The following is a 55,813-nucleotide window of genomic DNA, read 5'->3' as shown; positions in this document are numbered from 1 at the left end:
CACCGCCTCGTTGACCGGTCCGATGATTTCAAGGCCGAACTTCTGCTTCAGCACAAGGTTTGCTTCCACATGATCGGTGTGGTGATGGGTGGTGAAGATGTGGGTGATCGTCCAGCCACGACGAGCGGCAGCATCTATGATCGGCTGTTCTTCCGGCGCATCGATCGAAGCGGTCAGTCCGCTTTCAGGATCGTGCACAAGAACGCCGAAATTGTCGCTCCGGCAGGGAAAAACTTCGAGTTCCAACGGCTTCATTCTGCCTCACCTCTTGCTCAATTCCACTTGGCAGACAATGTAGAGACTGGTGCCTTGAAGTCCAACCACCTTCAGCGAGCAATTTATCTTGTCCGTCGATATCGTCGATCTGCGTGAGTTCTATCATTCTGCTCTTGGCCGGTTTGCCGAGCAGTCGATCGTCGTGGCGTTGTCGTCGCTCTGGGCGCGCCTGCCGGAGGAGCGTCTGGTCGGGCTCGGCTATGCGGTGCCCTATCTCGATCACTTCCGGGCCGATACCGAGCGCACCTTTGCCTTCATGCCGGCCGGGCAGGGGGCCGTGAACTGGCCGCCGGGCGAGCTTTCGAGCACGGCTTTGGTGTTCGACGAGGAATTGCCGCTGCCGGACAGTTCGGTCGATCGCGTGCTGCTTGTGCATTCGCTGGAATTTGCCGAAAACCCGCGCGAGACTCTGAAGGAGATCTGGCGGGTGCTGGCGCCCGGCGGGCGGCTGGTGATCGTCGTTCCAAACCGTCGCGGCGTCTGGGCACGGATGGAGCATACGCCTTTCGGCTCCGGCCGCCCCTATTCGCGGGGACAGTTGACCACGCTGATGCGTGAGACGAACTTCACGCCAGGCGCCAGCGCCGAGGCACTGTTTTTCCCGCCGTCGAAGGCGCGAACGATCATGAAGATGCGGCAGGTGTTCGATCGTATCGGTCGTCGCTTCTGGCCGGTGTTTTCCGGCGTCATCGTGCTGGAAGCGCAAAAGCGGCTGTATCAGGGGCTGCCGGTTGCAGCCCGCGCGTCGAGGCGCGTGTTCGTGCCGGTCATGGCACCGCGCGGCGTGCCGACGACGCGGACGCAACCCGACACGCCCAAAGGCTCTTAAAACCGGCTCGACATTGGGCCTTTTGAGCTTTAATGCCTGAGCATACCCTGCCCACAGACATTACCGAGAAGGTCCAATCGATGAGCATCGTTGCGAGTGAGCCCGTTCCGCGTCCAGGCATTCTGGATATCGCCGCCTATGTGCCCGGCAAGGATCATGCTCCCGGCGTTGCGCGGGTATTCAAGCTCTCGTCCAACGAAACGCCGCTTGGTGCGAGCCCGGCTGCGATCGAAGCCTTTCGCGAGGCGGCCGGTCACCTCGAGCTCTATCCGGATGGCCAGGCCCTGGCGCTGCGCGAAGCAATCGGCTCGGTGCACGGCCTGAACGCTGCCAACATCATCTGCGGCAATGGATCGGATGAGTTGCTCGGCCTGCTTTGCCATGTCTATCTCGGTGCCGGCGACGAGGCGATCATCACCCAGCACGGGTTCCTCGTCTACAAGATCCAGATCACCGGTGCCGGCGCCAAGGCGATCGAAGTGCCGGAAAAGGATTGCACCGTCGATGTCGATGCGATCCTCGCCGCTGTCACGGACAAGACGAAGATGGTGTTCATCGCCAATCCGGGCAATCCGACCGGCACCTATGTCCCGGTTTCCGACATCCGCCGCCTGCATGCCGGTCTGCCGAAAAGCGTCATCCTGGTTCTCGATGCGGCCTATGCGGAATATGTGAAGAAGAACGATTACGAGGCCGGTCTTGAGCTGGTCTCGAACAGCAAGAACGTCGTGATGTGCCGGACCTTCTCGAAGGCCTACGGTCTTGCGGCGCTGCGGATCGGCTGGATGTATGGCCCGGCCGCGATCCTCGATGCGCTCAACCGCGTTCGCGGACCGTTCAACCTGAATGCGCCGGCGATTGCCGCAGGTGCTGCGGCCATCCGCGATCGGGCTTTCGTCGAGAAGGCTGTCGAGCACAACACGCTCTGGCTCGACAAGCTGACCCACGCATTCGAAACGCTCGGCCTCAAGGTGACGCCGTCGGTCACCAATTTCGTGCTGATCCATTTCCCCGATGTGGACGGCAAGCGTGCGCCGGATGCCGATGCCTTCCTCACCAGCCGCGGCTATATCCTGCGGGTCGTCAAGGGCTATGGCCTGCCGAACGCGCTGCGCATGACGATCGGCTCGGAAGAAGCCAATCGCGGCGTCATCGAAACGCTCGGCGAATTTCTGGCACGCTGACAGCAACGGGACCGACATCATGACCCATCCGCAGTTCGATCGGATCGCTCTGATCGGCATCGGCCTGATCGGCTCATCTATTGCGCGCGACGTGAAGGAGCTCGGGCTCGCCAATCACGTCGTCATCTCGACACGCAGTAGCGAGACGCTGAAGCGGGCGGAAGAGCTGGAGCTTGGCACGGAATACACAGCCTCTGCAGCCGATGCGGTGAAGGATGCCGACCTCGTCATCGTCTCCGTTCCTGTCGGTGCGTCTGAAGCGGTCGCCAAGCAGATCGCGGGCAGCCTCAAGCCGGGCGCGATCGTCACCGATGTCGGCTCGACCAAGGCGTCTGTCATCGCGCAGATGGCGCCGCATATGCCTGATGGCGTGCATTTCATTCCCGGTCACCCGCTGGCCGGCACCGAGAAGTCCGGTCCGGATGCGGGCTTTCCGGGTCTGTTTCGCGATCGCTGGTGCATCTTCACGCCGCTGCCGGACACAGATCAGGCGGCGCTCGACCAGTTGAAGGCCTTCTGGGTGGCGCTCGGCTCGCGCATCGACGAGATGGATCCCGAACACCACGACAAGGTGCTCGCCATCGTTTCGCATCTGCCGCATATCATCGCCTACAACATCGTCGGCACGGCGGATGATCTGGAAACGGTCACCGAATCGGAAGTCATCAAGTATTCCGCCTCCGGTTTCCGCGATTTCACGCGTCTTGCGGCCTCCGATCCCACCATGTGGCGGGACGTCTGCCTGCACAACAAGGATGCGATCCTGGAAATGCTGGCCCGGTTTTCGGAAGATCTGGCCTACCTGCAGCGCGCGATCCGCTGGGGCGAGGGCGACAAGCTGTTCGAACTCTTCAGCCGCACCCGCACCATTCGCCGCTCCATCATTCAGGCCGGGCAGGATGTTGACGCGCCGGACTTTGGCCGGCACGCACTCGATGTGAAGAAATAAGCAGGTCTGTCTGCACTAGATCCGCGGAATTTCGCCGATCTGGATCAGCCCGCCCGCCAGAACTTTGCCGCGCCGGATGGTGATGTCGAGTGAGGCGTTTTCACCACCTCCAAGCGCTGCCAGCATGTTTGCCGCGGTCTTGATGGTCGATGCGAGATCCGGAAACACTTCGCCGAGGCTCTGCTGCCACGCGTCGATCTTTTCCACGCGCAGTTTGAGCTTGCCTGACATGCGCCCTTCGTCATCGAAGGAGAAGGGGCCGGAGATAGTGGCAACCCGTCCCTCGCCAAGATCGGCCTTCAGGGAACGAAGCTCGCCCTTGGTATTGTAGAGTGCCGTGCCGTTCGGATCGCTGCCGTCGATCATGCCGGCGCGACCGGCAAGCGTCACGTCCACGAGAGCGTTGAGCTTGGGCAGAAGCTCTGCCACGCCCTCGGCTGTCGTCGAGGTGCCGTCGAGCGAGATCGCGGCATCGAGATCGTCGCCGTTCTGGCGCAGATGGATTTCCGTCCGGTCGGTGGTGATGTCGAAGGGCTGGGTGTTCGTCACGGAAACGACGCTTGCGCGCGAGCCCTCGATGACCATCGACGCCCGCTCGACGCCTTTCAGCTTGGCAGCGATACTGGATTGCAGCGATTTCCAGGTGGTGGATACGGAGAAGCCATGGCTGGTGCGGACTTCAGAGGGTGCGTCGAGTTCCCAGACGATGTGACCAGGCGCATAGACCTGGGCTGCCGAGCGCAAAGCGCCGAACGTGCCCGAAATGCCGTTTTCACGGTCATCCACCGTCACCTTGGAGCAAAACAGGCCTATACGGAAAGGATAGCCGCGATATTCGGCATCGGTGCATTCGGCGACGATGCCGCGCTTCTGCTGGCTACCCAGCAGTGCCAGCGTGTTCTGTTTCAGAACCGATGCGGCATAGAACCAGCCTGCCGTATAAAGGGCTATCGCCAGAATGACGGCACTCGCCAGGATCCATAGTTTTCTGCTGACGCCGCTTCGGCTTGACGCTGCCATGTTGTTCTCCCAAAGGTCTTTTCGCAAATCTCGATGACGGCATGGCGTGCGATATGGACGAATTTTGGGTGTTTGGCTACGGATCGCTGATGTGGAACCCGGGCTTTCCGTTCGAAGAGAAGGCGCAGGCCCGCGTTTACGGCTTTCGCCGGTCGCTGTGCATCTGGTCGACAGTGCACCGTGGAACGCCGGATCGTCCGGGTCTGGTCATGGGGCTCGATCGTGGCGGATCGTGCAGGGGCGCGGCCTTCCGGGTAGCTGGCGGCGAATGGGACGATGCGATCGAGTATCTGCGTCGTCGCGAACTTGTCACCAATGTCTATCTCGAAAAGATCGTGCCGATCACGCTGATGGACGGGCGGCAGGTGAAGGCCGTCACCTATGTCGTCGATCGTTCGCACCGGCAATATGCCGGTGCGATGGATGTCGAGAAAGCAGCTGGCATCGTGCGTCACGCGGCCGGCCAGTCCGGCCCCAACGATGCCTATGTGTTCAACACCGTCGAGCATCTCGCCCAGATCGGTATTCGCGACCTGTGGCTGGAAGGGGTTGCCGCAGCGCTTGCGGCCTGAAGTTCCCCGCTCAAACCGGCGTTTGTTGCGCTTTCAGTTCCGCCAGACGTTTCGACGCCGTCGGAGGCAGCGGCACATGCGGGTTCGCCGCAACGGTCTCGACCAGCAGCTGATCGCTTGCCGTTTCCAGCGTTTCGATCAGGTGCTTGTAGAAGGCATCCGGCTGCATTCCCGGCTGGATGGCTGGCAGGATCCGGACCTTGAAATGGCCCGGATATTTCACCAGCTTGCGGCGTCCCCAGAACAGCCCCCAATGGGCGACGACCGGGACGACCGGAACCTTCGCATCGCGATAGATGCGGGCAATGCCGTAGCGATAGTCCGGCTCGGCGCCAGGCGAGCGACGGGTTCCCTCAGGGTAGATGATCAGCTGGCGGCCGCTTTCCATCTCTTCCTTGGTGCGCTTCATCACCTCGACCATGACCTTGCCGCGGGCACCGCGGTTAACCGGGATCATCCGCTGCCTGGCCAGATACCATCCGAACAGCGGGATCCACAGAAGCTCGCGCTTCAGGATATAGACCGGGTCGGGATAGTGGGGCATCAGCGCAAAGGTGTCCCACACAGACTGGTGCTTGGGCGTAAAGATGCAGCCGCCTTCCGGAATATTCTCGAGCCCCTCGATTTCGAAGGTCGCGCCGACAATCTTGCCCATCAACCAGTTGCTGGATGAAGCCCAGCCCTTGGGGACGCTGAAGGCGGCCTTTCGCGAAGCCAGGAAGTAGTAGGGAGCAAACACGATCATCCGCAGGATCATGTTGGCGTAGAAGGCGGTATTGAACACGACGGAGCGGATGAGAAGCATGGAGCGGGCTTTCTTGCAGACTGCCCGTTGCCTACACGAGAACTCGAGCGGACAAAAGCGCGAGATCGACGGCCTGCTCAGATCAGGGAGATTTTTTCGGCACCGACCCGGTCGGATCGCCGTCGGTTCGAAGCCCGCTGCCCTTCTGCATGCCCACCCAGTCGCGAATGGTTGCCAGCACCACCTTGACGTATTCCGACAGCATCGTGCGCAGAGTATCCGGCTCGGCGAACCAGGCGCGGCGAGCGAGATCTGCATTGATGACCGGATAGGGAATGAATTCCGTCGCGGGATCTGCGCGGCGCAGTTCGTGCAGACTGCGTAGCATGTGGTAGTTGTTGGTCACGACGAGCACGGATTTGTAGTCGTTGTCGTGGATCCAGCGCGAGATCTCGTTGGCATTGCCGATCGTATCGATCGCATCATAGCCGATATCGACGCAGCACTTGAAGAGATCGGGCGAGGCCTGCGTGACCTTGCGGATCTGCGTCGGCGTGGTGGATGGATGCGCGCCGGAAATCAGAAGCCGCCTGCCGGCCCCGTCGCGCAGCAGACCGAGCGCCTGTTCTATGCGCAGATATCCACCTGTCAGAACAACGATTGCATCGGCCTTGACGCCATCGGGCGCTCGCAACGATGTGACCGCGTCCGCGAACCAGAGGAAACCGCCGACGACGATCGCAACGCAGATGAACGCCACCATGACGATCCGTCTTGCTATTCGTCTAAACGTGCTCCGGCGCGAGAGCAAAGCCCTTCGTCTCCGGTCCGAAGTCCGGTCGTCCGTCACATCGGGAGGGGTCTGGCCGAGTGTCATGATTTCGTTGATAGACCTAGATTTCGTTGTCGCCTAGCCCCACAACGGGTTCACTTCAAAAAACACGTGCGGGTTATGATTTCGGCGCGCCATCCGCCCGTGCCGGATCGGAGCGGATCAGGTCGATCTCGTCGATGGTTTTCATCACCGTCAGGCGGGCGGTCAGCGTCGTCAGAAGGGCGATCACCAGGATCGTCGCGAAGATCCCGAGATAGCCGCCGAAGCCGATCGTGAAGGATCCGAACAGGGCGGTCGCCTGCTCGCTCTGGGGCGTCGCGCGCGAATTCGACTGCCACAGATTGGCGGCCGCAAACAGCAGTGCCGCCAGCGCGCCGCCGGCTGCCGATCCCTTGATGCTGATCTTCAGGAAATGCTTCTGGAATTCGCGGGCGACGAAACCGCTTTCGGCGCCGACGAAATGCAGGACTTCGATGATATGCCGGTTGCCGGACAGGGCGCCGCGGGTGGCAAACACGACGGTCAGGATCATCGCGGTAAAGACGAGGATCAGCACACCCATGCCGATCAACACGGTGGTGCGTGCCATCGAGACCAGCCGGTCCACCCAGGTGCGGTGGTCATCGAGAAAAGCTTGCGGCACTTCGGTCTTCAGGAGGTCGCGCATGGCTGCGAAATCGGGCGGGTTCTGCTCGTCGATCGTGATGATCACCAGCCGAGGCACGGGCAGGTCGGCAAGGTCGAGGCCGGTGCCGAGCCAAGGTTCCAGCAGCCGGGCAGTGGCGCTGTCATCCATGATCGTGCCGTCCCGGGTGCCGACAAAGGTCAGTGCGACATCGCGCGCCTTCTTCAGCGCCGCATCCATGTCGAGGCCATCGTCCGGCTTGATCTGGATGGTGATTTCGCGGGCGATCTCGCTCTGCCAGCCGGCCGCGGTGGCGCGCACCATGCTGACCCCGCCGAGCGTCAGGCATGCGAGGAAGGCCATGATGGCGATCACCACCATCAGCGCATTGCCCTGGATATTGGAGGGAGGCAGGATCGGGGCCGTCGGGCGCACGCGCATCGAGGCGCGGCGCGGACCCTGGTCGTTCGCTGTCTCGGCGCCTTTCTCCTGCCAAGCGTTTGCCGGTGCCGGGGCTTTCTCCGTCTTAGCCGGTTTGGTCTTCTTGGGAGGGCGCGGCTCATTCATAGATATCAAGCCGCCCTTCGGTGAGGATCATCCGCCGTGCATCGACCTGATCCATCAGCGCCAGATCGTGCGTCGCGATGACGACGGCGGTGCCGAGCCGGTTGAGCTCGAGGAACAGGCTGAGCAGCCGGCGGGCCATGGGCGGGTCGACATTGCCGGTGGGTTCGTCGGCGAGCAGGATTTCCGGACGGTCCATCAGCGCACGGGCAATCGCCGCACGCTGCTTTTCGCCGCCTGAAAGCACCGCGGGCAGCACATTGATGCGCTCGCCGAGGCCGACCCATTTGAGGAGCTCGATCACATCATTGCGATAGGAAGCCTCGTCCTTGCCGCGCACACGGAGCGGCAGGGCGACGTTCTCATAGGTGGTCAGATGGTCGAGCAGGCGAAAGTCCTGATAGACGATGCCGATTCGCCGGCGCAGCATCGGCAGCTCGCTGCGAGGGATCTGCGACAGCTCACGGCCGAACATGCGGATGATGCCGCGGGTGGGGTAGAGCGAGGTGAACAGCAGGCGCAGAAGCGTCGTCTTGCCGGCACCGGACGGGCCGGTCAGGAACTGAAATGACCGTTTCGGGATGTCGAACGTCATGTCCCGGAGAATCTCCGGGCCCATTCCATATCGCAACCCAACATTTTCGAAATGAATCAACGGAAGACCAAATCCCTGAACCCTTCAGATTCGCACCTGACCATCTCTTAACGATGAAGGTAAACGAAAGGTAAAGCGCCGGTCAAAAAGGGCTTATTTCGGGCGCTGTTTGCAAACGGTTAACCAATCGAATTTACGACTAGGGGGGATTCGTTTCAATGGCCGCCTCTTTCGATATCGGGGGACAAGCGGCGCCGAAGAGGTCCGATGAACACGTTCAGCAGCCGCGCCGGCAAGACGATTGTCCGCATGGACATCCTGCCGCCCGAAATCACAACAGGCCCCAAGGGCCGGGTGAAGGCGCGTGGACCCGTGGTCGATGCGCAGTTCGTGCCCGTGACTGATGGCGGGTGGCAGCGGTCCAGACCGCGTTCGCACAACGACAATTCAGACAACAGGACCAAGAACCGGGCGACCGGCAAGCCTGCAGAGAGGGTGAGGTCCGGTGCTCCGGCCTCGGTGCCGAATGGCTTCGTCGGCAAGGTCGAGCGCGTGCTGAATACGCTTTCCGCCGATCTGTTCTGCGCTCTTGTGGCTGCCGCTTTCGTGCTGGTGTTTGCGAGTGCCGGCGGCTTCTCGTTCCTGTTCAACGAAAGCGGAGATGCCCAAGCCGAGCCATCGCTCGATATCACTCACATCACCATGACGCCACGCGATGCGGATGGCATGCGGGTTCTACTGATCAACGGAATCGTCGAGAACCGGACCAGTGACGCAAAGACCATGCCCGCGATCCGGGCCGAATTCATGGCCGGCGGCACGCTGGTCGCCTCGACATTGATTGCCCCGCCGGCTTCCGCCATTGCTGCCGGCCACAGCCGCGGGTTTTCTGCGCGGGTGCCGCATCCCGGCGGAAAACTCCCGGATTTGCGCCTGACCTTTGCGGAACGGGATGCGTCCCGCCTCTGATTGTGCTATCGCGGCGCTTCCGATCTATCAGGAGTATCCGTATGCCCGTCGTCCGCGGCAAAAACATCGAGCCGCTTTTCACTGCCGAACAGATCGCCGTGCGCAATCACCAAATCGCAGCGCAGATCGCGACCGGTCCCACGAAGGATCTGCTCGTCATCGCCGTCCTCAAGGGCTCGTTCATTTTCGCAGCGGATCTTCTGCGCGCGCTGCATGAGACGGGCCTTGCACCGGAAGTGGAGTTCATCACACTTTCGAGCTACGGCACCGGCACGGTCTCGCAGGGCGTTCGCATCGTCAAGGATATCGACAGCGACGTGAAGGACCGCGATGTTCTTCTGATCGACGACATCCTGGAATCCGGCCGCACGCTGAAATTCGCCAAGGAACTGCTCTATGAGCGCGGCGCCCGCCATGTTTCGCTGGCCGTTCTTCTCGACAAGAAGGTGAAGCGCAAGGAAGAGCTTGAGGCGGATTACGTCGGCTTCGAATGCCCCGACTACTTCGTCGTCGGCTACGGCATGGACGTCGCCTACGCGTTCCGCGAACTGCCTTTCGTCGGCGTCGTGACTGGCGACGCGTGAGTTGATTTTGGTTCGGATGGGGGCAGAAATCTGCCGCCATCCGGTCGCAAGGTGTTAACCATGGCGCGGTTTGAGCCTCGCCTGTTTACTCCTCGACAACCAAACTCTGGTGAATTGCTCCCGGATTGATACACAAAATGGGAGCGATGATCGCTATGGCCAAGATCCTGATTACCGAGGATGAACACACGTTGCGCATGTTTGTTGCGCGCGCTCTCCGGATGGATGGCCATGAGACGCATGAGGCCGGCGATGGCGCCGAAGGCCTCGAAAAGCTCGAGCAGGGCGCGTTCGATCTTCTGCTTTCCGACATACGCATGCCTGTCATGGATGGCATTGCGCTGGCGCACGAAGCCGCCGCCCAGTATCCCGACATGAAGATCCTGCTGATGACCGGCTATGCCGAACAGCGCGAACGCGCCGATGACCTGTCGTCGAAGATCGTCGATGTGGTGCAGAAGCCTTTCGCATTGCCAGAAATCCGCAAGGCTGTCGCCATGGCGCTTGCCGTGCAGACTTCCTGCGCGGCCTGATCTCTCGCAGGTGGATTTAGCGGATCTCGAGCAGCCGCTCGAGATACTGCCGCTCGGCATCGCCTGATAGGGCGTTGCCCAGCTTCTCGCGGATCGCATCGAGGATCTCGCGGGCGCGCTGCACGTCGATTTCGTCGGGCACCTTCACCTGATCGCCAAAGTCCGGACCTGACGTCGCACGCGGGCGCCCTAGGGGATCGCGACCGTTCTGGCCGCCTTGGTTGGCCATGCCCTGTCCCTGGCCGTCCTGCTGGCCTTCGCCTTGGCCCTGGCCCTGCTGCATCGCCTGCATCATCTGCTGCATCATGCTCTGGGCGCCTTGGCGAAGCGCGTTAAGTGCGTTGCCCTGGCCTTCGACGGCCTGTTCGCCCTGGCCGTCACCGAGCGCCTTGCCGGCGCTGCCCATTTCACTCTGGGCTTCCCCGAAGCCTTGGCCTGGATCCATGCCCATGCCCTTCAGCGCCTGCTGTAGCTCACCCAGCTGTTTGCCGAGGCCTTCCTGCTGGGCACGCAGGTTCTTCAGCGCCTCACGCAGCTGCTCGGCTGTCATCTGGTCGGTATTCTGTTCGCCGCCCTGGCCGTTCTGGCCCTGACCTTGCTGGCCCTGCTGCCCGCGCTGTGCCTGCTGGCCTTGCTGACCCGGTTGGCCATTCTGGCCCTGCTGCTGCTCGCCCTGTTCGCCGCTCTGCGGATCGGGGTCGCCGCGCTGCATGCGATCACGCAATGCCTGGTCCAGCTTGAATGTCTGGTCCATCAGCCGCTGCTGTTCCTGCATGATCTGGCCGAGCTTGTCGATCTGCTGGCGCATCTGGCTGTTTTGCTGCTGCTGCTGGCCCTGCTGACCGCGCTGCGGGCGTCCGGCCTGCAGGTTGTTCATCATCCGCTGCATCTGCGACAGCATCTCCTTGGCCGCGTCACGATTGCCGGATCGAGCGAGGTTTTCGATCTGGTCCATCATGTTCTGCAGGTCGCGCTGGCGAATGACATTCTGCGCCTGCATGTTCTGCTGGCCCGGCGGTGCGTTTTGCATGCGCTGCGCGAGCTCGTTCATAAACTGCTGCATCGCCTCGCGCAGTTCCTTCATGAGGGCAGCGATTTCCTGATCCCCGGCACCTTTCTCGAGCGCGTCCGACAGATTGCGCTGGGCATCGCGCAAACGGCGTTCGGCGGCGGAAAGATCGCCGTCCTCGATGCCGAGCGCGATTTCCCAGAGGTAGTCGGCGGCGTCCTTCAGCTGTTCCTCGTTGCGGGCAATCTTCATGCGCTCGCGGGCCGAGCGGATTGCCAGGAAGTGGCCAAGGTTCGGAATGGTCTCGTCGGGACGGATCGCCAGCGCGTCGTTGAGCTCGATCGCGCGCGGCACCTGGCGCGTGTCGAGCGCGAAAACCTGGCGCTGTTCGGCAACGGCTGCCGCCAGCGGTTCCGAGAAGCCGCGGCCCGGCATTACCATTTCATGGGCGGGGCTGCGGCCGGTCTGGCCTGCGCCGTCCTTGGCAATCAACGTAATCCTGACCCGCTTTCCGGCCAGCGGATGCTCGACCAGGCTACGGCTGGTCAGTGCCTTCACCTCCTGGCCGCGGTTCTGGCGCGGCAGGTCGAGGCGGTATTCTGGCGCCGGGTAAAGCGGCGTGGCCGCCGGGTCGACAGGGCCGACAGGCTCGATCAGCGCATGGGCTTCCCGAATGCCGTAATCATCCTTGCCGCGGAAACCGATTTCCAGCGCGCCATTGACGGACCGCTTCGGCTGGCCGTCGAAGGCGATCTCCGGCGGCCGGTCGGGAATGACGTCGAAGGTCCATGTCTGGCCATTGACGGTGAGTTCGCCGCTTTCGTCCACGTTGAAGGCGTAGCTGCGCGGCGGCACAGTCTGTGCGGTCTGCGGCTGTTTGACGGGTGGCTGCGGCTTGGCCTGCTGGCCCTCGGGCAATGGCGTGCCTGGTGCCTTACCTTGTGCCTGCTTGCTTGCGTCTTCAGCCGCCTTGCGCGCTTCCTCGGTGATCAGCGTCAGCGGCTCTCCGCCGGATTTCGGCGTGAAGACGACCGCTTCCTCGCCCTCGCCACCGGTTACTCGCACGGTCAGGCCGGAATTCTGCGGCACAGATGCCGTGTTGCCGGCCGTATCGCCCGCGGCTGCGGGCGCCGTGTCGCGGCCGGTCAAGAATATCGGGGCGCGGCCGGTGTAGGATGGTGGTGTCAGCCAGGCGTCGATGCGAAGGTCTGGGTTGGTACTTGCAGCCAGTGGTGCCGGACGGAAGGCGTCTGCGGGCGAACCGCCGCCGTTCGAGAAGGAATAGCCGAGCGCCACGGCAAACATGAGCGCCGGTACGGCGCGGAGCGCGAACCGGTCATGGCTGGCAATATCGGGCCGCGGCATGCCCGTATCGAGCGCCGCGATCCGCTCGGCCATGCGGATCTGGTGTTCTTTCCAGAGCGCGCGGGCAAACGGTGTCTCGAATGCCGGCTGGTCTTCCTGCACGGCGACGGGCTGGTGGGGCAGGCCATTGCGCTCTTCCAGCAACCGGTCCGCATCGGCAGCATCGGGCCAGCGAAGCCCCGCCAAGGGAAGGAGAGAGGTCAGGAACGCAAAGGTGAAAAACCCGAGCAGGATCCAGCGCAGCAGATCAGGCGTGACGCGGAAAAGGCCGAACCAGGAGACGGAGAAGAATAGTGCTACGACCGCGAGCGGGGCCAGAAGCTTCGGCAGAAGGCGTTCGGAAAACAGCACGAAACGGGCAAACGACCGTTTCACCGCGACGCGTCTTGCGAGCGCCGGATGTGTTTCGAAAGCACCTTTGCGGATCAAGCTCATGCGGTCCGTCTCCGATCGTGGCGGCCCAAATCAAGCTATCAACATAACAATGTTTGTGGCGAAGACGAGGGCGGCGACATGCCGGCCCCGATATTTACAGGCGGTTTGCCGCAAAAGTGAACGTTCTAGCCAAGCCAGGCAGGCACGGAATCCAGTCCGATCAGGTCCTCGTAGGAGCCGCGCGGGCGGATCACATGGAACTCCGAGCCCTTCACCAGCACTTCCGGCACCAGCAGGCGGGAATTGTAGGTGCCGGCCTGCACGGCGCCATAGGCACCGGCAGAACCGACGGCGATCAGGTCGCCGGGCTTCGGTTCGGCCATCTCGCGGTCGAGCGCCAGATAGTCTCCGGTCTCGCAGACGGGACCGACAACATCGCCCTTGATTCGTGGCGCATCGGCCGGCGGCACCACGACGGGGCGGATCGAGTGGTAGGCTTCGTAGAGCGTCGGGCGGATCAGGTCGTTCATCGCGCCGTCGACGATCACGAAGGTCTTTTCGCCGCCATCCTTCACATAGATGACCTCGGTCACCAGAATGCCGGCATTGCCGACGATCAGGCGGCCGGGTTCGGTGACGATCTTGCAGTCGAGCGTGCGCAGCTGCCGCTTGATCGTTTCCGCATAGGCGTCCGGCAGCGGCGGCGGAGTGTTGTCGTCCTTGTAGGGAATGCCGAGACCACCGCCGACATCGACGTGGCTGATCGTGTGGCCATCGCCGCGCAGCAGATCCACCAGGGCGCGCAGCAGCCGGTAGGCATCCTCGAACGGCTGAAGCTCGGTGATCTGGCTGCCGATATGCATGTCGATGCCGGTGACTTCGATGCCGGGAAGCGTTGCCGCATGGGCATAGACGGCGCGGGCCCGGTCATAGGCGATTCCGAACTTGTTTTCCTTCTTGCCCGTCGAAATCTTGGCATGGGTGCCCGCATCCACATCCGGGTTGATGCGGAAGGACACATGCGCGCGTTTGCCGACTTTGAGAGCGCGCAGGTTCAGCACTTCCAGTTCCGGCTCGGATTCGACGTTGAAGCAGTAGATGCCGGCCTCGAGCGCCAGATCCATTTCCGCCACGGTCTTGCCGACGCCCGAAAACATGATGCGGGAGGCGGGAATGCCGGCCGCCAGCGCACGCCGCAGTTCGCCGCCCGAGACGACATCGACGCCGGCGCCGAGCTTTGCCAGGGTTTTGAGGACGGCCTGGTTGGAGTTCGCCTTCATGGCGTAGCACACCATCGTGTCCACATCGGAAAACGCCTGCGCGAACACCTTGTAATGGCGCTCCAGCGTGGCGGTCGAATAGACGTAGAATGGCGTGCCGACGGCTTTTGCGATTTCCGGGATGGCGACGTTTTCGGCGTGAAGCACGCCGTCGATGTAATGGAAATGATTCACGTCAAAACTCGGAAAACTGAAGGGGTCTGGAAACTACAGAAGCGGGTCGAGGACGAACGGGCGCTCGGCAACCGGTTCCTTGTTGGCGTCACCGGGTTTGCTGCTCTTGCGGATGTTCTGCTGTTCGACGGGCGTGCTGGGGCGGTCGAGGTCGCCCTTGCGGCCGCAGCCGGCGACAACGAGGCTGACGACGCCCAGGATCAGGCTGACATGGGCGATTTTCACCAGGGATTTCGACATTCTCTTCCTTCTCCGGCACGGTCACGCAGACTTCATAGCGAAGTTCCGCGCGCTTGTGCAGTATCCTTGCCGCTTCATTCGTCGTGCAGGCGTCAGTTTCTCTCGCGCCACCAGGCGATCTGCTTGCGCACCTCGGAGGGAGCCGTACCGCCGAAACTGACGCGGCTGGCAACCGATGCATCCACCGAGAGAACGTCGAAGACCTTGTCGGTGATGGCGGGATTGATCGCCTGCAGTTCTTCAAGCGTGAGTTCGGAGAGGTCGCAGCCCTTTTTCTCCGCCAGCGCCACGGCATGGCCGGTCGCATGATGCGCTTCGCGGAAGGGCAGGCCGACTTCGCGAACCAGCCAGTCGGCAAGATCTGTCGCGGTGGAGAAGCCGGCGCCGGCAGCGGCGCGCATCTTGTCGGCGCGGATGGTCATGTCGCGCATCATGCCGGTCATGGCGGCAATCGCCAGTTCCAGGTTCTCGGCGCAGTCAAATACCTGCTCCTTGTCTTCCTGCATGTCCTTGGAATAGGCGAGCGGCAAACCCTTCATGACGGTCAGCAGCGCGACCAGCGAACCGTTGATGCGGCCGGTCTTGGCGCGCACCAGTTCGGCGGCATCCGGGTTCTTCTTCTGCGGCATGATCGAGGAGCCTGTCGAAAACGCGTCAGACAAGCGCACAAAGCCGAATTGCGGCGTCGACCAGATGACGATTTCTTCCGCAAGACGCGACAGATGCACGGCGCAGATGGCAGCCAGCGACAGGAATTCCAGCGCGAAATCGCGGTCGGAGACGGTGTCGATGGAATTGCGGGTCGGCTCTCGGAAGCCGAGGGCCTTCGCCGTCATGTGGCGGTCGATCGGGTAGGGCGTGCCGGCAAGCGCCGCAGCACCGATCGGGCTTTCGTCGAGATGCTCGATCGCATGGCGAACGCGGGCGCGGTCACGGCCGAACATTTCGACATAGGCCATGCAGTGATGGCCAAAGGTGACGGGCTGTGCCGTCTGCAGATGGGTGAAGCCAGGCATCACAGTATCCGCATGCTCTTCGGCGCGGTCGAGAAACGCGGCGATCAGGGCCGTCAGCATCTTCTCGGTCTTGACGAGCTCTTCCTTGACCCAGAGGCGGAAATCGAGCGCGACCTGGTCGTTGCGGGAACGGGCGGTGTGGAGGCGACCGGCGGCTGGACCGATCAGGTCTGCCAGCCGGGCCTCGATGTTCATGTGAATGTCCTCAAGCTTGCGCGAGAACTGGAACTGTCCGTTTTCGATCTCTGACATGATCGTGTTCAGGCCGGAAACGATCTTGTCTTTATCTTCGTGCGAAATAATGCCTTGTTCCGCCAGCATCGTCGCATGGGCGATCGAACCGCGGATATCCTGGGCGAACAGCTTCTTGTCGAAACCGATCGAGGCATTTATCTCCTCCATGATCGCATCCGGCCCGGAAGCGAAGCGCCCGCCCCACATCTGGTTGGAAGATGTCGCGTCCTTCGTGTCGGCCATGAATTCAGTCCTGGAGTAGTTGATGACGTCCAAAAGACCGCTTGGCCTTCCGTCTGTCCGATTGATCCTGATTGCCGCCGTCCTCGGGATCGTCGCCGGCACTGTCGCCGTATACGTGACGAACATGGGGTCTGGCAATGGTTTGGATGGGGGTTCGGATGGGGGTTCGCAGGCCGCAATGTCCGCGTCAGCCGGGCAATGCGAGGGCTCGGCCGAACTGGCGAAGTCCGTTGGTGTCTTCTCCAAGGGCCAGGTTGCCGCCATGGTCGAGGCGCAGCCGCCGCGTCCGCTCTCCCTGTCCTTCAAGGGACCGGCTGGGCAGGACATGACGACGGCCGATCTCGCCGGCAAAACGGTGCTGCTTAACCTCTGGGCCACCTGGTGCGTGCCCTGCCGCGAAGAGATGCCGGCGCTGAACGGGTTGCAGGCGGCGATGGGTGGCACTGACTTCGAGGTCGTCGCCATCAACATCGATACCGGCAGCGACGAGAAGCCGAAAACTTTTCTTGAAAAGTACAAGATCGACAAGCTCGGCTTCTACCGCGACAGTTCGATGGGCACATTCAACGCCCTGAAAAAGGAAGGCCTCGCCTTCGGCCTCCCGGCAACGCTGATCCTCGACAAGAAGGGCTGCCTGATTGGCGCCATGAACGGCCCCGCCGCATGGGACAGCGACGATGCGAAGGCGCTGGTGACGGCCGCCAAGGGCGCTTGAGGGCTGCGGATGAAGGTGTTGCCCTTCACCTCAGTCGACCCCTTCTAGCGTCCAGTCAAGCGGGTGAGGAGCGAACCGCCACAAGGCTGATCCTTACCGCGTAGGCACTGGAACCTCGCCGCGATAGTCGTAGAAGCCGCGGCCGGATTTGCGGCCGAGCCAGCCGGCTTCGACGTATTTCACGAGAAGCGGGCAGGGGCGGTATTTGCTGTCGGCGAGGCCGTCATGCAGCACCTGCATGATCGACAGGCAGGTATCGAGGCCGATAAAATCGGCAAGCTGCAACGGTCCCATCGGGTGGTTGGCGCCAAGCCTCATCGCCGTATCGATCGCCTCGACCGAGCCGACGCCTTCGTACAGAGTATAGATCGCCTCGTTGATCATCGGCAGCAGGATGCGGTTGACGATGAAGGCGGGGAAATCCTCGGCAACGGTCGCGGTCTTTTCTAGGGCGACCACGTATTCCTTGGCGGCCCGGAAGGTCGGCTCGTCGGTGGCGATGCCGCGCACCAGTTCCACCAGCTTCATCAGCGGCACCGGGTTCATGAAATGGATACCCATGAAGCGCTCGGGCCGGTCGGTCGCGGCGGCAAGCCTGGTAATGGACAGCGACGAGGTGTTGGTGGCGAGAAGCGCCTCGGGTTTGAGAACCGGACAGACCTGCGCATAGATCTTGCGCTTGACGCTTTCGTCTTCGGTCGCGGCTTCGATGACCATGTCCATCGGTGCGAGGTCGTTGACATCGGCGGAGCCGGTGATGCGCGAAAGCGCTGAGTTGCGATCCTCGTCGGAAAGCTTGTTGCTGGAAACCTGGCGGGCGAGGTTGCCGTTGATGGTTGCAAGTGCGCCTTCGATCCGGTCCTTGGAGAGATCATAGATATGCACGTGATAGCCGGCGAGCGCCGAAACATGTGCAATTCCGCAGCCCATCTGGCCTGCGCCGATGACGCCGATATTCTTCATGATCTCACTCGCTCCCTGGGTGCGGTTTTCGCCCGCGTCTCGCATTCATCATAACCGTACGGCGTCTCACAGCAAAATGCCGGGTTGCGTGAGACAGCCCGGCATTTTTCTAGTCTGCTAGCGTGTTTTTTGCCAGCATTTTCGCGTCGCCGAACTGCGGTGCGAAAAAGCCGGTCGGCCTCACAGGGCCTTTTCGAGCTGCGGCAGGATCTCGAAGAGATCACCGACGAGACCGTAGTCGGCCACCTGGAAGATCGGGGCCTCCTCGTCCTTGTTGATCGCAACGATGACCTTGGAATCCTTCATGCCGGCCAGATGCTGGATGGCTCCGGAAATGCCGACAGCGATGTAGAGCTGCGGTGCAACCACCTTGCCGGTCTGGCCGACCTGCCAGTCGTTCGGAGCATAGCCTGCGTCGACCGCTGCGCGCGAAGCGCCAACGGCCGCACCCAGCTTGTCGGCGACGGGCAGGATGACTTCCTGGAACTTCTCGGACGAACCGAGTGCACGGCCACCGGAGATGATGATCTTGGCGGATGCGAGTTCGGGACGGTCCGAGGAGGCGAGTGCATCGGATACGAAGGACGAGACGTCAGGGTTTGCTGCGGCTGCCACGGTTTCCACGGAAGCAGAACCACCTTCGTCCGCTGCCGCGAAGGATGCCGTGCGCACGGTGATCACCTTCTTGGCATCGGTTGCCTGGACGGTCTGGATGGCGTTGCCGGCATAGATCGGGCGACGGAACGTATCAGGCGAAATCACCTCGATGATTTCGGAGACCTGCGCCACATCGAGCAGCGCTGCGACGCGCGGCATGACGTTCTTGGCGGACGCTGTCGCCGAGGACATGATGACGTCGTAGGAGCCGGCCAGCGACACGATAAGTGCTGCAAGCGGTTCGGCAAGGCTGTTGGCAAGGCTTGCGTCGTCTGCAAGCAGGACCTTCGAGACGCCGGAGAGTTTTGCAGCCGCGTCTGCCGCGGCCTGCGCGCCCGAACCGGCGACCAGAACGTGGACGTCGCCACCGATTTGCGAAGCTGCCGTCAGCGCCTTGGCGGTCTGGTCGTTGAGGCTGGCATTGTCGTGTTCTGCCAGAAGAAGAATGGCCATGAGTTTATCTCCCTAAAATCAGATCACACCGGCGGTCTTCAAGGCGCCGACCAGTTCCTCGACAGACTTTACCTTGATACCTGCCTTGCGGCCGCCCGGCTCCTCGGTCTTCAGAACCTTGAGGCGAGGGGCGATATCGACGCCGAAATCGGCTGCCGTCTTCTTGTCGAGCGGCTTCTTCTTCGCCTTCATGATGTTCGGCAAGGAGGCGTAGCGCGGCTCGTTCAGGCGCAGGTCGGTGGTGACGACGGCTGGAAGCTTGACCTCGACAGTCTGCAGGCCGCCATCGACTTCGCGGGTGACCACAGCCTTGTCGGCGGAAAGCTCGATCTTCGAGGCAAAGGTTGCCTGGCCGGTTCCGAGCAATGCCGCCAGCATCTGGCCGGTCTGGTTGGAATCGTCGTCGATCGCCTGCTTGCCGACGATGATCAGGCCCGGCTGTTCGGCGTCGACGACGCCCTTCAGCAGCTTCGCAACGGCAAGCGGTTCGACCGTTTCGTCGGTCTCGATCAGGATCGCCCGATCGGCGCCCATCGCAAGCGCCGTGCGCAGCGTTTCTTCAGCCTTTGCCGGACCGATCGATACGACGATCACTTCCTCGGCCTTGCCGGCCTCTTTCAGGCGCAGGGCTTCCTCGACGGAAATCTCGTCGAACGGGTTCATCGACATCTTGACGTTGGCAAGCTCGACACCGGATCCATCCGGCTTGACGCGGATCTTCACGTTGTAGTCGACGACGCGCTTTACAGGCACCAGGATCTTCATGGGGTCCTTCCTTGACTTTTCTCCAGCCGCAGATTGCGACATTTGCGGCTTATCCATTTGTCAGTGGGCGACATGGATACCCATTTTTGCCCTGATGACAACGTGGATTATCCCATCTGGGTTGCGGTTTTCTCATAGGCCTATTCGGCCGGTCGCGTCTCTTGCGATATGCTCTGCTTGTGCAGCACGGCCTTCGGCGTGACGATCTCGCGGTCGAACAGGGGAACGCCCCGGCGCCGCATCACGATGACGAGTGCGGCGCCCGCCAGAATTCCGCCGACATGCGCGCCCCAGGACACCGCACTATCGGCTTCGAGCCAAAGCATCACGAATTGCTGAACGATCCACAGCGTCAGCGGAATGAAGGCCGGCAGCGGCAGCGGAATTCGAAACAGCACCAGCACCCATACGCGAACGCGCGGATGCAAAAGGAAATAGGCGGCGACGACACCGGAGATGGCGCCCGATGCGCCGATCAGCGGCCCCTCGGACATCGGGCCGACGAGGCCGTGCACCAGCGCGCCGGCTGCGGCACAAAGCAGGTAGAATATCAGGAAGCGCACATGCCCCAGAGCGTCCTCGACATTGTCGCCGAACACCCAGAGAAATAGCATGTTCGATGCAAGGTGCCAGAAATCCAGATGCAGGAAGGCGTAGGTGACGAAGGTCGCGTCTTCCGGGACCAGCACGGCCGAGGGATCGAGCACCGCATAGTCGAAGATGATCGCCGGAATGAAGCCGAGACCGAGCGAGGCGATCTCCGTCGTTTCCGACGGAGCAAGCGTGGTGAACACCCACATGAGTATGTTGGCGGCGATCAGCGAGATCGTCACCCACTGCACACGGATGTATTTCAGCGCGACGGCATCATGCAGCGGAATGAACATGCGTCGCTTCCTCTCCTCCCGTCCGTCGCGCCTTGGTCGCGTTTTTGCCTACCGGTTCTTGCCGGGTACCCACAGAATGTCGGTCCTGCCATTCTCGTTTGCGACGCGGGCGGCGACAAACAGGAAATCCGACAGGCGGTTGATGTATTTGAGCGCTGCCGGGCCGATCGCCTCATGCCTCGAAAGCTCGACCATCAGCCGTTCGGCACGCCGCGATACGGTGCGGGCGAGATGCAGATAGGCGGAAGCCGGCGAACCACCGGGCAGGACGAAGGATTTCAGCGGTTCGAGATCGGCGTTCAGCGTGTCGATTTCGGTTTCGAGACGTGTCGCCTGCGCTTCGATGATCCGCAGAGGCTCGTATTCGGGCTTTTCGCCGGTATCTGGCGTTGCAAGATCGGCACCGAGATCGAACAGGTCGTTCTGGATGCGAAACAGCATCTGGTCGACCTCGCCCATGCCGGCCGTATGAAGCCTTGCCATGCCGATTGTCGAGTTGACCTCGTCGACCGTGCCATAGGCCTCGACCCTGATGTCGTGCTTGTCGCGCCGCGGGCCGGATACCAGTGCTGTCGTCCCGTCGTCGCCGGTGCGCGTGTAGATCTTGTTGAGCTTGACCATGAAGACTGTAATTCCTTAGTTCGGCATTTCTCTAGCTCGGCCGGCCGCCGCCGGTCAGCCAGAGCGTGAACATGATGAGGATGACGGCCACGGCCTGGAGCAGCAGACGCAACTGCATCAGCTTGTTCGACCGGTTGGCATCGGTGCCCTTCACCATGTTGAACAGGCCCTTGATCAGCACGAGCACGACCAGGCCGATGACGATCACGGTCAGAACGGTGGTAAAGGTGGCCATCGAGATTTTGCTTTCCGCTTGCGGGCGATCAGTCGATCCGTTGCATCAATTTGTAGAAGAGCGCTGCCGGCAGGATACGTTTCAGAAACGCGCCCTGCTTGGCCGGCTTCGTCACCAGATAATGTGGCTTCGGGTTGTCGGCGGTCAAGGCATGCTTCAGTACCGTGTGAACGGCGTCCGGACCCAGCTTGTGGCGGTTGACCGGCCCGCTCCCGTCCAGCCGCTGCAATTGCCGCTTGTATTGTTCGGCATGCGGCGAATTGACCAGGTCGATATTCTCTTTGACCTTGGCGAGCGCGTTGGCCGTGAACTGCGTGTCGATCGGTCCGGGCTCGATCAGGCTCACATGGATGCCGCTTCCGTGCAGCTCCATCCGCATCGTCACGGTCAGACCTTCCAGCGCGAATTTCGAGGCCGTGTAGGCGCCGCGGTAGCGGTAGGGAACGATGCCGAGAATCGAGGAGCAGTTGACGATGCGTCCATGGCCCTGTCTCCGCATCACGGGGATGATGCGGGTTGTCAGGTCATGCCAGCCGAACAGATTGGTCTCGAACTGGAGACGCAGCACGTCGGTCGAAAGGTCTTCGACAGCGCCGGGCTGACCATAGGCGCCATTGTTGAAGAGCGCGTCTATGCGGCCGCCGGTGCGCGCGAGAACGGTGTCGACGAGAGCCTCGATCGTCTCAGGCTTGGTGTAGTCCATCAGCAGGGCTTCGATGCCGTCCTCATCCAGCACTGCCAGATCGGCTTCTTTGCGCACGGTCGCGAACACCCGCCATCCCTCGGATTTCAGCGCGCGCACACAATGAGCGCCGATCCCTGAGGAACAGCCTGTCACGATAATCGTTCTTCCGTCTGTCATGCCGATTGCATACCGTTAAGGTCTCTCTGTACAAGTTGCCGCCTACCTTCCATATTTCGCCACAAGCCTCAACTGATCCTGCACTTAAGCTCCTAGGGAGATGTCGTCTTTGGAAGAAAACTCCCCGGTCAGGTGGCCGAGACTGGCGTTCAAGGTGCTTTGGGATGCCTATTGGCATTTCTCGGAGGATGATGGGTGGGCGATGGCGAGCCACGTTGCGCTGTCGGGGCTACTGGCGCTGTTCCCATTCCTGATCTTCGGCACGGCACTTGCCGGCTTTCTCGGTGCAGGCGGGTTTTCGCAGACGACTGTACATCTCCTGTTCGATACATGGCCGGCCGATGTCGCCGATCCGATCGCGTCTGAACTGCAGCGGGTGCTGGAAATTCCGCGCGGCGGGTTGCTGACCGTGTCGGTGCTGGCCGCTGCATACTTTGCGTCGAACGGCGTCGAGGCGCTGCGCATCTCGCTCAACCGCGCCTACCGTGTTACCGAAACGCGGCCCTGGTATGTGACGCGTCTTGCTAGTTTGGGTTACGTCATCCTGGCGGTGGTGATCTTTGCGGTCATCAGCATTCTTCTGCTGGCGGTGCCCGTCGCATCGCGGTTTGCCCAGACCCGTTTTCCGTGGCTGATCAGCGATCTCAACGCGGCCGCCAACTGGGGTCTCGTCGGCACGGCATTTCTCCTGATGATCGGCCTGCTCGGGTCGCACAAATACCTTCCGGCTGGAGATCGCCGGCTGATCGACATCATGCCGGGTGTGGCGCTGACGGTGCTTTTGTGGACATGCTTCGGCTTCGGTTTCGCGGCCTATCTTTCGACCTTCGCCAATTACGCAGCGACCTATGCGGGTCTGGCGTCGATCATGATCGTGCTGATCTTCCTTTATATGGTGGGCGTGATCTTCATGCTCGGCGCCGAGTTCAATGCGGCGTTGATGAAGTACCGGATCTATTCGGTCTTCTCCCGCGTCCGGAAAGAGCGTCGCCGCCGGGGCGATGCTTCGGCTCTAGCCCTTAAGGCCGAGGAGGCCGCAAATGTTGAGCGGGCTGAGACCCGCGTCGCGCAGGGCCGCAAGCCCGGTTGATCCCTCGCTTTTCGACAGTTTTCGCCCGTCTGTGCCAAGGATCAGCCGATGATGGTGGTAGATCGGCTGCGGCAGGCCGAGCAGTTCCTGCAGAAGCCTGTGAACCGAGGTTGCGTGATAGAGATCCATGCCGCGCACCACGTGGGTAATGCCCTGCGCCGCGTCGTCGACGGTGACGGAGAGATGGTAGCTCGACGGAGCATCGGAGCGCGACAGGACGACATCGCCCCAGGCTGCCGGATCGGCCGGAACGAGCTTTTCGGCGCCGTCGCTTATCTCCCGCCATGTCAAAGCGTCCGAAACTCTCGCCAGCGCCTTGTCCATGTCGAGCCGCCAGCTGTGGCGGAGGCCGCTTTCGATCAGCGTCTTTCGCTCGGTCTCGCTCAGGTACCGGTCATGATCAGGATAGAGCGGTGACCCATCCGGGTCGCGCGGCCATGTCGCGCCATCGCCCTCGAAATCTGCGACCCTTGCCTTCACCTCGCCGCGCGTCATGAAGGCCGGATAGACGAGCCCCATCTCCATCAATTCAGCAAGTGCCTGGCGGTAGGTCTCGAAATGCTCGGACTGGCGGCGCGGCGGTTCTTCCCAGGAAAGGCCAAGCCAGTGAAGGTCGCGGTAGATGGCGTCCTCGTAGTCAGGCGTGCAACGGGCAAGATCGATATCCTCGATCCGCAGCATGAAGCGGCCATTCATGTCCCGGGCCATGTCGTGGTTGAGGATGGCCGAAAGCGCATGGCCGAGATGCAGCAGTCCGTTCGGGCTTGGCGCGAAACGCAGGATTGGTCTATCAGGATTGGTGGCGATTTGGGCGGCTGGCATGCCTCCTTGTGCCATGATTTGTGATGCGCAACCATGGAGAAAACCGTGCGGATCATCCGCGACCGATCGGATATCAATGAGGGGCTCGCCGAACTGGTGATCGCCGATCCGCGCCTTGCCCCCATCATCGAGATGTCCGGCGAGCTGCCACTGCGGCTGATCGAACCGGGTTTTGCCGGCCTTGCCTCCATCATCGTCTCGCAAGTGGTTTCGCGGGCGAGCGCCGACGCGATCTGGAAGCGCATGGCAGCTGTTGGTGCCACCGAAGCTGAAGCTTTTGCAGCGCTTGATCCCGAGGTGGTGGCGAGCTTCGGTCTATCGCGGGCCAAGGCTGCGACGCTGATGCATCTTGCGACGGCGATTGCGGAGAAGGGCTTCGACCTCGATGCAATCGGAGGCTTGGAGGCGTCCGAGGCGACACGGCAGCTGATCGCACTGCCCGGTATCGGTCCCTGGACGGCAGAGTGCTACATGATGTTTTCCGCGGGCCATGCGGATTTCTTCCCCGCTGGAGACGTGGCGCTGCAGGCAGCGGTTGCCGACGGGCTTGGCATGGAAGCGCGCCCGACAGAAAAGCAGCTCGCCGCCATCGCGCTCATCTGGCGTCCCTGGCGCTCGGTCGCGACGAGGCTTTTCTGGTCCTATTACGGGGTCAGGACGAAGCGCGACGTCTCTCCGATTTTGTGAAGTTTGGGTGACGGAGCTGCCTGTATTTAAAGGGCTTCACAATCCTGTAACAACGGTCCTAATATAGAGGAGATAGATGCCGAATCCGTTAGGAGCGTCATTTGACGATTGCAGTCTCCCCGCAGGCCTTACCGGCGCTCGTGTTGAACGCTGACTATCGGCCACTGAGCTATTATCCCTTGTCGTTGTGGTCCTGGCAGGACGCGATCAAGGCGGTTTTCCTCGACCGTGTGAACATCATTGCCGAATACGATCATTCGGTATGTTCGCCCAGCTTCTCGATGAAACTGCCGAGCGTCGTCAGCCTGAAGACCTATATCCAGCCGACCCGCAATCCCGCCTTCACGCGCTTCAACGTGTTCCTGCGCGACAAGTTCGAGTGCCAGTATTGCGGCGATCACGACGATCTGACCTTCGACCACGTCATCCCGCGGGCCCATGGCGGCGAAACGACCTGGCAGAACGTTGTGGCGGCGTGTTCGCCCTGCAATTTGCGCAAGGGCAGCAAGCTTCCCAAGCAGGCGGGCATGTTCCCGCACCAGAAGCCCTATGCGCCGACCGTGCAGGACCTGCATAACAACGGCCGGCTGTTTCCGCCCAACTATCTGCACGAAAGCTGGATGGACTATCTCTACTGGGATTCCGAGCTGCAGCCGTAAGGGTTACGGCTCACGCGGCTTTCTTGACGCCGATGAGGGCGATGGCCGCGAGGATGACGCTGGCGATCACGTTCCAGCCTGCAAAGGACAGACCGAGCACGCGGAGTGCCGCTTCCGTGCAGGACGGACCGTGCACCGTGTTGAGGTCGGAGAGAAGGCTGCCGGCATTGGTGGTGACGCCCGCGCCGCCGCCGCAGCTTGCGGGACCTTCCCATAAGGCCCATTCGACGCCCGCGTGATAGACGCCCATGCCGGCGCCAACCAGCATCATCAGACCGACGAGGATCAGAAGCGTGCGGCCGATCCAGGCGGGCATGCCGAATGCCAGGGCACCCATGGCAAGAATGCCGACCGGAATTGCATAGTAATAGGGTTCGCGCTGCAGCAGGCACATCGCACAGGGAATATAGCCGCCGAGATACTGGAAACCGAGCGCTGTGCCGACGGTTGCCGCCATGCCGAGCGTGACGATGACCGCATGGCCGAGGCCTTTGCGGGCATGGGTGGTGGAAGCTGTCAGCGCCATCGGCGTATCCTTGTATTCCCGACGAGATTTCGGGCGCAGCTGTAAATCAGAACCGGCCATCCTGTAAACCGTGTGCCCCTTGTCAGGCAGGGCGTGTGCGGCACATTGCCGTGATGGCCCCATCCGATTTCCCATTTCTTACGAAAAGGTGCCTTCTTACTAAAAGTTACTATGGATGATATTGAAGCGCATCAGCAGCATTGGAGAATGCAAATGGATTTCACGAAAGCAACAATCCTGATCACCGGCGGCAATTCCGGCATCGGCCGCGGTCTCGCCATCGCCCTTTCCGAACGCGGCGCGAAGGTGATCGTTACGGGGCGCAACGAGGCGAGTCTGAATGAGACGCTGAAGGACAATCCGGCGCTTTCCGGATACCAGCTCGATGTCACCGACAAGGACGGCCTGAACGAGTTTGCCGCTTCGGTGGTCATGGATCATCCGGATCTCACCGTCGTCATCCACAATGCCGGCATCATGGAGCGTGAGAACGTGCTCGCAGACGTCTACGACGTCGATGTGGCCGAGCGGACGATCACTACGAACCTTCTCGCGCCGATCTGGCTGACCTCGGCACTGCTTCCGCATCTGCGCCAGAAGCCGGAAGCTGCGATCGTCACCGTCTCCTCCGGCCTTGCCTTTGTACCGCGCACCGATTCCATGACCTACAGCGCCACCAAGGCGGCCATCCATTCCTGGACGATGAGCCTGCGGCACGAATTGCGCAGCACCAAGATCGCCGTGGTGGAGCTTGCCCCGCCACAGGTGGCAACGGAGCTGACGCCCGGCCAGTCGAAGTTCGCGACAGCCATGCCGCTTGCCGATTTCGTCTCCGAATCCGTCGGTCTGCTCTGCGCCGATCCGACGCCGTCGGAAGTGATGGTTCAGCGGGTGATGCGGCAGCGCACGGCCGAAGCCACCGGCAATTTCGACCAGGTGTTTGCGATGATCAACCCGAGCTGACGGCTGCACGATCCGAGGGCGCCGGTATCGCCGGCGCCCTCAGTCTTCGTCGTCGAAAGCCGTTCTCGCCTTTGCCACCGCATCGTGGTTCTCGACCGCCCAGATCCACACATTGCAGAAGGCAGCTCCGAGCGTCAGGCCAAGCGGAGAGAGGCTGTATTCCACCTTGGGCGGCACGCAGGCATAGGTCTTGCGGATGACCAGACCGTCGCGTTCCATGCGCCGGAGCGTCTGGGTCAGCATTTTCTGGCTGATGCCGGTAACGCGGCGGGCGAGGTCGGAAAACCTTAAAACACCTTCGTCCCACAGCGTATCGAGGATGACCACCGTCCACTTGTCGGCGAAGCCCGAGATCATCTGGCGGACGAGGTCTTCCACCTTGGGATCGACATTGTCAGGATAATCGCGGGCCTTGTAGCTCTCTGCCCGCGCCACGTCGTCGGCCGTGAAGACCGGCTTCTGCTGGATGCTCATGGTGGCGTTTTCCTTGGGCTCGAACCTTGAGTGCGTTTGTATCGAAAAGAGAGTTAGCCAGCAAGACGAGGGCCTTCGATCCATCCACCGTGCGTTGTGGAACCAATGCGCCGGTGGGACATTCGGACTCCCTAGCCGTGCCGGGAGCGTTCCATGTCCGATACTCTTTCAACCTACCGCAGCAAGCGTGATTTCAAGAAGACCAAGGAGCCGAGCGGCGCCGCCGAAGTGCGGCCGTCCAAGCGTGGCCGCTTCGTCATCCAGAAACACGATGCGACGCGGCTGCATTACGATCTGCGGCTGGAAATGGATGGCGTGTTCACGTCCTGGGCGGTCACCCGTGGACCCTCGCTCGATCCTCAGGACAAGCGCCTCGCCGTCGAGGTCGAGGATCATCCTCTAGATTACGGCGATTTCGAAGGGACCATTCCGAAAGGCGAGTATGGCGGCGGCACGGTCATGCTGTGGGATCGGGGATACTGGGAAGTCGATGGCGCGCTTCCACTCGAAAAGGCGCTGGCCAAGGGCGATTTCAAGTTCATCCTGGATGGCGAGAGGCTGCAGGGCGGCTTCGTGCTGGTGCGGATGAAAAAGGACCGCGATGGCGGCAAGCGCACCAACTGGCTGCTGATCAAACACCATGACGATCATTCCGTCGACAAGGACGGCGATGCGGTTCTGAAGGAGGCCGAAACCTCGGTCGCTTCCGGTCGCGACATGGCGACGATTGCTGCGGGCAAGGGGCGCAAGCCGAAGCCGTTCATGCTGACCAGCAGCGCGGTCGATGCGGATGCGGTGTGGGACAGTAGCGAAGGACTGGCGGCTGACGAACGGCTCGGCAAGACCCAGGGCAAGGGTGCAAATAAGGGCAAGAGCGCAGATAAGGCGAAACCGGCCTCGGAAAAAATGCCGGATTTCATCGCACCGCAGCTCTGCCAGATCCGCGACCGTCCACCGTCGGCAGAAGGCTGGCTGCATGAGATCAAGTTCGATGGATATCGGGTTCAGATGCGCGTGCAGGATGGCAAGGCCATTTTGAGGACCCGCAAGGGGCTCGACTGGACGGATCGGTTTTCGCAGATTGCCGAGGATGCCGAAGTTCTGCCGGATACGGTGATCGACGGAGAGATCTGCGCGCTTGATCATGACGGTGCGCCGGATTTCGCAGCGCTGCAGGCGGCACTTTCCGAGGACAAGACAGACGACCTCGTCTATTTCGCCTTCGATCTCCTCTTCCACGAGGGCCAAGACCTGCGCGACATGCCGCTCGATGAGCGCAAATCGAGACTTTCGCAGTTGATTGCCGAGGCGGAAGCGGGCGCCCGGATCCGCTATGTCGACCATTTCGAAACCGGTGGCGATGCGGTTCTGCGTTCCGCCTGCCGTCTCTCGCTCGAAGGCATCGTCTCGAAACAGGCGGACGCGCCGTACCGGTCGGGGCGAAGCGACACCTGGGTCAAGGCCAAGTGCCGGGCCGGCCACGAAGTGGTGATCGGCGGCTATGCGACAACCGAAGGCAAGTTCCGCTCGCTTCTCGCCGGGGTCTATCGCGACAACCATTTCGTCTATGTCGGACGCGTCGGAACCGGTTTTGGTGCGGGCAGGGCTGCGGATCTGATGTCCAAGCTCGAACCACTTTCAGCCGAGAAAAGTCCGTTTACCGGTATCGGAGCGCCGAAGAAGACCAAGGACATGCATTGGGTGAAACCGGAGCTGGTTGCCGAGATCCAGTTCGCGGGCTGGACCAATGATGGTCAGGTGCGCCAGGCGGCATTCAAGGGCCTGCGCGAAGACAAGCCGGCTGATGAAGTTGAGGCGGAAAAGCCGGCTTCACCGGATCAGGAGACGCCGCAGCCAAAGGCGGAAAAGACCGCCAGCGGCGCGAAACCCACGAAGGTGCCGCGCGGCAGGGGCGGCAAGGCGGAAGTGATGGGCGTGATGCTCTCCAATCCCGACAAGCCGCTCTGGCCAAGCGATGCGCAGAACGGCGATACGCCTGTTACCAAGGAGGATCTCGGCCGCTATTACGAATCGGTCGCGGGCTGGATGATCGACCACATCAAGGGTCGGCCCTGCTCGGTCATCCGCGCGCCGGACGGGATCGGAGGCGAGCAGTTTTTCCAGCGGCATGCCATGCAGGGCACGTCGAACCTTCTGGAACTGGTCAAGGTGCATGGCGACAAGAAGGCCTATCTGCAGGTCGATCGCATCGAGGGACTGGCAGCGCTGGCGCAGGTCGGATCGCTGGAGCTGCACCCGTGGAACTGCCAGCCGAACAAGCCCGAGGTTCCGGGCCGGCTTGTTTTCGACCTCGACCCGGCTCCCGATGTCGCCTTCCCGAGGGTGGTCGAGGCGGCGCGAGAAATCCGCGATCGGCTCGACGAACTGGGGCTGATGAGCTTTTGCAAGACGACCGGCGGCAAGGGCCTGCACGTGGTCGTGCCGCTGAAGACGGGCGGCCGCAAGGAACTAACCTGGGATGAAGCCAAGGATTTCGCGCACCGGGTTTCCAACCTGATGGCGCAGGACGATCCCGATCTCTATCTCACCAAGATGTCGAAGAAGCTGCGTGAAGGCCGCATCTTCATCGACTATCTGCGAAACGACCGCATGGCGACGGCCGTCGCGCCGCTTTCGCCGCGTGCGCGCGAGGGTGCGACGGTGTCCATGCCGCTCACCTGGACCCAGGTCAAAGCCGACCTCGACCCGCAGCGCTTCACCATTCATACGGTGCCGGCGCTGATTGCGAAAAGCGAAGCGTGGAAAGACTATTGCGACGCCGAGCGGCCGCTTGCAGAGGCGATCAAGCGATTGAAGAAGGTTGAGGCTCGAGGCTGAGGGGTGAGGACAGTAGGCCGGCGTTCGGCCTACTCACGCAGCTGGCAATGCTGTTATCGAACAACTCTACAGTCAATTGGAAAAGTGAGCCTAGTCCCAAACTACCCTCATCCTCGCCCTTGTGGCGTGGATCCAGTCAGCTCAAGTCCTTGAGCTGACAAGAGTCTTCGACCCGACAGACGTCGTGTCGCTGGATCCCCGCCACAAGGGCGAGGATGAGGGAAGTGGGGCGTCGCTCTCGTCAAGCAACGCGCGGCTGGGGAACTTTCAAGGCCTGCGCGACCGAGGTGTCGCCTGCATCCTGAGCCGTAGCTTCTTCAGTGGTTGTCAGCAGCCTGAGGCCACCGTTCCCCAGAAGCCGCCAGCCTACTTGCTTTTCCGCTTGTCGGCCGCCAGCGAGCGTTTCAGCGCATCCATGATGTCGATGACATTGCTCGGCTTCTCGGCCTCGTCCTTTTCGGCCTTTTTCGGTGTCGGGCGGCGTTGTTTCTTTTTCGACTTGATGATGTCGAGCAGATTGTCCTGCACCGGATCGGTCACGAATTTCGCGTCCCAGGGGCGGGTCTGCTGTTCGATCAGCTTGCGGATCAGCGGCAGTGTCTCTTTCTCGGGCTCCGCCTTGTCCAGTCCGTCGAAATAGTCCTTGGCTTCGCGCACCTCGTCGCCGAAGCGCAGCGTCCAGAGCACGATGCCCTTGCCGCGGGGCTCGATCATCACGGCCCGCTCGCGCCGGCCGAGCACCAGTCGCGAGATGCCGACCATCTCCTGGCTGTCCATCGCGGCGCGGATCACCGAGAATGCCTCTTCGCTGACCTTTTCGTTGGGCGTCAGATAGTAGGGCGTATCGAGCCAGATCCAGTCGATTTCGGAACGCGGCGTGAAGGTCGAGATATCGATCGTCTTGGTGCTTTCGAGCGCGACATTGTCGAGCTCCTCGTCTTCCAGCATCACGTAGTCGTCTTCGCCGCGCTGATAGCCTTTGACTTCATCGTCGTCACGCACGGGCTTGCCGGTCACCGAATCCACGTAGTGGCTCTGCACCCGGTTGCCGGTTTCGCGGTTGAGCGTGTGAAAGCGCACCTTCTCGCTTTCCGAGGTCGCCGGTGTCATCTCGACGGAGCAGGTGACGAGCGAAAGCTTCAGATAGCCTTTCCAGTAGGGACGTATCGCCATGGCTGTCGTTTCCCTTAACCGGCCTTGCGGCGCGTGCTTGTCGAGGATGATGGTGCGGATTTGGCAGTCTTGCGCGGCGTCTTGTTGGTGTTGGCGGATTTCGGCTTGGCGCTCGCCTTGGTCTTTGCCTTCGGCTTGTCCGTTGATCCGGACTTGCCGCCCATGCCGGCGCTTTCACGCAGGGCCTGCAGAAGATCGGATGGTTTGGAGGCTGTCGGGGCCTTCCGCTTCGGGATCTTCTTGCCCTCGAGCTTCGCCTTCACCAGTTCGGCCAGCGCTTCTTCATACCGGTCGTCGGACTTGGTCGGGTCGTAGCTACCCTTCTTGGTGCCGATGATATGGGAGGCGAGTTCGAGCATCTCCTTGTCGATCTTGACCTCTGTCACGTCTTCGAAGGCCTTGTCCGTCGAGCGGACCTCGTAATCGAAATTGAGCGTGGTGCCGATCAGCCCGTCGCCGTGGGGACGGATCAGCACTGTCCGCAACCGCCGGAAAAGCACGGTGCTGGCGATCGCTGCGACGCCCGCCTCCTTCATGCCGTCGCGCAGAAGCGCAAAGGCTTCCTCGCCGAGCTTTTGGGGCGCGAGATAATAGGGCTTGTCGAAATAGATGTCGTCGATTTCCGAGCATGGAATGAACGCGTCGATATCGAGTGTCTTGTCGCTCTCGGGGATAGCGGCGGCGATTTCCTCGGGTTCCAGCACCACGTATTTGCCGCTGCCGGTCTCGTAGCCCTTCACCTGGTCGTCGTGCTCGACGGGGTCACCTGTCTCGCTGTCCACAAACTCGCGGCGCACGCGATTTCCGGTCTTGCGATTGAGGATGTTGAAGCTGATCCGGTCCGACGATGAAACCGCTGTGTAGAGCGCGACAGGGCAGCTCACCTCGCCGAACTTGATATGACCTTTCCAGTTGGCACGTTGTGCACTCATATCAACCTGCTCCCTTGCTTGACGGCGGGATCGTCAACGAAGGTGACGTAACGGAGCCAGAGGGCGATAGTTCCTTTTCGCGAGCGGTTGTCATGAAGTTCGATGAGACGCGGCCCTTAACGCTTATCGTTTCCACCGGGCAAAAAATTTTCGTTTGGGCTGGGAACAAAATTCGAAGTCGTGCATTGCGCCTGTTCGAGCCGGGGGTGAAGAGCAGAATGAACGATGACCGCGTGACCGGTGACAGCCGGCCAACCCGATCTCAAACCTATTTCGACGATGTCATCGTCCGCGCCCTTCTGCCTGCGGCGAAAGCAGTCCTTTCCCTAATTCTCCTCTGTCCGCTGATGGTTTCCTGCTCCGGCGTGCAGTCGGTGCTTGATCCCGCGGGACGGGAAGCCGCGGGTGTCGCGACACTGTTCTTCGCGATGCTGATCGGCGGCGCGGTGATCTGGGTCGGCGTCGTGGCGCTTCTGTTTTATGCGGCGCGCAAGAAGAACGCCCATTCCGAACAGGGGGCGGGCAAGCTGATCCTATGGGGCGGCGCCGTGATGCCCTGCATCGTTCTCGGCGCGCTGTTATCCTACGCCATGTGGCTGATGCCCAATGTCCGTCCGTTTTTCTCAGGCGGCGGTGAGGGGCTGCAACAGATCGATGTTACCGGCGAGCAGTACTGGTGGCGGGTCCGTTATCTCGATCCGGACGGCTCTGTCGCCTTCGAGACCGCCAACGAGATCCGCATGCCTGTCGGCGAGCGGGTGGCGTTTCAGCTGACCTCGCCCGATGTCATCCATTCGTTCTGGATCCCGGTGCTCGGCGGCAAGATGGACATGATCCCCGGCCGTCGCAACGTGTTGACGCTGGAGGGCAACAAGCCCGGCTCCTATCGCGGTGTCTGCGCCGAATTCTGCGGCACCTCGCATGCGCTGATGGGCTTTACCGTGGAGGTGATGGAAAAGCCGGCCTATGACGCCTGGCTCGCATCCCGCCGCAGCGCTTCGGGTGGCGGCGATGCCGAGGGACTGGCGCTGTTTCTGAAACACGGCTGTTCCGCCTGCCATGCGATCTCCGGCACCGAGGCGCGCGGCGTCATCGGCCCGGATCTGACGGCATTCGGCGAACGCGGCTCGGTCGGTGCCGGCACGCTCGGCAATACCACCGCCGATATCGCCCGCTTCCTGCGCGATCCCGCCGGCGTCAAGCCCGGTGTGCGGATGCCGCATTACAATATGGTGCCTGAAGCCGAAACCGATCGCATTGCACAGTATCTGAAGGGGCTTCAATGAGCGTTGAACTCGGAAATTTCTCGCCCGAGGAGCGCGCTGCCCAGGAAAAGAGGCTGCGCGACACCTGGGAAACGCCCAAAGGCTGGCGCTACTGGACCTCGGTCAACAACAGCGAGATCGGGCTCTGGTACGGCGTGACTGCGTTCGTCTTCATGCTGTTTGCCGGCGTTCTCGGGCTGCTGATCCGGCTGCAGCTCGTGGTTCCCAACAATGATTTCATGTCGGCCGAGCTGTTCAATCAGGTCTTTACCCTGCATGGCACGGTCATGATGTTCCTGTTCGCGGTGCCGATCTTCGAGGCGATCGCGATCTTTCTTCTGCCCTCCATGCTTGGCGCACGCGAACTACCGTTTCCGCGGCTATCAGCCTTCGGCTACTGGAGCTTCCTGCTCGGCGGAATCTTCGTCTGCGGCTCGATCTTCTTCAACGCGGCACCCAATGCCGGCTGGTTCATGTATCCGCCGCTTGCCACCGACAAGGAATATGCGGGCATCGGCGCCGACATCTGGCTGCTCGGCCTCTCCTTCATCGAGGTCGCATCGATTGCCGCAGCCGTCGAGATCATCGTCGGCATCATGAAATGCCGCGCACCCGGCATGCGCATCAACATGATGCCGATGTTTGCCTGGTATCTGCTGATCGTCGCGGGGATGATCCTGTTTGCCTTCCCGCCGCTGATTGCCGGCGACATCCTGTTCGAGATGGAACGGATGTTCAACTGGCCGTTCTTCGATCCTTCCCGCGGCGGCGATCCCTTGCTCTGGCAGCATCTGTTCTGGATCTTCGGCCATCCGGAAGTCTACATCGTCTTCCTGCCGGCCATCGCGCTAATGGCGATGATCGTGCCGACGTTCTCACAGCGTCCGATCGTCGGCTATTCGTGGATCGTGCTGGCCGCCGTCGGCACCGGTTTCCTGAGTTTCGGGCTGTGGGTCCACCACATGTTCGCGACCGGCCTGCCGCAGATTTCGCTCGCCTTCTTCTCGGCGGCATCGGAAGCGGTGGCAATCCCGACCGGGGTGCAGATCTTCGTGTTCATCGCGACCATGCTTGCGGGCCGGGTGATCTTTTCGGTGCCGATGCTGTTTGGCGCAGGCGGTCTGATCATCTTCGTGATCGGCGGGCTGACCGGCGTCATGGTGGCGCTCGTTCCGTTCGACTGGCAGGCGCATGACACCTATTTCATCGTGGCGCACCTGCATTACGTTCTAATCGGCGGCATGTTCTTTCCGATCGTCGCCGGCATCTACTACTACTTCCCGTTCGTCACCGGCAAAAAGCTGTCGGATACCTGGGGCAAGGTGTCGTTCTGGCTGATGTTCACAGGCTTCAATACGGCGTTCTTCCCGATGCATTTTTCCGGATTGCGTGGCATGCCGCGGCGCGTCTTTACCTACCCGGAAGAATTCGGCTGGGATATTTTCAACCTCGTCTCGACCATCGGCGCCTTCATCTTTGCATCCGGTGTCGCCACCTTCGTGATCGACATTTTCCGCCCGAAGGAAAAGCCGGCAGAGCGCAATCTCAATCCGTGGAATTCGGGCACGCTGGAATGGACCAACGATCCGGATGAAAGCTGGGGCATGCGCTCCGTGCCTATTATCACCAGCCGCTACCCGCTCTGGGACCAGCCCAACCTGCAGGCCGATATCGAGGCTGGCCGGTTCTATCTGCCGGATGCGAAATCCGGCCGGCGCGAGACGCTGGTCACCTCGGTGCTCGATGCCACGCCGATCCAGTGTCTGCGCGTCGGCGGCGTGTCCTATGTCACCATCATCGCCGCGCTGGCGCTGGGCGGCGTGTTTATCGCGCTCACCTTCCATTGGTGGATCCCCACCATCATTTGCGCCATCATCACCTTTATCGCCATCATCTACTGGCTGTGGACGGGTACGGCGCAGATCCCGGATACGGCTGAAACCGATGTCGGTCTGGGCCTCAGCCTGCCGGTCTATGTCTCAGGCCCCGCATCTGTCGGATGGTGGGCAATGTTCATCACCATGGTTGGCGACGGTACGGCCTTTGCCAGCCTGATTTTCGGCTATTTCTTCTACTGGACGGTGCATGACGATTATACCGGTGTCAGTGCCGGCCCCGGCGTGTTCTGGCCGATGGTGGCACTGGTCCTCTATCTTGCCGCCTGGGGCCTGACGATGCTGGCCCGGCAGCTGAACGAGAAGGGCCCGGTCGGTTGCCGCGCGGCACTGGTGGCCGCCGCAGTCGTGACCATCGCCGCTTCGCTTGCCGGTCTTGCTGGCCCTTATTTCACCGGCATGGATCCGACTTCCAACGTCTATCCGGCCACCGTCTGGGTCATCGCTCTCTGGACCGTCATCCACGGCGTGGTCGGCGTCGTGATGCAGCTCTACTGCCTTGCCCGCAGCCTCACCGGCAACATGACCGGCGAGTACGACCAGGATATCCGCAACGTCACGCTCTACTGGCATTTCATGGCGTTTACCGCCGTCGTCACATTCGGTGTGCTCGGTCTCTTTCCGCTGGTGGCATCATGAAGAGCGTCATTCCCCGCGAGGTCGAAACTCTCTGGACCCTGTTTACGGCGCCAGTGGTCTGGGCGCTGCATTTCATCATCTGCTATGCGACGGTCGCGGTTTTCTGCGCCAAGCGTCTGCCGGCGTCGTTCAGCTTCGATACGGTCCGGATCGTGCTTGTCGTCGTGACACTCGCCGCGCTCGCGATGATCGTGCTTTCGGCCTATCTCGCCTGGCGCCAGTGGGGGTTCGGTGCCAGGGACGCGCCGCATGACGAACCGACGCGCTCGTCGCGCACGCTGTTCCAAGGGTTTGCAACGCTGCTTCTGTCGGGCCTGAGCTTCGTGTCGGTCGTCTATGCGGCCATTCCGCTGATCTTCATTGCGGAGTGCCAGCCATGAAACGCCTTGCGCTGATCGCGGGGGCGCTGGTCCTCGGTGTCCTCTGGCTCGGCATCCTGCCGTTTTCCGATCGCGGCTCGTTCTCGGTGCACATGGTCGCCCATATGGGTGTCGTTGCCATCGCATCGCCGCTGATTGCGTTTGGCATGTCCGGAACGCGCTTCGATTTCACGGCCGGTCATCTCTGGCTCACACCGATGCTCGCCTCGGTGCTGGAACTGTTTGCCGTCTGGGGCTGGCATATTCCGGCCATGCGCGAGCTATCGGAAGGGTCGGTCCCGTTCGCAGCGCTTGAGCAACTGGTGTTTCTCACGGCCGGGCTAACATTGTGGCTCTCCTGTCTTGGCGGTGCCGCATCCGGACGCGAGGCGCGGCGTCTTGCCGGCACGTTCGGCCTCTTGTTTACCTCGATGCATATGACGCTCCTCGGCGCGCTTCTGTCGCTGTCGCCGCGGCCGCTTTATGGGGATGGGGAGGTCAGCTGTTTCGGCATTCCGCTCACCGCGCTCAACGATCAACAGACAGGCGGCGTGGTGATGCTGCTGGTTGGTGCTATCGTCTATCTTGCAGGCGGCGTGGCGCTGCTCGCCGGCATGCTGAGGCATGATCCGGCTCCTGAGCTTGAGGGGAACGCATGATGACGATCCGCTGGAAGCATCTGATCATTCTTGCCATCCTTGCGCCGATCCTCGGCTTCGGCGTCGCCTGGTCGGGCCTGATCAGCGTGCGCGCCTCGTCGGGACACTGGGCAGCGACCGACTGGTTCCTGCATTGGGTTATGCGCAATTCGGTCAGCACTGCCTCAATGTCCGTCGATCCGCCACCGCTCGACAATCCGGCCCTGGTGCCTGCGGGCGCCGGTCATTTCGAAAGCGGATGCGCTACCTGTCACGGGTCGCCGGCGCAGGGCCGTTCCGATGCCGTGCTGTCGATGCTGCCACCGCCACCGGATCTCAAGGAAGTCGTGCCGACCTGGACCGACGCACAGCTGTTCGAGATCGTCAAGCATGGTGTTCGCTTTACCGGCATGCCGGCCTGGCCGGTGCAGACACGCGACGACGAAGTCTGGGCGATGGTGGCGTTCTTGCGCAAACTGCCCGAGATGGACGGCAAGGCCTATATCGCCGCGTCCGGGCTGCACGGCATGGGAACCGCCGGCGAAGTATCGCCGCTGCCGATCACCTGCGAAAGCTGTCATGCGGAGGCAAAACTCAACGACGGCAGCATAATTCCGCGCCTCGCAGGACAGTCGGAGACCTATCTGCTGGAAAGCCTGAAGGCCTACCACGACAACAGGCGGCCGAGCGGTATCATGGGTGTCGCGGTCGGGACGCTCCCGGAGGAAAGCCTGCCGGAATTGGCGCGCTACTATGCCAGCCAGCAAAGCCCGAAACGCGACATGCCGCCGAAGGATCAGGCACTTGTGGAAAGAGGGCGGCAGCTTGCCGAGAAGGGACGGTCTGCGGACAAGATCCCCGTCTGTCTCAGCTGTCATGACAAGGGGGGTGCGAACCCTGCCTATCCGAAACTTTCGGGGCAGAATGCCGCCTATCTGAAGCAGCAGCTCGATCTGTTTCGAGGCGCCGTTCGTGGCGGCACGTCATCGAGCCATCTGATGGTGAATGCCGCAAAATATCTTCAGGACGACGATATCGATGCTCTCTCGGCGTTCTTCAGCCAGCGCTGACGCCAGAAAGAGATCGGCCGGGCGCAACGTGTGTTGCGTCCGGCCGGTTTTGTTTTAGGCGCGCAGGTCGAAACGATCTGCGTTCATCACCTTCACCCATGCGGCCACGAAATCCTTGACGAACTTCGTCTTGGCATCGGCCTGGGCATAGATTTCGGCAATCGCGCGCAGCTGCGAATGCGAGCCGAAGATCAGGTCGGCGCGGGTGGCAGTCCACTTCTGCGCGCTGGTGCTGCGGTCGCGACCTTCATAGACGCCACGCTCGCCGGCAACAGGTGCCCAGACGGTGCCCATGTCGAGGAGGTTGACGAAGAAGTCGTTCGTCAGCGTCTCCTTGGCAGTCGTGAACACGCCATGCTCAGGGGTGCCAACGTTCAGAACACGAAGGCCGCCGACCAGAACGGTCATTTCCGGTGCCGTCAGGGTCAGAAGCTGGGCGCGGTCGACCAGTGCTTCTTCCGCCTGCATGAACTGCGTGCGCTTTTCATTCACGTAGTTGCGGAAACCGTCGATGCGGGGCTCGAGTGCTGCAAACGACAGGGCGTCGGTCTGCGCCTCGGAGGCATCCATCCGGCCGGGCGAGAAGGGCACGACGACATCGTGACCAGCAGCCTTCGCCGCCTTTTCAACGCCGGCAGCGCCCGCCAGCACGATCAGGTCGGCAAGCGAGACCTTCTTTGCACCGGCATGGGCCGTGTTGAAGGCGGTCTGGATGTCTTCCAGCTGACGGAGAACCTTGGCAAGCTGTTCCGGCTGGTTGACTTCCCAGTCCTTCTGCGGGCTCAGACGGATGCGGGCACCGTTGGCACCGCCGCGCTTGTCGGAACCGCGGAAGCTGGACGCCGATGCCCAGGCGGTGGACACCAGTTCCTGAACCGAAAGACCGGTTGCCAGAACCTTTTCCTTGAGGTTGGCGATGTCAGCATCGTCGATCAGCGGATGATCGACCGGCGGAATGACGTCCTGCCAGATCAGGTCTTCGGCGGGCACTTCCGGGCCGAGGTAGCGAACCTTGGGGCCCATGTCGCGGTGGGTCAGCTTGAACCAGGCGCGTGCAAACGCATCGGCAAATTCGGCCGGGTTTTCGAGGAAGCGGCGCGAGATCGGCTCGTAGATCGGGTCGAAACGCAGCGCCAGGTCGGAGGTCAGCATGGTCGGGACATGCTTGCGGCCGGGGATATGCGCGTCCGGTACCGAAGCTTCGGCGTTCTTCGCCTGCCACTGGTGGGCACCGCCCGGGCTCTTCGTCAGTTCCCATTCAAAGCCAAACAGGTTTTCGAAGAAGTAGTTGCTCCACTGGGTCGGCGTCTGGGACCAGGTGACTTCGAGACCGCTGCCGATCGTGTCGGCGCCCATGCCGGTGCCGTGCTTGCTCGCCCAGCCGAGGCCCTGCGATTCCAGCTCGCCGCCTTCCGGATCGGTTCCGACCAGCGACGGATCACCGGCGCCATGGGTCTTGCCGAACGTGTGGCCGCCAGCGATCAGCGCCACGGTTTCCTCGTCGTTCATCGCCATGCGGGCAAAGGTGCTTCTGATGTCGCGGGCAGACGCCAGCGGGTCCGGGTTGCCGTTCGGGCCTTCCGGGTTGACGTAGATGAGGCCCATCTGCACGGCGCCGAGTGGTTCGGCCAGCTCGCGCTCGCCGCTGTAGCGCTCGTCGCCCAGCCAGCTGCCTTCGGGACCCCAATAGAGTTCTTCCGGCTCCCACACGTCGGCGCGGCCGCCGGCAAAACCGAAGGTCTTGAAGCCCATCGATTCCAGCGCAACGTTGCCGGTCAGGATCATCAGGTCGGCCCAGGAGATCTTGTTGCCGTATTTCTGCTTGATCGGCCACAGAAGGCGGCGGGCCTTGTCGAGATTGACGTTGTCAGGCCAGCTGTTGAGCGGTGCGAAACGCTGCTGGCCCATGCCGGCGCCGCCGCGGCCGTCGGTGATGCGATAGGTGCCGGCGCTGTGCCAGGCCATGCGGATGAACAGACCACCGTAATGACCGAAATCGGCCGGCCACCAGTCCTTGCTATCGGTCATCAGCGCGTGAAGGTCCTGCTTCACGGCGTCGAGATCGAGCGTCTTGAATTCTTCGGCATAATCGAACGACTTGCCCAGCGGGTTGGCCAGTGCCGTGTGGGTATGCAGAATCTGAACGTTCAGCTGGCTTGGCCACCAGTCGCGGTTCGAGCGACCGCGGGGCGTATGGCCCTGGGGGTTCTGGCCATGTGCAACGGGACACTTGCCCGCAGTGTCAGTTTTCGTGTCCATGACATTCTCCTTAGATTGTCTGTCGTGCATTGCATGAAAAGGGGAGGATTGTGTGTCGCAACCCGGTGTCTCAAGTCCTACAGGAACATTTCGATAAATTTAAGTTGGATTTCCTGATGGTTGCGATAATTTCACCTTATGACCAATTTTACTCTCAAACAGCTCCGCTATTTCGAGGCTTTGGCGCGCGACGCGAGTTTCCGCAAGGCGGCTGAAGCCTGCGCCATCTCTCAGCCTGCGCTGTCGATGCAGATCAAGGAACTCGAGGATCAAGTCGGTCGCGCCCTGTTCGACCGGGGCACGCGCGACGTCCGGCTGACCGCGTTCGGAGAGCTTTTTGCGCTCCGGGCCCGCGACATCGTGCGGGCCGCCGACGAACTCGCGGATCTGTCGCGCGCGTCGCGGGACCGGTTTCTGTCGCGGCTTCGCATCGGCGTCATCCCGACCGTTGCACCCTATCTGCTTCCATCTGTTATCAACGAGCTCAACCGGGCATTCGACGGGATCCGGGTCGAGATCCGCGAAACGCAGACGACCAGACTGGTGCAGGAAGTGATGCAGGGCGGGCTCGATGTGGCGATCGTCGCGCTGCCGGTCTCCGAGCCTTCACTGACGGAGCTCAAACTGTTCGACGAGGAATTCGTGCTGGTGCGCAGCCGTGAGGATGGCGACAAACCGGTGCCGGAGCCGGATGCGCTCAAGGAAATGCGGCTTCTCCTTCTTGAGGAGGGACATTGTTTCCGCGATCAGGCGCTGTCCTTCTGCGGCATCGGGTCGAACCGCCCGCGCGAGATCCTGTCTCGGGAAATCATGGAGGGAAGCTCGCTGTCGACGCTGGTGCAGATGGTCGGTGCCGGCATCGGCGTCACGCTCATTCCGGAAATGGCGGTGCCGGTCGAGACCCGCTCCGCGCGGGTCTCCATTTCGCGGTTCGATTCACCGCCACCGGCCCGCAGCATCGGCATGATCTGGCGCAATTCGACGCCGCTTGCCAAGCAGTTGCTGCAGGTGGCCGACGTGGTTCTCGGTGCCGCCGCCATCATGCGGCAGCAGACGGCCTATACGAGGCCGTCGTCCGATGCGCTTGAGATCGACGACGTAGGCGCTGCGTCGTCGTCGATTTCGTAGGCATGGATATAGTCGATGACCATCTTGGCTCCGCCGGACAGATCGCCCGGCTTTCCGGCCGCGCCGCCGACGGCCAGATTGACCAGAAGGTACATCGGGTCATGCATGTCTGACGGTGTCTCGGCGCTGGCAATCGCCACGTCGTCGAAATACCAGACGATTTCCTCTTCGGTCCACAGCATGCCGTAGGTGTGGAAGCCTTCGGTGCTGGGAACGCTGATCGCAGACGTCTGCGTGGTCTGCTTGCCGGTCTCATTGGAATGCGCGGAAACATGAACCGTGTTCGGGTCCTGGCCGCGCATTTCCACCACGTCTATTTCCGGTGGCCACGATCCGTCTTCCGGCAGCAGCCAGAAGGCTGGCCATGTCGCCTGGTCGGTCGGCATGTCGGCGCGCATTTCGAAATAGCCGTAGGTCTGCGAGAATGTCGAATAGGTGTTCAACATTCCAGACACGTAGTCGTAGCCGTTGACCGCGTCCGAGATCGCATCCGGCGTATTCTTGGCGGTGATCGTCAGCGCGCCGTTTGAGACCGAGAACGGGCTGTAGCCGGCGGTCGGCGCATAAAGCGGGTTCACGTACCATTGGCTTTCGCCATTCGTCGGCAGAGAACTGCCCTGGTCCGGCGCCCAGTGGAAGTTTGCGTCCCACGTGCCGCTCGTGCCGTTGTTCAGGGAAAGCGCGTTGAACTCGTCGCCGAATGTCTTCGTCAGGACCGAGCGGTCGAGGCTGAGCGCAAACTGGTCGGCAGACAGGTCATCGGCTGTCGTGCCCGCAAACACGAGGCTGTCGCCGTCCCCGAGGTCAAGCCGCAGATTGGCGCCTTCCTGGGTCAGGCTGTTGCCCACCTGTTCGAAGGAAGTGAAGCTGTAGCCATCGAGGCGGATCTTGTCGTCGGCACTGAAATCGGTGATCAGGTCGCTGCCATTGCCCTTGGCGACGATGAATGTGTCGGCCCCGCCGCCACCGGTCAGCACGTCGTTTCCTGCGCCGCCATCGAAGGTCTGGCGCGAGGACGAGCCCGAGATGATGTTGTCGAGATCGTTGCCGAAGGCGAAGCGGTTGTCACCTGTGACGCGCAGGTTTTCGATATTGTCCGGCAGCGTGTAGCTCATCCAGGTATCGACCGTGTCGATGCCCTGGCCTGCCGCTTCAGCGGCCCGGTTGATGCTGGAATAGAGGTAATAGATGTCGTCGCCGGTGCCGCCGCGCATGGTCACGTTGACGGCGCTGTCGCCGTACATGGAATCATTGGCCGCTGTGCCTGATAGTGCGGTGCCGGCACCTGTTGCTGAAATCCAGGCTTTGGATGTGCCGCTGTAATACAAGGTTTCGCCAAGGGCGTTCAAAACGGTTTTGGTCATCAAAGTGTCTCCTGTTTGAAAAACGTTGACCTTTGGTCTTCTCCTCCGTTTCGTTAGAGCTCCCTGTTTCAGGCTACCGCGTCGATGCTGCACCGCACAGCGCGAACCGCTGGCGGGCTGAACAAGCTGCTCCCATTTCTGGACACGACTGTTCGTGCCGTCCTTTTTTGCGACAGAAGTGTGCGGGTATGGGGCAGGCATGCCAGATCTGGCTGTGGACAGTCGCGGTTACGGGCGGTCCAGTTCAGGTCCCAGCTGCGCGGTCAGCCATGTCTTGAATGTCAGCATGGACGGGCTGGAATGGATATGGGGCGTGCTGAACCAGTAGCCGAAATCGCTCCGGTAACCGAGGCCGGCCGGATTGATGAGCCTGCCGGTAGCAATCTCGTCGAGGATCAGGCCGCGCGGGATCAGTGCCAAGCCCTGGCCGGCAAGTGCGGCGCGGATCACCATCGTGTAATAGCCGAAGCGGGTAATGTGGCGAACAGTGGCCCCGTCGCGGTTGTGATGAGCTACAAAATGTTGCCAGTGAAACGGCGTCTGGGGATGTTCGAGCATCACGTGTTCGGCAAGGTCGTCGATGTCACAAGGCGTTCCGGCCTTGGCGAAATAGTTCGGTGCGCTCACCAGAAGCACGTCTTGACCGAAGAGATAGGTGCTGTTGTCCCGGTGTTGTGGCGTCGCCGCAAACTCGAAAATGCCGTCCGGGACTTCAGACTGCGATGGCGAGATGAAGGTCGTGAACTGCACCTCGATGTCAGGATGCTGTTCCGCAAACAGATGGAATTTCGGCAGCAGCCAGCGATCGCCGAAAATCGGCAGGACCTGCAGGCGCAGCACGCCCGGGCCGGGCTTCAGCCGTGCGACCAGCAGGGCCGCATCCTCCATGGCTTTCAATGCCACGCGCGCGTGATCGATATAGATGCGGCCGGCCTCGGTCGCCACCATGCCGCGTGGCGTGCGCAGGAAGGCGGGGCTGCCGATCAATTCCTCCAGCGCCAGCAGCTGCTTGCTGACAGCACTCTGGGACAGCGCCGTCGTTTCCGCCGCAGCACTCGTCGATCCGCGTTCGGCCACCGCCAGCAGAACCTGAAGCGATGCGGTGGACGGCAGGCGCCTGCGACGTTGCTCCATCAGGGTCTCGCTGTTTTGTCGGGATGCGTTCGATCCATTATCGCCAGCGCGCCGTTTTGCGCTAGTCGTTTTTGTCATAGGGCCAAGGAAATAAGTTCGCTTGCCCATTCGTGGTGCACATGGGATCCCTGCCCATTATCTGAACAGAAGGGTTTGCTCATGTCGGCATCCGCGCAGCTCTGGGGTGGACGTTTCAAGTCCGGCCCTTCCGAAGCTCTGGCCAATCTTTCACGGGCACCTGCCTCCTATTTCCGTCTCTATCGCGAAGACATCGCCGGCTCCCGGGCGCATGCGTCCGAGCTGAAGCGCGCCGGCGTGCTGGATGCCGCGGAATTTTCAGCTATCCGCTCGGCGCTCGACACGATCGAAGCCGATGTCTCGGCAGGCCGTGAAACGCCTGTAGCAGGCGACGAGGATGTGCATACGTTTCTGGAACGGTTGCTGATGGCCCGTCTCGGCGCTCTCGGCGGCAAGCTGCGCGCCGGCCGGTCACGCAACGACCAGACCGCCAACAATACCCGTCTCTATCTCCGTCGCATGGCACGCGAGCTCTCCGCCGGCCTGATCGAGGTCGAGGACGCGATCCGCGAGCAGGCGGCACAGCATGCGGAAACCGTCATGCCCGGTTTCACCCATCTGCAGCCGGCGCAGCCCGTCGTGCTCGGTCATCACCTGATGGCGCATGCGCAGTCGCTGCTGCGCGATCTGGAGCGCTTTGGCGATTTCGACCGCCGCTTCGACCGGTCGCCGCTCGGTGCGGCAGCGCTTGCCGGTTCCGGCATCGTCAACCGCCCAGATCTTTCGGCACTTGAGCTCGGGTACTCGGCAGCTGCGGAAAACTCGATCGACTCGGTTGCGTCGCGCGATATCGTTGCCGAATTCCTGTTCATCGCTTCGCTGATCGGCGTCAACCTGTCGCGTCTGGCCGAGGAAATCTGCATCTGGAGCTCCAAGCAGTTCTCTTGGGTGCGCCTGCATGACAGCTATTCCACCGGCTCCTCGATCATGCCGCAGAAGAAGAACCCTGATATCGCCGAGCTGACGCGCGGCATGTCCGGCACGCTGATCGGCAATGTCACGGGCTTCCTTGCCACGATGAAGGCGATGCCGCTCGCCTATAACCGCGATCTCGCCGAGGACAAGAAGGTCCTGTTCGAGACGATCGATACGCTGCAGCTCATCCTGCCCGCCTTTGCCGGCATGGTCGCGACACTGGAGTTCGACGTCGAGAAACTGAAGGCAGAAGCGCCGCGCGGCTTTACGCTCGCAACGGAAGTGGCCGACTGGCTGGTCGGCCAGAACGTCACCTTTGCCGAAGCCCACGAAATCACCGGCGCTGTCGTGCGCTACTGCGAAGAGCGCGGCCATGATCTTGAAGGGCTCACCGTCGAAGATCTGCCGAAGATCGATCCGCGTCTCGGCCCCGGCCTGCTTGAGGCGATCACGCTCGAACATGCGATTGCCAGCCGCACCGGTTACGGCTGCACGGCACCCGCTGCGGTGCGCGACCAGATCGGCCGGTTCGAGGTAGCGATCGACGCCCGCCGTCAGTTCGCACTGGAAGAGATCGGCGCAAAGACGGCTGTTGCCGCAAACTCTGCGGAGGCTGGCACACGATGAGCGCATCCACGACCGTTGCTGCAGACGACAGCACGAAGTACGAAGTTGCCCATCTGAAGCTGGTGCCGAAGCGGCATATCGGCCGCAATGTGGCCGCCGGCATCGTCATCCTGCTGATGGCAGCGCTTATCCGCGCCTTCAGCGTCGGCCAGATCGAATGGTCCTATGTGCGCGACTTCCTGTTTGCGCCCGTCATCCTGCAGGGCCTCGTCAACACGCTGGTCATGACGGTTGCTGCCATGGCGATCGGCATCGTGCTCGGCGTCGTGATCGCCATCATGCGCATCTCCGGCAACCCGGTTCTGTCGTGGATCGCGATCGGCTATCTGTGGATCTTCCGCGGCGCGCCGGCACTGCTGCAGCTGATGCTGTGGTTCAATCTGGCGCTGATCTTCCCGACGCTCGGCATTCCCGGCCTGTTCGAATTCCGCACCGTCGATATCATGACGCCGTTTGTGGCGGCCATGCTCGGTCTCGGTATCCAGCAGGGCGCCTACACGTCGGAAGTGGTGCGAAGCGGTCTTCTGTCGGTCGATAGCGGCCAGTACGAAGCGGCCCGCACGATCGGCATGACGCAGATGAAGATGCTGCGCCGCATCGTTCTGCCGCAGGCCATGCGCGTCATGGTGCCGCCTGTCGGCAATGAGGTGATCGGCATGGTCAAGCTCACCTCGCTTGCCAGCGTCATCCAGTTTTCCGAAATCCTGCACAATGCGCAGGTCATCTACTACGCCAACACCCGCGTTCTCGAACTCCTGCTGGTGGCAAGCTTCTGGTACCTCGTCGTGGTGTCCGTTCTGTCCGTCATCCAGCAGCGCATCGAGCGCTATTACGGGCGCGGATCGAAGTCTATCAGAGCATCGATGTGAGGTTGGACATGACGAAAGATATTCTGGTCAAGGCAATCGACGTCACCAAGAGCTTCGATGCGTTCAAGGCGCTCGACAAGGTCAGCCTCGAAGTCCGGCGCGGCGAAGTCGCCTGCATCGTCGGACCCTCCGGCTCCGGCAAGAGCACGTTCCTGCGCTGCATCAACCTCCTGGAGCGGATGGACGAAGGTGCGATCTGGGTCAATGACGAGCTGATGGGCTATCGCCGCGAAGGCGACAACCTGCATGAACTCGCCGACAAGGAGATCTCCCGCCAGCGTCGCCGCATCGGCATGGTGTTCCAGCGCTTCAACCTGTTTCCGCATCAGACGGCTGTCGAAAACGTCATGGAAGGACCGGTCCAGGTTCTCGGCCAGCCGGCCGCCAAGGCGCGCGAAGATGCGCTTGCGCTTCTTGCCCGCGTCGGCCTCTCCGACAAGGCGAACCATTATCCTTCAGAACTCTCCGGCGGCCAGCAGCAGCGCGTCGCGATCGCCCGCGCCATGGGCATGCAGCCCGACCTCATCCTGTTCGATGAGCCGACGTCGGCGCTCGATCCGGAACTCGTATCGGAAGTGCTCGACGTGATGAAGGATCTGGCCGCGTCCGGCATGACCATGATCGTCGTCACCCACGAAATGGGGTTTGCACGCAACGTTGCCAACACCGTCACGTTCATGGAAGCGGGCAAGGTCGTCGAAACCGGCCCTGCTTCGGAAGTGTTGTCGGCGCCGAAAAGCGCGCGCACCGCGGAATTCATCCGGGCAGTCCATAACTGACCGCCTTCACGTTCAACCAGTCGACCAAAAACAAGAGAACAGGGGATATCATGACCAAGACATTCGCAATCGTCGCCCTCGCAGCCGTTGCTGCGGCCAGCTCGGTTTCAGCTCAGGCCCTGCCGGCGCGTATCAAGACCGCCGGCAAGATCGTCGTTGCCAACACGCCGAACTATCCGCCGATGGAATACAAGGACCCGGCCACCAACACGCTGATGGGCCTCGATATCGATCTCGGCCTGGCGCTTGCCAAGCAGCTCGGCGTGACTGTCGAATGGTCGGATATCGGCTTTGAACAGATGGTGCCGTCGGTTGCCACCGGCCGCGTCGACATCATCCATTCGGGCATGAGCGATCTGCCGAAGCGCCGCGACGCTCTCGATTTCGTCGACTACATGAAGTCCGGCGCCCAGTTCTATACGACGGCGGCCCGCAAGGATGAACTGAAGTCCGAAACCGATCTCTGCGGCAAGAATGTCGGCATGAGCCGCCGTACGTCGTTCCCGGACGAAACGGCGAAGTGGAGCGCGGCCAACTGCGAAGCCAAGGGCCTGCCGGCCGTCAAGGTCGTCGGCACCGAAGGTTCGGCCGATGCCCGCACCCAGCTGAAGCAGGGCCGCGTCGATGCAGCCGTGCAGGGTTCGGAAACCGTTCCCTACCTGATGACGCTTGAGAAGGGTGCGTATGTTTCGATCGGCGCGCCGTTCACTGCCATCTACCAGGGCATCGGTTTCTCCAAGAAGGACACCGAACTGCGTGACGCCTATATCGGCGCGATGAAGGCCCTGATGGCCAGCGGCGAATACAAGACGATCCTTGCCAAGTGGAACCTGGAATCGGCTGCCCTCGACGGCATCTACGTCAACAGCGAAGCCCAGAAGTAATCTTTCACGTGTCGCAGAACGGGTGCCTCCGGCCTGATCTCCTTCAGGCCGGACGGTCGGCGGACCAGTCCGTTTTGCATCGGAAGCCGGGCTATCTGTTCAGCGGTGGCCCGGCTTTGCATTCTTCCCGACCGGAGGTTTTATAATGCCCTTCGACCTTTCCCCCCGTCCGCTCAATCCGGCGCCTGCCACACCCGACATGGTCTGGCCGAACGGCGCGAAAAGCGCCGTCTTCATCGGCTTCGACGTGGATGCGGAAACCGCCTGGATCGGCAACAATCCGTCCAATGTCGATCGCATGGTCACCACCTCGCATGGCGGCTACGACGCCCGCGTCGGCATTTCGAAGATCGTGTCGTTGATGGATGAACTGGCGCTGCCGGCGACGTTCTTCATTCCCGGTTGGACGGCATTGGCGCATCCGGCCCAGTGCGAAGCGATCCTGAAAGCTGGCCACGAGATCGGCCATCACGGCTATCTCCACAAGCTGGCCGACCGCGACAAGCTCGACGAGGCCTTTGAGGAAATCGATCGCGGCTATGAGGCGTTGCACCAGGTGCTCGGCGTGCGGCCGATCGGCTACCGCGCGCCATCGGGTGAGAATTTCCCGGAACTGCTCGCCTATCTTTCGAAATCCGGCATGCGTTATTCCAGCTCCTTCCGCGACGACATCCTGCCTTATCGGCATGCGGATCATGGCGGCGAGCGCGGCCTGATCGAGATCCCGGTCAACTTCGCCTTCGACGACTGGAATTTCGGCATGACGAGCCGCACCAGTTCACGGCCGATCTTCGGACGCGAGGCGGTGCTGCAGATGTGGATCGACGAATTCGAGGCGACCCATGCCTGGGGCGGCGTCACGACGCTCGTCCTCCATCCGCAGGTTTCGGGACGGCCGATGCGCTGGCATCTGCTGCGCGATTTCCTGATCCACGTGCAAAGCAGAACCGACGTCTGGATTGCCACGGGCGCCGAGATATCAGACCATTTCGACGCGCTGGAAGCGGCCCGCGCAGAGCTTTAAGAAAGACCTGGAGAAACCGACATGACGTTCGACACGAAAAAGCTGGAAGAGCTTCGAGCAAAATACGGCGAAGGCCACGGCGGCAGCATCCATGATCCGGAATTTCGCGCCGTTGCCGACCGGATCTTTTCCGCAAGCGGCACGCGGTCGGCCCCCTATGCGGGCGTTCCGACGCTTCTCGATGCGCCGCTCGTCCACATCGATGCGGACAATCCGGATTTCGGCGATCTTCAGGTAGCGCTGATCGGCGTGCCGATGGATCTCGGCGTCACCAACCGTCCGGGCTCCCGCTTTGGGCCGCGGGCACTGCGCACGATCGAGCGCGTCGGTCCCTATAATCACGTGCTGAAGACCGCGCCGACCTTCGAGATGAAGGTGGCCGATATCGGCGACGTGCCGTTTCGCAGCCGCTACCGGCTGGAGATGAGCCATGACGATATCGAGGCGCATTTCAACAAGGTGATCGATGCGGGCGTGATCCCGTTGTCGGTCGGCGGCGATCATTCGATCACGCATCCGATCCTCAAGGCGGTCGGCCGCGACCGTCCGGTCGGGATGATCCATATCGACGCCCATTGCGATACGGGCGGCGCCTACGATCTCACCAAGTTCCACCATGGCGGCCCGTTCCGCAACGCGGTTCTCGACGGAGTGCTTGATCCGACGCGGGTCATCCAGATCGGCATTCGCGGCGCGGCCGAATATCTGTGGGAGTTCTCCTTCGAAAGCGGCATGACGGTCATTCATGCCGAAGAGATCGGCAAGATGGGCATCGATGCCGTCATCGCCAAGGCGCGCGAAATCGTCGGCGATGGCCCGACCTATCTGTCCTTCGATATCGACAGCCTCGATCCGGCCTATGCGCCCGGCACCGGCACGCCTGAGATCGGCGGGCTGACGAGCCGTCAGGCGCTCGATATCCTGCATGGGCTGAAGGGTCTGAACTTCGTCGGCGGCGACGTCGTCGAAGTGGCGCCGCAATACGATACGACCACCAACACGGCGCATGCGGGCGCGCAGATGCTGTTCGAGATCCTCAGCCTGATCCGCTTCAGCCCTGCACTGAAGGGCTGAGCTCTAAGCCTTCTGACAGTAATGCGCCGTCGGTGCGTTGCTGTCAGGCTTGGCTTCGCCGGGCTTCGGCGACACGATCGGCTTGAACAGGCTCCGGTCGGGCTTGAGGTCGAGAAGCGGCGTACCATCGAGGCAGTCCATGCCGCGCACCAAAAGCACATTGCCCTCGACGCCTTCGAGAACCACGATCGACGTCCCGATCGGGTTCGGCCGGACAGGAGAGCGCAGAGAGAAGGTGCCGTGCACCTTGCCGCTGCTGGCGGGGCTCTGCAGAACCAGATCGCGGCGCGCCTGATGCAGCCAGTAGAGGATTTCCAGCCTCTCGAATGTCTCGACGCCCTTCAGGGCCGCAACCCATGGCTCGAATATCTCGATCCGGCAAATCGGTCCGGTATGGCTGCCCTGACGCGGCGTTTCGCTGCGTGCGGTCCAGGGGGTCGAAATGCGTCCGATGAAGATCAGCCCCGCATCGTTCGCCTCCGGCGGCGTGACCTGAACCTCGTTCTCGCGGATGCCGTTATCCTGCGCCATGTCATTCTCCGATCAACTGGTTCTGCTCCACGTTTCGCGAAGCAACCAGATCTCCCCAGCATGGCCGAAATACTGCTGTTTCGCAAAATGTGAAGCTGCGCGGAACAGTTTCCCTGTTTCCGGATTTCTTATTGCGAATAATTTGCAACTACGATCTTTATGTGCGAATGAATTGCAATTGCAACAACGAGAGCACGATCGACGATGGATATCCGATCCCGAATGAATTCCAGCGGCTGGCTCAAAAGCGGCGGTGATGCCTCGCTGATGGATGTTCATCGCTCGATCCCGGTGCGCGGCCAGGGATCGAAACTTCGGCGGGCCTTCGCGTTCTTCGGTCCGGGTTATCTCGTCGCCGTCGGCTACATGGATCCGGGCAACTGGGCGACGTCGCTCGCCGGCGGTTCGCAGTTCGGTTACCTGCTCCTGTCGGTCGCACTCTTGTCGAACATCATGGCGATCGTGCTGCAATCGCTCTGCGCCCGGCTGGCGGTCGCTTCCGGCCGCGATCTCGCCCAGGCCTGTCGCGATGCCTTCCCGCGTCCCGTCGCCTACATGCTCTGGCTGTTTGCCGAAATCGCCATCATCGCCACCGATATCGCCGAGGTGATCGGCACCGCGATCGGTCTCAACCTGATCTTCGGCATTCCGCTGGAAATCGGTGTTCTCATCACCGCGCTCGATGTCTTCCTCATTCTCTACCTGCAGAAGCTCGGATTCCGGTTCCTGGAAGCCTTCGTCATCGGTTTGCTGGGCGTCATTACCGCTTGTTTCGCCATCCAGATCGCCATGGCGGACCCGAACTGGGGCGAGGTCATTCGTGGCTTTGCGCCGACCACCGAGATCGTCACCAATCCCAACATGCTCTATCTGGCGCTGGGTATTCTCGGCGCCACCGTCATGCCGCATAACCTTTATCTGCATTCCGGCATCGTCCAGACCCGTAATTACGGGGACAGCGTCGAGGAGAAGCGGGAGGCGATCAAGTTCGCGACGATCGACAGCACCGTCGCCTTGATGTTCGCGCTTCTGATCAACGCATCGATCCTCATTCTGGCCGCCGCCGCCTTCCATGCCAACGGCCATACGGCGGTGGCGGAACTCGGCGATGCGCATAATCTTCTCTCACCGGTTCTCGGTTACGCCATCGCGCCGACGCTGTTCGGTATCGCGCTCCTGTGCTGCGGCCTGAATTCCACGGTGACAGCGACCTTGGCCGGGCAGATCGTCATGGAAGGGTTCCTGCATATCCGGCTGGCAGCCTGGGTACGGCGGCTGATCACCCGCGGCATCGCCATCATTCCGGCGGCAGCGGTCACCATCTTCTACGGCGATGGCGGCACGGCGGAGCTTCTGATCCTGACGCAGGTCGTGCTCAGCCTGCAACTGTCCTTCGCAGTCTTCCCGCTGGTGATGTTCACGTCCGACAAGCGCAAAATGGGCGTGTTCGTTGCACCTCTCTGGCTGCGTGCCTTTGCCTGGCTGATCGCCATCGTCATCGGCGCCCTCAACATCAAGCTGCTGGTGGATTTCGTCCTGTAACCGGAAAAGGCATCGAGCCCAGGATGTGTTCGGCCGTGCGAGCGATCGTCTCGGCTGCCGCTCCCTTTTTCCACGCAAGCGACAGATGCATGTCGTAGGCCTCGGGAAGCGCGATCGCCGCCATCCGCTCGTCCGGCTGCGGAATGGCCCAGAGCGGCAGAAGCGCGATATAGCCGTGATCGCTGACGAGATTGGCGATGACGGGAATGGAATCGATTTCGACGAAGGTCAGTGCCGCCCGTTCGTATGCGGTCAGGATGTCCTCTGTCAGCGCCCCGAATTTCTGCCGCAACCCGCTTTTGAGGCTCGGCAGCGCTATCGGATGACGCAGCAGCAGTTGCCGCAGATCGCCGCGTTGGTCAGCGATCACGTCGGCTGCTCCCACCATGGCAAGTCCGCTGCGTGAGATTATCAGGTGCTCGACGCCGGGCGGCATGTCGAGCGTGTCGACCAGCACGAGATCATACGTCCGGTCGGTGATACCAGACAGCAGCTCCTCGGCATTGGTGCTGGAGATATAGAGCGGCCGTCGCGGCATGTGCTTCGGCCAGTCGGCGGCGAGCTTTGCGAGGATCCGGGCAATTAGGCTTTCGCGTCCAAGCGGCGTCACCGAGCCGATGCGGGTCGTCGATGCGGCACGCCGGAAACGATCGCCCGCATGGTCTGAAATCTTAAGCCAGATCGCTTCGAGCTCTTCTCCCAGAGCGATCACCCGTTGCCCGCTCGCATTGGGAACAGCGCCGGCGGCTGCCCGGTCGAGAAGGGGAAGGCCCAGATCACGCTCAAGACTGCGGATCTGCCGCGTCAGCTGTGGCTGGCCGATGCCGATCTCCTGCGCCGCCCGCCGTATGCTGCCGCTGCGCCCGACCACGAGGAAACGCTGCAGCGCCAGAAGCGGTACGGAAAGCCGGGCTCCGTCTTCGGGCGTGCCGTCGCTCTCGCCGACACCGGCAAGTTCGGTAACCAGCATGGCCGCCCGCTGCAGGTCGCGACCGATCCGCACGCCCTCAAGCGTCGGCTGGATGCGGTTGCCGGATGTCGTCGTCAGCGGTGTGGCGATATGAAACTGCAACCGTGCCAGCGCGGCAGAGACGCTCGAGACAGGCCGATCCAGCACCTTCGCCGTTTCACGGATGCCGCCCAAGGCCAGCACATGATGGGCGATCAGCAGCGAGGCAAGGTCCATGGCGGCTTCCGGGTGAGCATATAAGAGGATGACAGCGATGATATCGTGCGTTCACGATATGGGATATCCCTCTGCCCATCAAATTCTCCTAGTCTGCCCTCCCAAGCGGTTCCGATCGAACGCGCGCCTCAAGGGCTCAAGGCTTCAAGGCTTCAAGGAGACAGGCCGATGTCGGATTTCGATCTTGTTCTGAAAGGCACGCTGGTCCTTGCCGACCGCATCGTTCCCCAAGGTTATGTGGCAGTCCGCGACGGTCTGGTTGCGGCTGTTGGTCAGGGCCAGATGCCGTCCGCCCGCGAAAGCCACGATCTCGGCGCATCGCTGATCCTTCCGGGTGCTGTGGATGCGCAGGTGCATTCGCTTTCCCAGAAGAACCAGGAGGATTTCATCTGGTCGACCCGCTCGGCTGCTGCCGGTGGCGTCACCACCATCGTCGACATGCCCTATGACGAGGGCAATCTCGTCTGCTCGGCCGATGCGGTGCGCCGCAAGGCGGCCCATGCGGAGACGCAGGCCAGGGTCGATTTCGCGCTCTATGGCACGGTCGATCCGCAGGAGGGCGCGGTGCGCATCCGCGAACAGGTGGAAGCCGGTGTCGCGGCCTTCAAGTTCTCGACGTTCGGGACAGACCCGAAGCGCTTTCCGCGCATCTTTGCGCCGCTGATGGCCGAGTGCTTTGCTGCGATCGCGCCAACCGGCCTGACGGCCGGCGTCCACAACGAGAACGACGAATATGTCCGCTGGGCGATGGCTGAGGTGAAGGCCTCCGGCATTACCGATTACCGTGCCCACGAAATGTCGCGTCCGCCACTGACCGAGCTTCTGGCGATGACCGAGATCTACGAGATCGGTGCGGCCACCGGCTGTCCGGCCCATGTGGTGCACTGCTCGCTCGGTCGCGGTTACGAGATCGCCGCCGGTTACCGCGCGCAGGGGCATCGCGCCACGGTCGAGTGCCTGATCCATTACCTGACGCTCGACCAGGAAACCGATGCGAGACGGCTCGGCGGCAAGTCGAAATGCAATCCGCCGATCCGGCCGCGGGCGGAGGTGGAAAAGCTCTGGCGACATCTGGCGGCCGGCAATGTCACGCTTCTTTCGACCGACCACGTCAGCTGGTCGCTCGACCGCAAGACCAATCCGGACATGCTCGCCAATGCGTCCGGTCTGCCGGGTCTCGAAGCCATGGTGCCGCTGTTTATCAAGGGTGCGCTGGAGCGCGGCGTGTCGCTCACCTGGGCCGCGAGGCTGATGGCGCTCAATCCCGCCCGGCATTTCCGGATCGATCACGTCAAGGGCGCGCTGGAAGTCGGCAAGCATGCGGATATCGCGGTGCTGACGGCGGAAGAGCATGTGTTCGACGCGTCGAAGACCGGCAACAACGTTGTCGGGTGGTCGCCCTATGACGGAATGACCTTGCCCTACAAGGTGGCCGGAACCTATCTTCGCGGCGCACTCGCCTATGACGGATCGACGGTGCTGGCGCAGCCCGGCAACGGCCGGTTTGTGCGGCCCCAGGCCAACCTTTCACTTCAGGATTTTTGATCGCATGACATCCAATCTCGCCGTCAACACCGACCGGATCGCAGCCGATATCGAAGCGCTGGCAGCAATAACCGAGCCGGACCGGCCCTGGACGCGCCGTGCCTTCACGCCGATGTTTCTCAAAGGCCGCGCCTACGTCGAAAAGATCTTTCGCGAGGCGGGCCTCGAGACGCAGATCGATGCCGCCGGCAACATGACCGGGCGCCGCAAGGGAACGGTGGAGGGCAAGGGTACGATCATGCTCGGTTCGCATACGGATACGGTGCCGAACGGCGGCCGGTTCGATGGCATTGCCGGGGTGATTGCTGGTCTCGAAGTGGCGCGTTCGCTCAAGGATGCCGGCATCGCGCTCGAACACGATCTGGAAATCGCCGATTTTCTGGCCGAGGAAGTGTCGATCTTCGGCGTGTCCTGCATCGGCAGTCGCGGCCTGACCGGCGTTCGCCCGCCCGAATGGCTGGAGCGCAGCA

General features: G+C 61.8%; 55 protein-coding genes (2 of these 55 only partly in view). 28 read left to right on the top strand and 27 right to left on the bottom strand.

Going from position 1 to position 55,813, the window contains the following annotated elements; genetic code table 11:
• Positions 1-255, bottom strand: partial view of a hydroxyacylglutathione hydrolase gene (gene gloB / locus G6K99_RS15745; protein WP_174197110.1) — the 5' end (the start) only. The gene continues 516 nt to the left of window position 1, outside the view; only the first 255 of its 771 coding nucleotides appear in the window; its start codon is at positions 253-255; its stop codon lies beyond the left edge, outside the window.
• Between the two features lie 88 nt (positions 256-343).
• Between gloB and G6K99_RS15740 the strand changes: the two genes are divergently transcribed.
• The 3 genes from G6K99_RS15740 (at position 344) to G6K99_RS15730 (ending at position 3,238) form a co-directional block, all read left to right on the top strand.
• A complete protein-coding gene (locus G6K99_RS15740) occupies positions 344-1,105 on the top strand; it encodes a class I SAM-dependent methyltransferase (RefSeq protein ID WP_062461762.1) in 762 nt (253 codons plus the stop codon).
• A gap of 80 nt (positions 1,106-1,185) precedes the next feature.
• Positions 1,186-2,289, top strand: a complete 1,104-nt coding sequence (gene hisC / locus G6K99_RS15735; RefSeq protein WP_062461759.1) for a histidinol-phosphate transaminase — start codon at positions 1,186-1,188, stop codon at positions 2,287-2,289.
• Between the two features lie 16 nt (positions 2,290-2,305).
• Positions 2,306-3,238, top strand: coding sequence for a prephenate/arogenate dehydrogenase family protein (locus tag G6K99_RS15730; RefSeq protein WP_371816219.1), 933 nt, complete (start codon positions 2,306-2,308; stop codon positions 3,236-3,238).
• 15 nt (positions 3,239-3,253) lie between these two features.
• Here the strand turns inward: G6K99_RS15730 and G6K99_RS15725 are convergent, their stop codons facing one another.
• On the bottom strand, positions 3,254-4,258 hold the full coding sequence (locus tag G6K99_RS15725; RefSeq protein WP_174197108.1) for a DUF2125 domain-containing protein: 1,005 nt from the start codon (positions 4,256-4,258) through the stop codon (positions 3,254-3,256).
• Positions 4,259-4,311: 53 nt separating this feature from the next.
• Here G6K99_RS15725 and G6K99_RS15720 point away from each other — a divergent pair, with 53 nt between their 5' ends.
• A complete protein-coding gene (locus tag G6K99_RS15720) occupies positions 4,312-4,830 on the top strand; it encodes a gamma-glutamylcyclotransferase (protein ID WP_092660949.1) in 519 nt (172 codons plus the stop codon).
• A gap of 10 nt (positions 4,831-4,840) precedes the next feature.
• Here the strand turns inward: G6K99_RS15720 and G6K99_RS15715 are convergent, their stop codons facing one another.
• From G6K99_RS15715 to ftsE, 4 genes are all read right to left on the bottom strand, one after another.
• Entirely contained in the window at positions 4,841-5,635 is a 795-nt protein-coding gene (locus G6K99_RS15715) for a 1-acyl-sn-glycerol-3-phosphate acyltransferase (RefSeq protein ID WP_174197107.1), read from the bottom strand.
• A gap of 82 nt (positions 5,636-5,717) precedes the next feature.
• Entirely contained in the window at positions 5,718-6,452 is a 735-nt protein-coding gene (locus tag G6K99_RS15710) for a YdcF family protein (RefSeq protein WP_062581780.1), read from the bottom strand.
• Between the two features lie 73 nt (positions 6,453-6,525).
• Positions 6,526-7,602 (bottom strand): cell division protein FtsX, encoded by a 1,077-nt coding sequence (locus tag G6K99_RS15705; RefSeq protein WP_371816218.1) that lies wholly within the window; start codon positions 7,600-7,602, stop codon positions 6,526-6,528.
• A complete protein-coding gene (ftsE, locus tag G6K99_RS15700; protein WP_062461741.1) occupies positions 7,595-8,254 on the bottom strand; it encodes a cell division ATP-binding protein FtsE in 660 nt (219 codons plus the stop codon). The genes G6K99_RS15705 and ftsE overlap by 8 nt, the downstream gene beginning before the upstream one ends.
• A 207-nt stretch (positions 8,255-8,461) precedes the next feature.
• On the opposite strand from ftsE, the gene G6K99_RS15695 reads away from it, so the two are divergent.
• From G6K99_RS15695 to G6K99_RS15685, 3 genes are all read left to right on the top strand, one after another.
• Complete coding sequence (locus tag G6K99_RS15695) at positions 8,462-9,163, top strand: hypothetical protein (RefSeq protein ID WP_174197106.1); 702 nt, start codon at positions 8,462-8,464, stop codon at positions 9,161-9,163.
• A 41-nt stretch (positions 9,164-9,204) separates the two neighbouring features.
• Positions 9,205-9,747: a hypoxanthine phosphoribosyltransferase gene (gene hpt, locus G6K99_RS15690; protein ID WP_092659399.1), complete on the top strand. Its 543-nt coding sequence runs from the start codon at positions 9,205-9,207 to the stop codon at positions 9,745-9,747.
• Between the two features lie 155 nt (positions 9,748-9,902).
• On the top strand, positions 9,903-10,280 hold the full coding sequence (locus tag G6K99_RS15685) for a response regulator (RefSeq protein WP_062462002.1): 378 nt from the start codon (positions 9,903-9,905) through the stop codon (positions 10,278-10,280).
• A 16-nt stretch (positions 10,281-10,296) separates the two neighbouring features.
• On the opposite strand, the gene G6K99_RS15680 is transcribed toward G6K99_RS15685, so the two are convergent.
• From G6K99_RS15680 to argH (G6K99_RS15665), 4 genes are all read right to left on the bottom strand, one after another.
• Positions 10,297-13,089, bottom strand: a complete 2,793-nt coding sequence (locus tag G6K99_RS15680) for a TIGR02302 family protein (RefSeq protein WP_174197105.1) — start codon at positions 13,087-13,089, stop codon at positions 10,297-10,299.
• Positions 13,090-13,214: 125 nt separating this feature from the next.
• Positions 13,215-14,483: a diaminopimelate decarboxylase gene (gene lysA, locus G6K99_RS15675; RefSeq protein WP_174197104.1), complete on the bottom strand. Its 1,269-nt coding sequence runs from the start codon at positions 14,481-14,483 to the stop codon at positions 13,215-13,217.
• A 33-nt stretch (positions 14,484-14,516) separates the two neighbouring features.
• Positions 14,517-14,723, bottom strand: coding sequence for a lipoprotein (locus G6K99_RS15670; RefSeq protein WP_062581790.1), 207 nt, complete (start codon positions 14,721-14,723; stop codon positions 14,517-14,519).
• Positions 14,724-14,815: 92 nt separating this feature from the next.
• Positions 14,816-16,216, bottom strand: a complete 1,401-nt coding sequence (argH, locus tag G6K99_RS15665) for an argininosuccinate lyase (protein WP_174197103.1) — start codon at positions 16,214-16,216, stop codon at positions 14,816-14,818.
• Positions 16,217-16,238: 22 nt separating this feature from the next.
• On the opposite strand from argH (G6K99_RS15665), the gene G6K99_RS15660 reads away from it, so the two are divergent.
• On the top strand, positions 16,239-16,931 hold the full coding sequence (locus G6K99_RS15660) for a TlpA disulfide reductase family protein (protein WP_174197102.1): 693 nt from the start codon (positions 16,239-16,241) through the stop codon (positions 16,929-16,931).
• A 93-nt stretch (positions 16,932-17,024) separates the two neighbouring features.
• Here G6K99_RS15660 and G6K99_RS15655 read toward each other — a convergent pair whose 3' ends face one another.
• The 7 genes from G6K99_RS15655 to G6K99_RS15625 all read right to left on the bottom strand — a co-directional run bounded on the left by G6K99_RS15655 (position 17,025) and on the right by G6K99_RS15625 (position 22,374).
• On the bottom strand, positions 17,025-17,894 hold the full coding sequence (locus G6K99_RS15655; protein ID WP_082476452.1) for a 3-hydroxybutyryl-CoA dehydrogenase: 870 nt from the start codon (positions 17,892-17,894) through the stop codon (positions 17,025-17,027).
• Between the two features lie 180 nt (positions 17,895-18,074).
• On the bottom strand, positions 18,075-19,004 hold the full coding sequence (locus tag G6K99_RS15650; protein WP_174197101.1) for an electron transfer flavoprotein subunit alpha/FixB family protein: 930 nt from the start codon (positions 19,002-19,004) through the stop codon (positions 18,075-18,077).
• An 18-nt stretch (positions 19,005-19,022) separates the two neighbouring features.
• Positions 19,023-19,769: an electron transfer flavoprotein subunit beta/FixA family protein gene (locus G6K99_RS15645; RefSeq protein ID WP_062461709.1), complete on the bottom strand. Its 747-nt coding sequence runs from the start codon at positions 19,767-19,769 to the stop codon at positions 19,023-19,025.
• Positions 19,770-19,909: 140 nt separating this feature from the next.
• Positions 19,910-20,656 (bottom strand): rhomboid family intramembrane serine protease, encoded by a 747-nt coding sequence (locus G6K99_RS15640; RefSeq protein ID WP_174197100.1) that lies wholly within the window; start codon positions 20,654-20,656, stop codon positions 19,910-19,912.
• 48 nt (positions 20,657-20,704) lie between these two features.
• A complete protein-coding gene (locus G6K99_RS15635) occupies positions 20,705-21,277 on the bottom strand; it encodes a cob(I)yrinic acid a,c-diamide adenosyltransferase (protein ID WP_062461703.1) in 573 nt (190 codons plus the stop codon).
• A gap of 31 nt (positions 21,278-21,308) precedes the next feature.
• Entirely contained in the window at positions 21,309-21,512 is a 204-nt protein-coding gene (locus G6K99_RS15630) for a twin transmembrane helix small protein (RefSeq protein ID WP_062461700.1), read from the bottom strand.
• A gap of 28 nt (positions 21,513-21,540) precedes the next feature.
• Positions 21,541-22,374 (bottom strand): SDR family oxidoreductase, encoded by an 834-nt coding sequence (locus G6K99_RS15625; protein WP_174197099.1) that lies wholly within the window; start codon positions 22,372-22,374, stop codon positions 21,541-21,543.
• A gap of 109 nt (positions 22,375-22,483) precedes the next feature.
• Between G6K99_RS15625 and G6K99_RS15620 the strand changes: the two genes are divergently transcribed.
• A complete protein-coding gene (locus G6K99_RS15620; protein WP_244476240.1) occupies positions 22,484-23,464 on the top strand; it encodes a YihY/virulence factor BrkB family protein in 981 nt (326 codons plus the stop codon).
• Here the strand turns inward: G6K99_RS15620 and gluQRS are convergent.
• A complete protein-coding gene (gluQRS, locus tag G6K99_RS15615) occupies positions 23,387-24,286 on the bottom strand; it encodes a tRNA glutamyl-Q(34) synthetase GluQRS (protein WP_174197098.1) in 900 nt (299 codons plus the stop codon). The genes G6K99_RS15620 and gluQRS overlap by 78 nt on opposite strands.
• Positions 24,287-24,319: 33 nt before the next feature.
• On the opposite strand from gluQRS, the gene G6K99_RS15610 reads away from it, so the two are divergent.
• Positions 24,320-24,973: a DNA-3-methyladenine glycosylase gene (locus tag G6K99_RS15610; protein WP_174197097.1), complete on the top strand. Its 654-nt coding sequence runs from the start codon at positions 24,320-24,322 to the stop codon at positions 24,971-24,973.
• A gap of 101 nt (positions 24,974-25,074) precedes the next feature.
• On the top strand, positions 25,075-25,632 hold the full coding sequence (locus G6K99_RS15605) for an HNH endonuclease (protein ID WP_062461688.1): 558 nt from the start codon (positions 25,075-25,077) through the stop codon (positions 25,630-25,632).
• 10 nt (positions 25,633-25,642) lie between these two features.
• Here G6K99_RS15605 and G6K99_RS15600 read toward each other — a convergent pair whose 3' ends face one another.
• Positions 25,643-26,152, bottom strand: a complete 510-nt coding sequence (locus G6K99_RS15600; RefSeq protein ID WP_092660953.1) for a disulfide bond formation protein B — start codon at positions 26,150-26,152, stop codon at positions 25,643-25,645.
• Between the two features lie 219 nt (positions 26,153-26,371).
• Between G6K99_RS15600 and G6K99_RS15595 the strand changes: the two genes are divergently transcribed.
• Complete coding sequence (locus G6K99_RS15595) at positions 26,372-27,121, top strand: SDR family oxidoreductase (RefSeq protein WP_174197096.1); 750 nt, start codon at positions 26,372-26,374, stop codon at positions 27,119-27,121.
• Positions 27,122-27,160: 39 nt separating this feature from the next.
• Here G6K99_RS15595 and G6K99_RS15590 read toward each other — a convergent pair whose 3' ends face one another.
• Positions 27,161-27,595, bottom strand: a complete 435-nt coding sequence (locus G6K99_RS15590; RefSeq protein WP_113111803.1) for a helix-turn-helix domain-containing protein — start codon at positions 27,593-27,595, stop codon at positions 27,161-27,163.
• 153 nt (positions 27,596-27,748) lie between these two features.
• On the opposite strand from G6K99_RS15590, the gene ligD reads away from it, so the two are divergent.
• Positions 27,749-30,433: a DNA ligase D gene (gene ligD, locus G6K99_RS15585; protein ID WP_174197095.1), complete on the top strand. Its 2,685-nt coding sequence runs from the start codon at positions 27,749-27,751 to the stop codon at positions 30,431-30,433.
• A gap of 366 nt (positions 30,434-30,799) precedes the next feature.
• Here the strand turns inward: ligD and G6K99_RS15580 are convergent, their stop codons facing one another.
• Positions 30,800-31,606: a Ku protein gene (locus tag G6K99_RS15580; protein ID WP_174197094.1), complete on the bottom strand. Its 807-nt coding sequence runs from the start codon at positions 31,604-31,606 to the stop codon at positions 30,800-30,802.
• A gap of 14 nt (positions 31,607-31,620) precedes the next feature.
• Positions 31,621-32,538: a Ku protein gene (locus G6K99_RS15575; RefSeq protein ID WP_174197093.1), complete on the bottom strand. Its 918-nt coding sequence runs from the start codon at positions 32,536-32,538 to the stop codon at positions 31,621-31,623.
• Positions 32,539-32,756: 218 nt separating this feature from the next.
• Here G6K99_RS15575 and coxB point away from each other — a divergent pair, with 218 nt between their 5' ends.
• Genes coxB through G6K99_RS15550 form a run of 5 tightly spaced genes read left to right on the top strand, consistent with a single transcriptional unit; the run spans position 32,757 to position 38,404 of the window.
• Positions 32,757-33,824 carry a cytochrome c oxidase subunit II gene (gene coxB, locus G6K99_RS15570; protein ID WP_174197092.1) on the top strand — a complete coding sequence of 356 codons (1,068 nt, stop codon included), beginning with the start codon at positions 32,757-32,759 and terminating at the stop codon, positions 33,822-33,824.
• A complete protein-coding gene (gene ctaD, locus G6K99_RS15565) occupies positions 33,821-36,337 on the top strand; it encodes a cytochrome c oxidase subunit I (protein WP_174197091.1) in 2,517 nt (838 codons plus the stop codon). The genes coxB and ctaD overlap by 4 nt, the downstream gene beginning before the upstream one ends.
• Positions 36,334-36,717: a hypothetical protein gene (locus G6K99_RS15560; protein ID WP_062581826.1), complete on the top strand. Its 384-nt coding sequence runs from the start codon at positions 36,334-36,336 to the stop codon at positions 36,715-36,717. The genes ctaD and G6K99_RS15560 overlap by 4 nt, the downstream gene beginning before the upstream one ends.
• The gene (locus tag G6K99_RS15555; RefSeq protein WP_174197090.1) at positions 36,714-37,355 is read left to right on the top strand and encodes a cytochrome c oxidase assembly protein; all 642 of its coding nucleotides are present in this window, start codon (positions 36,714-36,716) and stop codon (positions 37,353-37,355) included. Before G6K99_RS15560 ends, G6K99_RS15555 begins: the two co-directional genes overlap by 4 nt.
• Positions 37,352-38,404, top strand: a complete 1,053-nt coding sequence (locus G6K99_RS15550; protein ID WP_244631495.1) for a c-type cytochrome — start codon at positions 37,352-37,354, stop codon at positions 38,402-38,404. Before G6K99_RS15555 ends, G6K99_RS15550 begins: the two co-directional genes overlap by 4 nt.
• A 54-nt stretch (positions 38,405-38,458) precedes the next feature.
• On the opposite strand, the gene katG is transcribed toward G6K99_RS15550, so the two are convergent.
• Entirely contained in the window at positions 38,459-40,663 is a 2,205-nt protein-coding gene (katG, locus tag G6K99_RS15545) for a catalase/peroxidase HPI (protein ID WP_174197089.1), read from the bottom strand.
• Between the two features lie 138 nt (positions 40,664-40,801).
• Here katG and G6K99_RS15540 point away from each other — a divergent pair, with 138 nt between their 5' ends.
• The gene (locus G6K99_RS15540; protein WP_174197088.1) at positions 40,802-41,791 is read left to right on the top strand and encodes a hydrogen peroxide-inducible genes activator; all 990 of its coding nucleotides are present in this window, start codon (positions 40,802-40,804) and stop codon (positions 41,789-41,791) included.
• Here G6K99_RS15540 and G6K99_RS15535 read toward each other — a convergent pair.
• Together G6K99_RS15535 and G6K99_RS15530 are read right to left on the bottom strand one after the other, a co-directional pair.
• A complete protein-coding gene (locus G6K99_RS15535; protein WP_174197087.1) occupies positions 41,722-43,155 on the bottom strand; it encodes a family 16 glycosylhydrolase in 1,434 nt (477 codons plus the stop codon). The genes G6K99_RS15540 and G6K99_RS15535 overlap by 70 nt on opposite strands.
• A gap of 228 nt (positions 43,156-43,383) precedes the next feature.
• The gene (locus tag G6K99_RS15530) at positions 43,384-44,289 is read right to left on the bottom strand and encodes a LysR substrate-binding domain-containing protein (RefSeq protein ID WP_092659440.1); all 906 of its coding nucleotides are present in this window, start codon (positions 44,287-44,289) and stop codon (positions 43,384-43,386) included.
• Between the two features lie 159 nt (positions 44,290-44,448).
• Between G6K99_RS15530 and argH (G6K99_RS15525) the strand changes: the two genes are divergently transcribed.
• From argH (G6K99_RS15525) to speB, 6 genes are all read left to right on the top strand, one after another.
• Positions 44,449-45,909: an argininosuccinate lyase gene (gene argH, locus G6K99_RS15525; RefSeq protein WP_174197086.1), complete on the top strand. Its 1,461-nt coding sequence runs from the start codon at positions 44,449-44,451 to the stop codon at positions 45,907-45,909.
• Positions 45,906-46,778 (top strand): amino acid ABC transporter permease, encoded by an 873-nt coding sequence (locus G6K99_RS15520; protein ID WP_062461649.1) that lies wholly within the window; start codon positions 45,906-45,908, stop codon positions 46,776-46,778. The genes argH (G6K99_RS15525) and G6K99_RS15520 overlap by 4 nt, the downstream gene beginning before the upstream one ends.
• An 8-nt stretch (positions 46,779-46,786) precedes the next feature.
• Positions 46,787-47,557 carry an amino acid ABC transporter ATP-binding protein gene (locus tag G6K99_RS15515; RefSeq protein WP_113166437.1) on the top strand — a complete coding sequence of 257 codons (771 nt, stop codon included), beginning with the start codon at positions 46,787-46,789 and terminating at the stop codon, positions 47,555-47,557.
• A gap of 50 nt (positions 47,558-47,607) precedes the next feature.
• The gene (locus G6K99_RS15510; RefSeq protein WP_174197085.1) at positions 47,608-48,441 is read left to right on the top strand and encodes an ABC transporter substrate-binding protein; all 834 of its coding nucleotides are present in this window, start codon (positions 47,608-47,610) and stop codon (positions 48,439-48,441) included.
• 145 nt (positions 48,442-48,586) lie between these two features.
• Complete coding sequence (locus G6K99_RS15505) at positions 48,587-49,465, top strand: polysaccharide deacetylase (protein WP_174197084.1); 879 nt, start codon at positions 48,587-48,589, stop codon at positions 49,463-49,465.
• A gap of 21 nt (positions 49,466-49,486) precedes the next feature.
• Positions 49,487-50,539 (top strand): agmatinase, encoded by a 1,053-nt coding sequence (speB, locus tag G6K99_RS15500; RefSeq protein ID WP_092659450.1) that lies wholly within the window; start codon positions 49,487-49,489, stop codon positions 50,537-50,539.
• Between the two features lie 3 nt (positions 50,540-50,542).
• On the opposite strand, the gene tsaA is transcribed toward speB, so the two are convergent.
• Positions 50,543-51,070 carry a tRNA (N6-threonylcarbamoyladenosine(37)-N6)-methyltransferase TrmO gene (gene tsaA, locus G6K99_RS15495; RefSeq protein ID WP_174197083.1) on the bottom strand — a complete coding sequence of 176 codons (528 nt, stop codon included), beginning with the start codon at positions 51,068-51,070 and terminating at the stop codon, positions 50,543-50,545.
• 222 nt (positions 51,071-51,292) lie between these two features.
• Here tsaA and G6K99_RS15490 point away from each other — a divergent pair, with 222 nt between their 5' ends.
• Positions 51,293-52,612: an Nramp family divalent metal transporter gene (locus tag G6K99_RS15490; protein WP_062461632.1), complete on the top strand. Its 1,320-nt coding sequence runs from the start codon at positions 51,293-51,295 to the stop codon at positions 52,610-52,612.
• Here the strand turns inward: G6K99_RS15490 and G6K99_RS15485 are convergent.
• A complete protein-coding gene (locus G6K99_RS15485; protein WP_174197082.1) occupies positions 52,584-53,798 on the bottom strand; it encodes a LysR family transcriptional regulator in 1,215 nt (404 codons plus the stop codon). The two genes, G6K99_RS15490 and G6K99_RS15485, sit on opposite strands and share 29 nt — an antisense overlap.
• A 168-nt stretch (positions 53,799-53,966) precedes the next feature.
• Between G6K99_RS15485 and G6K99_RS15480 the strand changes: the two genes are divergently transcribed.
• Together G6K99_RS15480 and G6K99_RS15475 are read left to right on the top strand one after the other, a co-directional pair.
• A complete protein-coding gene (locus tag G6K99_RS15480) occupies positions 53,967-55,343 on the top strand; it encodes a dihydroorotase family protein (RefSeq protein ID WP_174197081.1) in 1,377 nt (458 codons plus the stop codon).
• Between the two features lie 4 nt (positions 55,344-55,347).
• Positions 55,348-55,813, top strand: partial view of a Zn-dependent hydrolase gene (locus G6K99_RS15475; RefSeq protein ID WP_174197080.1) — the 5' portion only. The gene runs 773 nt beyond the window's last position; only the first 466 of its 1,239 coding nucleotides appear in the window; the start codon lies at positions 55,348-55,350; its stop codon lies beyond the right edge, outside the window.

Origin of the sequence: Neorhizobium sp. AL 9.2.2 (assembly GCF_013317225.1) — a bacterium.
In the GTDB taxonomy this organism is placed as follows: Bacteria; Pseudomonadota; Alphaproteobacteria; order Rhizobiales; family Rhizobiaceae; genus Neorhizobium; species Neorhizobium soli.
This window is presented reverse-complemented; position numbering and strand designations above follow the sequence as displayed.

What these genes read in the sequence shown, in the direction of transcription:
- G6K99_RS15595 (WP_174197096.1), top strand. Translation starts at nt 26,372, where the DNA reads ATGGATTTCACGAAAGCAACAATCCTGATCACCGGCGGCAATTCCGGC.
- G6K99_RS15535 (WP_174197087.1), bottom strand. Translation starts at nt 43,155, where the DNA reads ATGACCAAAACCGTTTTGAACGCCCTTGGCGAAACCTTGTATTACAGC.
- gluQRS (WP_174197098.1), bottom strand. Translation starts at nt 24,286, where the DNA reads ATGCCAGCCGCCCAAATCGCCACCAATCCTGATAGACCAATCCTGCGT.
- G6K99_RS15640 (WP_174197100.1), bottom strand. Translation starts at nt 20,656, where the DNA reads ATGTTCATTCCGCTGCATGATGCCGTCGCGCTGAAATACATCCGTGTG.
- G6K99_RS15710 (WP_062581780.1), bottom strand. Translation starts at nt 6,452, where the DNA reads ATGACACTCGGCCAGACCCCTCCCGATGTGACGGACGACCGGACTTCG.
- speB (WP_092659450.1), top strand. Translation starts at nt 49,487, where the DNA reads ATGACGTTCGACACGAAAAAGCTGGAAGAGCTTCGAGCAAAATACGGC.
- hisC (WP_062461759.1), top strand. Translation starts at nt 1,186, where the DNA reads ATGAGCATCGTTGCGAGTGAGCCCGTTCCGCGTCCAGGCATTCTGGAT.
- ctaD (WP_174197091.1), top strand. Translation starts at nt 33,821, where the DNA reads ATGAGCGTTGAACTCGGAAATTTCTCGCCCGAGGAGCGCGCTGCCCAG.
- G6K99_RS15540 (WP_174197088.1), top strand. Translation starts at nt 40,802, where the DNA reads ATGACCAATTTTACTCTCAAACAGCTCCGCTATTTCGAGGCTTTGGCG.
- G6K99_RS15490 (WP_062461632.1), top strand. Translation starts at nt 51,293, where the DNA reads ATGAATTCCAGCGGCTGGCTCAAAAGCGGCGGTGATGCCTCGCTGATG.
- G6K99_RS15505 (WP_174197084.1), top strand. Translation starts at nt 48,587, where the DNA reads ATGCCCTTCGACCTTTCCCCCCGTCCGCTCAATCCGGCGCCTGCCACA.
- G6K99_RS15670 (WP_062581790.1), bottom strand. Translation starts at nt 14,723, where the DNA reads ATGTCGAAATCCCTGGTGAAAATCGCCCATGTCAGCCTGATCCTGGGC.
- G6K99_RS15650 (WP_174197101.1), bottom strand. Translation starts at nt 19,004, where the DNA reads ATGGCCATTCTTCTTCTGGCAGAACACGACAATGCCAGCCTCAACGAC.
- G6K99_RS15725 (WP_174197108.1), bottom strand. Translation starts at nt 4,258, where the DNA reads ATGGCAGCGTCAAGCCGAAGCGGCGTCAGCAGAAAACTATGGATCCTG.
- G6K99_RS15510 (WP_174197085.1), top strand. Translation starts at nt 47,608, where the DNA reads ATGACCAAGACATTCGCAATCGTCGCCCTCGCAGCCGTTGCTGCGGCC.
- coxB (WP_174197092.1), top strand. Translation starts at nt 32,757, where the DNA reads ATGAACGATGACCGCGTGACCGGTGACAGCCGGCCAACCCGATCTCAA.
- G6K99_RS15485 (WP_174197082.1), bottom strand. Translation starts at nt 53,798, where the DNA reads ATGGACCTTGCCTCGCTGCTGATCGCCCATCATGTGCTGGCCTTGGGC.
- G6K99_RS15560 (WP_062581826.1), top strand. Translation starts at nt 36,334, where the DNA reads ATGAAGAGCGTCATTCCCCGCGAGGTCGAAACTCTCTGGACCCTGTTT.
- G6K99_RS15680 (WP_174197105.1), bottom strand. Translation starts at nt 13,089, where the DNA reads ATGAGCTTGATCCGCAAAGGTGCTTTCGAAACACATCCGGCGCTCGCA.
- G6K99_RS15530 (WP_092659440.1), bottom strand. Translation starts at nt 44,289, where the DNA reads ATGGAGCAACGTCGCAGGCGCCTGCCGTCCACCGCATCGCTTCAGGTT.
- katG (WP_174197089.1), bottom strand. Translation starts at nt 40,663, where the DNA reads ATGGACACGAAAACTGACACTGCGGGCAAGTGTCCCGTTGCACATGGC.
- G6K99_RS15610 (WP_174197097.1), top strand. Translation starts at nt 24,320, where the DNA reads ATGGAGAAAACCGTGCGGATCATCCGCGACCGATCGGATATCAATGAG.
- argH (WP_174197103.1), bottom strand. Translation starts at nt 16,216, where the DNA reads ATGGCCGACACGAAGGACGCGACATCTTCCAACCAGATGTGGGGCGGG.
- G6K99_RS15520 (WP_062461649.1), top strand. Translation starts at nt 45,906, where the DNA reads ATGAGCGCATCCACGACCGTTGCTGCAGACGACAGCACGAAGTACGAA.
- G6K99_RS15655 (WP_082476452.1), bottom strand. Translation starts at nt 17,894, where the DNA reads ATGAAGAATATCGGCGTCATCGGCGCAGGCCAGATGGGCTGCGGAATT.
- G6K99_RS15580 (WP_174197094.1), bottom strand. Translation starts at nt 31,606, where the DNA reads ATGGCGATACGTCCCTACTGGAAAGGCTATCTGAAGCTTTCGCTCGTC.
- G6K99_RS15720 (WP_092660949.1), top strand. Translation starts at nt 4,312, where the DNA reads ATGGACGAATTTTGGGTGTTTGGCTACGGATCGCTGATGTGGAACCCG.
- G6K99_RS15480 (WP_174197081.1), top strand. Translation starts at nt 53,967, where the DNA reads ATGTCGGATTTCGATCTTGTTCTGAAAGGCACGCTGGTCCTTGCCGAC.
- G6K99_RS15715 (WP_174197107.1), bottom strand. Translation starts at nt 5,635, where the DNA reads ATGCTTCTCATCCGCTCCGTCGTGTTCAATACCGCCTTCTACGCCAAC.
- tsaA (WP_174197083.1), bottom strand. Translation starts at nt 51,070, where the DNA reads ATGGCGCAGGATAACGGCATCCGCGAGAACGAGGTTCAGGTCACGCCG.
- G6K99_RS15630 (WP_062461700.1), bottom strand. Translation starts at nt 21,512, where the DNA reads ATGGCCACCTTTACCACCGTTCTGACCGTGATCGTCATCGGCCTGGTC.
- G6K99_RS15550 (WP_244631495.1), top strand. Translation starts at nt 37,352, where the DNA reads ATGATGACGATCCGCTGGAAGCATCTGATCATTCTTGCCATCCTTGCG.
- G6K99_RS15645 (WP_062461709.1), bottom strand. Translation starts at nt 19,769, where the DNA reads ATGAAGATCCTGGTGCCTGTAAAGCGCGTCGTCGACTACAACGTGAAG.
- G6K99_RS15685 (WP_062462002.1), top strand. Translation starts at nt 9,903, where the DNA reads ATGGCCAAGATCCTGATTACCGAGGATGAACACACGTTGCGCATGTTT.
- hpt (WP_092659399.1), top strand. Translation starts at nt 9,205, where the DNA reads ATGCCCGTCGTCCGCGGCAAAAACATCGAGCCGCTTTTCACTGCCGAA.
- G6K99_RS15625 (WP_174197099.1), bottom strand. Translation starts at nt 22,374, where the DNA reads ATGACAGACGGAAGAACGATTATCGTGACAGGCTGTTCCTCAGGGATC.
- argH (WP_174197086.1), top strand. Translation starts at nt 44,449, where the DNA reads ATGTCGGCATCCGCGCAGCTCTGGGGTGGACGTTTCAAGTCCGGCCCT.
- G6K99_RS15575 (WP_174197093.1), bottom strand. Translation starts at nt 32,538, where the DNA reads ATGAGTGCACAACGTGCCAACTGGAAAGGTCATATCAAGTTCGGCGAG.
- ligD (WP_174197095.1), top strand. Translation starts at nt 27,749, where the DNA reads ATGTCCGATACTCTTTCAACCTACCGCAGCAAGCGTGATTTCAAGAAG.
- G6K99_RS15705 (WP_371816218.1), bottom strand. Translation starts at nt 7,602, where the DNA reads ATGAATGAGCCGCGCCCTCCCAAGAAGACCAAACCGGCTAAGACGGAG.
- G6K99_RS15635 (WP_062461703.1), bottom strand. Translation starts at nt 21,277, where the DNA reads ATGGTCAAGCTCAACAAGATCTACACGCGCACCGGCGACGACGGGACG.
- G6K99_RS15590 (WP_113111803.1), bottom strand. Translation starts at nt 27,595, where the DNA reads ATGAGCATCCAGCAGAAGCCGGTCTTCACGGCCGACGACGTGGCGCGG.
- G6K99_RS15660 (WP_174197102.1), top strand. Translation starts at nt 16,239, where the DNA reads ATGACGTCCAAAAGACCGCTTGGCCTTCCGTCTGTCCGATTGATCCTG.
- G6K99_RS15515 (WP_113166437.1), top strand. Translation starts at nt 46,787, where the DNA reads ATGACGAAAGATATTCTGGTCAAGGCAATCGACGTCACCAAGAGCTTC.
- G6K99_RS15555 (WP_174197090.1), top strand. Translation starts at nt 36,714, where the DNA reads ATGAAACGCCTTGCGCTGATCGCGGGGGCGCTGGTCCTCGGTGTCCTC.
- G6K99_RS15695 (WP_174197106.1), top strand. Translation starts at nt 8,462, where the DNA reads ATGAACACGTTCAGCAGCCGCGCCGGCAAGACGATTGTCCGCATGGAC.